Source organism: Nonomuraea sp. NPDC052634 (assembly GCF_040678535.1).
Lineage (GTDB): Bacteria > Actinomycetota > Actinomycetes > Streptosporangiales > Streptosporangiaceae > Nonomuraea > Nonomuraea fastidiosa.
Window position 1 is genome coordinate 1 of record NZ_JBFATY010000013.1, and the last position, 56,527, is coordinate 56,527.

Consider the following 56,527-nt stretch of genomic DNA (forward strand, 5'->3'; position numbering starts at 1 on the left):
CAGCCGCAACGAGAGCGCGCGCGTGCTGCGCAGAGGCAGGACCGCCACGATCGGGCTGGTCATCGAGGACGTGGCCGACCCGTTCTACTCGGGGCCGGCGGACGGTCGCCGGCGCACTCGACCGGCCCGGTGGCGGCGGTCCCACGCTCGGTGGACGACCGCCGCCTTTCAGCGGAAACGGGGGGCGGACTAGAGGTTGCCCCTGCGTTCCTGCTCCCGCTCGATGGCCTCGAACAGCGCCTTGAAGTTGCCCTTGCCGAAGCCGAGCGAGCCGTGCCGCTCGATGAGCTCGAAGAAGACCGTGGGCCTGTCCTGCACCGGCTCGGTGAAGATCTGCAGCAGGTAGCCGTCCTCGTCGCGGTCCACGAGGATCCTGCGCTTCTTCAGCTCCTCGATCGGCACCCGTACCTGCCCGATGCGCTCGCGCAGCTCGGGATCGTCGTAGTACGAGTCGGGCGTGTCGAGGAAGCGCACCCCGTTCGCCCGCATGTGGTCGACGGTGGTGAGGATGTCGTTGGTGGCGAGCGCGATGTGCTGCACGCCGGGACCGCCGTAGTACTCCAGGTACTCGTCGATCTGCGACTTCCTGCGGCTGACCGCCGGCTCGTTGAGCGGGAACTTCACCTTGCGGCTGCCGTCGGCGACCACCTTCGACATCAGCGCGGAGTACTCGGTGGCGATGTCGTCGCCGATGAACTCCGCCATGTTGGTGAAGCCCATGACCTTGCGGTAGAACTCCACCCACTCGTCCATCTTGCCCAGCTCGACGTTGCCGACGCAGTGGTCGATCGCCTGGAAGAGCCGGCCGTTCTTCGTGGCGGGCGGTGCGACCAGCGGCTCGGCTGCCACGTAGCCGGGCAGGTAGGGCCCGCCGTAGTTGGACCTGTCGATCAGGGTGTGCCGGGTCTCGCCGTACGTGGCGATCGCCGCGATCATCACCTTGCCGTGTTCGTCCTCCACCGTGTACGGCTCCGCCAGCCCCTTCGCGCCGTTCGCGACGGCGTGGGCGTAGGCGGCCTCCACGTCGGGCACCTGCAGTGCCAGGTCGATCACGCCGTCACCGTGCGCGGCCACGTGCCGTGCCAGGTCGGTGCCCGGCCGCAGCGAGCCGCGGAACTCGAAGACGGCGCTGCCCGAGGTCAGCACGTACGCGGCCGTGTCCCTGTCGCCGTTCTCCGGGCCGCGGTATGCCACCAGCCGCATGCCGAACGCGGTCGAGTAGTAGTGGGCCGCCTGCCGGGCGTTGCCGACGGCGAACACCACGGCGTCCATGCCATTGACAGGAAAGACATCGCTCATACCCCCAACTGTCGATTTCCCTGGACGAGTTGCGCAAGAGTTACCTGAATGAGTGCACAATCTGCCTAGTCGATAGCCGGAACGACCGGTAAATCTGTACAGCATGACGATCGACGAACTCGACGCCCGCCTCATCGCCCTGCTCGCGGCCGAGCCCAGGCTCGGCGTGCTGGAGTGCTCGCGCCGTCTGGGCGTGGCGCGCGGCACGGTGCAGGCCAGGCTCGACCGCCTCATGGACCGGGGCGTGATCACCGGTTTCGGCCCCGACGTGTCGCCCGCCGCGCTGGGCTACGGCGTGACCGCGTTCGTGACGCTGGAGATCAGGCAGGTGGCCGGGCACGACCCGGTGGCCGACCGGCTCGCGGCGATTCCTGAGGTTCTGGAAGTGCATACGATCACCGGCGACAGTGATCTTCTCTGTCGCGTGGTGGCGCGGACGAACGCCGATTTGCAGCGCGTTATCGATTTGATCGTCGATGTACGAGGCGTACTCCGGACTAATTCGATCATCGCCCTTGACACGCCGGTTCCCTACCGAGTGCTGCCTTTGGTCGCCGATGTTCCGCGTCGCGAGGGCGGGCGGTCGTAGTATCGCTAGGGATGAGGCACCGTTGAGGATCGTTTACCCTTGGCATTCGCCCAGCTTGCGGGGGTTGGGCGAGGCTCGACGAGGGGGGTGGCCGAGGGGTGCGGAGTGGCAAGGGAATGCGAAAGCGGCGGATTCTCCGAATAGTCCTGATATCCGGTGGCGCGGCAATCCTCGTACTCGCCGGGCTATTCGCCGTCGCGTGGGCGCTGACCCCCATTCCCGACGAGACGCAGAAGCAGGCGACCGCGCAGGGTTCGGTGATCTATTACCGCGACGGAAAGACCGTGCTCGCCCGGCAGGGCGTCGATCGCCGCCGCGTCGATCTGTCCCAGGTGCCCAAGCACGTGCGCGAGGCCGTCATCGCCGCCGAGAACCGCTCGTTCTACGAGGACGCCGGCGTGTCGATCAAGGGCACCGCGCGGGCCGTCTGGTCCACCATCACCGGCCGCCAGCTCCAGGGCGGCTCCACCATCACCCAGCAGCTCGTCCGCAACTACTACAGCGGCCTGAGCCAAGAGCGCTCCATCACCCGCAAGTTCAAAGAGATCCTCATCGCGATGAAGGTCGACCAGTCCAAGTCGAAGGACTGGGTGCTGGAGCAGTACCTCAACACGATCTACTTCGGCCGGGGCGCCAACGGCATCCAGTCGGCCGCCCGCGCCTACTTCGGCAAGGACGTCGAGAAGCTCACCGTCGCCGAGGGCGCCTACCTGGCGGCGGTGATCCAGCAGCCCAGCCGCTTCGCCGACCCCAAGGGCTCCGACCTCGCGGCGGCCAGGGCCCGCTGGCAGTCGGTGATCAAGGCGATGGGCCAGACCGGCGCGCTGGCTCCGGAGCAGGTGGCCGCACAGCGCTTCCCCGAGCTGGCCGAGCCGAAGAAGCCGTTCGAGCTCAAGGGCCAGGCCCAGTACATGCTCGAACAGGTCACCGCCGAGCTCAACCGGCGCGGCTACACCGACGAGGACATCAACAGCGGCGGCCTCAAGATCGTCACGACCTTCGACAAGAAGCTCATGCAGGCCGCCAAGCGGGCGGTCGACGAGGTGCTGCCCGACAACACGCCGAAGAAGGTGCGCACCGGGCTCGCCGCCGTCGATCCCGCCACGGGCGAGGTCGTGGCCTTCTACGGCGGCAAGCCGTCGCAGTCGAAGTACTACGACAGCGCGTTCTCGGCCAAGGTCATGGCCGGATCGACGTTCAAGCCGTACACGCTGGCCGCCGCGCTCGACAACGGCTTCGACCTGTCCACCAGGGTCAACGGCAACTCGCCGCTGCGGGTCGCCTCGGCCCCGCAGGCCATACCCAACGACGGCGGACGCTCCTACGGGCAGATCGACCTCGTCGCCGCCACCCAGAACTCCGTCAACACCGCCTTCGTCGATCTCGGCCAGAAGGTCGGGCTCGACAAGGTGGCCAAGGTCGCCGAGGCCGCCGGCATCCCCGCATCGCAGCTCGAGCAGCACAAGAACGCCGCCGCCTTCCCGCTCGGCGTGGCCTCCGTCAGCGCCGTCCAGAACGCCTCGGGCTTCTCCACGTTCGCCAACAAGGGCGTGCACATGGAGGCTCACGTGGTGAAGTCGGTGACCGACGCCGAAGGCCGCGAGCAGGTCGTCGAGCCGGTCGCCACGCGGGTGGTCAGCGAGCAGGCCGCCGCCGACACCACGTACGCGATGCAGCAGGTGGTCAAGTACGGCACCGGCACCGCGGCCCGCCTCTACGACCGCCCGGTCGCCGGCAAGACCGGCACCACCGACGACTCGAAGTCCGTCTGGTTCAACGGCTTCACGCCGCAGCTCGCGGTCGCGGTCGACATGTTCCGCGACGACAACGCCACCGTCACCATCCCCGGCTACGGCACCCAGTTCGGCGGCCAGCTCCCCGCGCAGATCTGGCGGGCGTTCATGACCGAGGCGATGGCGGGCAAGCCCGTCGAGGAGTTCCCCGAGCCGTCCGACTACGGCTGGTCGTCCGGCTACTCCGAGCCCGACCACGACCGTGACGAGCCCAGGCAGGACTACACGCCGCCGGTCGAGCCCGACTGGGACCGGCCCGAGCCCGACCCCGAGATGCCGTTCCCCGACGACCCGACGCAGGACGAGCGGCAGCAGCCCGACGACCTCGGCCGCTCCGGCGAGCCGCCGGTCGAGACGGGGCCGCCGGAGCTCGACGAGCCCGACCAGCCGTCCATCCAGGAGGACGAGCGCCTCCAGGAGGGCCGCCCGCAGGACACCGGCCGCGGCCGCGAACGCCAGCCCACGGCCTGACCCGGGCGGGCCCGCAGCGGCGGCCGTGACGGCTGGGTGCGAAGCCGCTGTGACGGCTTGCTGAGCCGCGTCCTTGCGGCGGCGGATGGGGGCAGCCCGGTCAACCCGTCAGTTGCGCCTCGAGCTCTTCGACGGTCGTCACCGGCATCCGGCACGTGAAGTCCCTGCACACGTACGCCGCGGGCGCGCCGCCGACCAAGTCGCGGCCCTCCAGCAGGGCGGGGTAGCCGTCGCCGCCCGGCCGGCCGAGCGCCACCACCAGGCCGGGCGCGCCGGACAGCAACGCCGCGCGGTGCAGCTCGCGCGTGCGCGGATCGTCATCGGGCCCCACCACCGCGACCTCCACCGGCCCCGACAGCGCCGCACGCGCCACGGCCAGCCCCCACCCGGCGAACCTGGCGTGCCCGGGGGCCAGCACCGACACCGTGCCCAGAGCCGCCTGCGCGGCCACGCGGTGCCGGGCCGAGCCGGTCAGCGCGGCGTACGACAGCAGCGCCCCCGCGGCCGCGTACTGGCCTGAGGGGGTGGCGTTGTCGGTCGGGTCCTGCGGCCGCTGGAAGAGCCGCTCGGCGTCGTCGGCGGTGTCGTAGAAGCCGCCGGTGCCGTCGGCGAACTTGTCGAGCACGGTGTCCAGCAGCGAGCCCGCCAGCCGCAGCCACTTGGTCTCGCCGGTGACGCCGTAGAGGGTGATCAGGCCCTCGGCGACGTCGCCGTAGTCCTCGAGCACGCCCGCGTTGCCGCCGGGCCGGCCGCCCTTGGACGTGCGCAGCAGCCGCCCGCCGTCGATGTGGACGCGTTCAAGCAGCTCGGCCGCCGCCGTGGCCGCCTCCACCAGGTCGGGCCGGTCGAAGGCGACGCCGGTCTCGGCCAGAGCCGCAATGGCCAGGCCGTTCCACGCGGCCACCACCTTGTCGTCACGGCCCGGCCGCACCCGCCGCTCGCGGGCGGCCAGCAGCCTCGCCCGGACGCCGGCGTAGCGTTCCGGGTCCTCGGGGTCGCGCAGGAGCTGCAGCACCGACCTCCCGTGCTCGAACGTGCCCTGCGGCGTCACCTCGAACAGCCCGGCCGCCCACCGGCCGTCGTCGTCGCCGAGCACCTCGCGCAGCTCGTCCGGTGTCCAGACGTAGAACTTGCCCTCCTCGCCCTCGCTGTCGGCGTCGAGCGCGGAGGCGAAGCCGCCCTCGGGAGTGCGCAGCTCGCGCAGCATCCAGCCGGCGGTCTCCAGCGCCACCCGCCTGGCGAGCTCGCCGCCGCCCTCGCGCCACCAGTGTGTGTAGACGCGCAGCAGCAGGGCGTTGTCGTAGAGCATCTTCTCGAAGTGCGGCACCACCCACATGTTGTCCACGCTGTAGCGGGCGAAGCCGCCGCCGAGCTGGTCGTACATGCCGCCGCGGGCCATCGCCTCCAGCGTCTTGCCGCTCATCTCGCGCTCGCCCGAGCGCAGCAGGAACTCCAGCACCATCGACGGCGGGAACTTGGGCGCCGCGCCGAACCCGCCGTGGGCCGCATCGAACGACTCCCGCAGGTTGGCCACGGCCTGCCGCAGCGTCTCCTCCGACGGCAGCGGCCCGCTGGGCAGCGAGGCCTGCGCGTTCAGCGCCTCGACGACCTTGGCGCCCTGGGCGAGCACGGTCTCGCGGTCGCCCGTCCAGACCCGGTGCACCTCCTGCAGCAGGCGGCGGAACTGCGGGCGCGGGAAGTAGGTGCCGCAGTAGAACGGGTGGCCGTCGGGCGTCGCGAACACCGTCATCGGCCAGCCGCCCTGCTGGGTCATGGCCTGGGTGGCGTTCATGTAGACGGCGTCCACGTCGGGACGCTCCTCGCGGTCGACCTTGACGTTGACGAAGTGCGCGTTCATCAACTCGGCCGTCTCTTGGTCCTCGAAGCTCTCGTGGGCCATGACGTGACACCAGTGACACGCCGAATATCCGACGCTGATCAGCAGCGGGACGTCGCGGCGGCGGGCCTCCGCGAACGCCTCCTCGCCCCACGGGAACCAGTCGACAGGGTTGCCCGCGTGCTGCAGCAGGTAGGGGCTCGTCGCGTCCTTCAAGCGGTTCATCATGACCTCCACGGCCCACACTAGACGGCCCGATCACCCTCCCCCTTCCCCACAACCCCTCCTCCCTGCCCCCGCTTCAGGTCGCCGGTCCCTTCCGCCGCCCTGCCGCAGTCTCGGGCCGTCGGCCGTCTCCGCCGCCTGACGCCGACCACCCTCCCTCGTGGCGACCTCCGCCCCGCCTCCTGGCGGGGCCTCCGCCGTCGGCGCTTCCAGCCGACCACCCTTGTCGGTCTGGTGGTGTGTGGGTGTGCTCGCGGGTTCAGCGGTCGGTGGTGCGGTGGGTGCGGCCGGTTCCGTGGGCTCGGCGGCGGGTGGCCGGGGCGGTGGTCTGACGGGCGGTGGGCGGGCGGCGTAGGTTACGAGGGGTGGATATCGAGTACGTCTGCACGCATGCCGGCCGCCCCGTGACGGCCGTCACCCGCCGGGACGTGGCGCGCGCCCTGCTCGCCGTGCCCTCCGGCGTGGCCCTCGTGGCTCTGCCCGATCTGCGGCGCGCCATGGAAGCGGCGGGCAACCCCCTGTCCCCTCCCTTCTGGGAGTCCGCCAGAAGAACGCTCAGCGCCGTCGAGGCGGGTCTGGCGACGGCGGGGGACGTGCAGCGCTGGGTCGAGTCCACCGGCACCGAGCCGATCGTCCTGACGCCCTCGTACTTCATCTGGCCCGAGGAGGACGAGCGCGGGCCGGTGGCGACCGAGATGCACGCGAAGCTGGTCGCCTACCTGGAGGACAAGGTCGCGGCGGGGGAGATCGACCCCGACGCGCTGGCGGCCGGCGACGCCGAGGCGCGCACGGCGTACGAGGACCTTCAAGAACGCTGGCTGCGCACGCCGCAGCCCGACGGCCGGGTGCCGAGTGACGTGGTCATCGACGAGAAGGACCAGGAGCTGCTGCAGGACTCGCGGGTCGAGGACGAGATCGCGCTGACGGAGCTGCACGGCGTACTCGCCAAGCTGCCCGTGCAGCCGGAGGCGCCGGTGGGGGAGCTGGCGGAGGCGGCGGCCAGGCTGCGCGCGCTGCTGGTCATGCCCGGCTACCCGGCGAACGTGCTGCGGGCCTGCTCCGGGCTGGACGACCGGCCGATGCCCGACGACGACGGGCTGCTCTGGCTGATGGTCGCGGCGGGCCTGGTGCGGCCGCTCGGCGACCTGCCGGAGGACGAGGACACGCTGGAGGAGTTCATCGACCTCGACGGTGAGCTGAGCGAGGAGGACATCGCGCTGGCCAACATCTGCGCGCTCCAGCACGGCGACTGGCTGACCGGGGTGGGCGAGCTGGTCAGGACGGGGCCGGGCGCGTCGGCATTGCCCGAGCGGATCGCGCAGTTGATCGCCGAGGCGGAGAAGGCCGAGGGCGACGTGCTGGACGAGGACGAGCTGCGCACCGTCGAGGAGCTGTTCACGTCGGTGGTGAGCATGTGGGCGCTGCTCGGCATCGTGGACGCCGACAACGCCCTGACCCCGCTGGGCTGGTGGGGCCTGCCCAGGGCGCTCAGGCTCGCCTGGGGCGACCGCTGACCCGGCCTAGCCGTCGACGAGCTCCTGAAACTCGGGGTGGCGCTCGATGTAGCGGGCGACGTACGGGCACTCCGGCTTGACCTTCAGCCCCGCGTCGGCGCCGGCCCGCAGGGCGTGAGCGACCAGCGCGGAGGCCAGCCCCTTGCCCTCGTAGGCGGGCTTGATCTCGGTGTGCAGGAAAATGATCTTGGTGGGCAGCAGGCGATAGGCGACGAAGCCGGCGACCTCCCCGTCCACGTGGATCTCGAAGCGGCTCTCCGCGGTGTTGTCGACGATCTCGTGGGTCATCTACGACCCGGCCTTGCCGTCGGCCTTCTTCGGCCCGGCCTTGGCGTCGCCCTTGGCGCCCGCCTTGGCCCCCGCGGTCTCCGCCTTCGAGGTCTCGGCCCCGCCTGCGGCCTGCTCGTCCTCGCGCGGCACCTCGATCTTCGACATCTGCTTGTTCATCGACTTGATCAGCCAATAGAGCGCGAAGCCGAGCAGGGCCACGACGACGAACCCGAGCAGACCCGGGCTGACTTCACCTGCTGCTAGAACGGTCACGACTCCAGTCTGCCACCGGGATGCGGTGGTCCGGTCAGTGGCAGGCCGGTTCGACCTCGTCGGCGTGGATGCCGGCGAACAGGTCGTCCTCGGGCAGCGAGGTCTCGACCAGCGAGCGCGCCAGGTGGTAGTCCTCGGTCGGCCAGATCTCCTGCTGCAGCTCGCGCGGGCAGACGAACCAGAAGCCGTCATCGGGGTCGACCTGGGTGGCGTGCGCCAGCAGGGCCTGGTCGCGGATCTCGAAGTAGTCGCCGCACGGCACGCGGGTGGTGACCGGCCACTTGGCCGGGCGGTCCTCCCAGCGGGCGATCCAGTCGGCGTACGGGGAGCCGAGGCCGCGCTCCATCATGGCCTCGTGCAGCGCCTCGAAGCGCTCCTTGGTGAAGCCCATGTGGTAGTAGAGCTTGAGCGGCTGCCACGGCTCGCCGGTGCCCGGGTAGCGGTCGGGGTCGCCGGCCGCCTCGAACGCCTCCACCGAGACCCGGTTGGTCATGATGTGGTCGGGGTGCGGGTAGCCGCCGTCGTCGTCGTACGTGATGATCACGTGCGGGCGGAACTCCCTGACCGCGGCCACCAGCGGCGCCGCCGCGTCCTCCAGCTTCTGCACGGCGAAGCAGCCCTCCGGCAGCGCCTCGTCCTCGCTCTCCGGCAGCCCGGAGTCGACGAAGCCCAGGAAACGCTGCTGCACGCCGAGGATCTCACGCGCCTTGGCCATCTCCGCCTTGCGCACCTCGGCAATGTTGGCCACGATCTCGGGCCGGTCCATCTTCTTGTTGAGCACGGATCCGCGCTCACCGCCCGTGCACGTACAGACCAGAACTTCCACACCCTCGCGCGCATAGCGCGCCATCGTGGCGGCGCCCTTGCTCGACTCGTCATCGGGGTGGGCGTGTACGGCCATCAGCCTCAACGGTGCACTCACGGGCTCGAAGCTCCTCAGTCACGGACCGGTCACTCGCCCAGAGAGGTTAGTTTCTGCTGGGCGGTCGCGAGGGCACACCCCTCGCGGGCGACAATTGTCTCGGATAACGCCGAGGGAGTGCAGGGAGATTCCGCCATGGTCACCAGAGATGCCGGGGACGGTCCAGTCCTCGGCACGCCCGACGACTTCCCAGATCGGCCCAGGAAGGGCGGCCGGCTCGTCGTCCACGTGGTGATCGGCGTGCTGGTGGCCATCATCGCGGGCGGGTGGGGCTACGTGATGTGGTCGATGACGTCGGGCGGGTCGGAGGCGCCGTCGCAGGTGGTCGCGTTCGAGATCATCAGCCCGACGCGCGCGGAGATCACCTTTGAGGTCTACAAGCCCGACGATAGGGTGGCCGTCTGCCGGATCAGGGCGCTGGACGTCGATCATGCGGAAGTGGGCAGCAAGGAAGTAAGAATCCCGGCTGGTGAGGGTAGTAAGCAGCTCAAGGAAAGCCTCGACACGAGCGGTCAGGCGACTTCCGTCCACATCCAGTACTGCAATCTCGTATAGTGAGACATTTGGGGAAGCGTTCGGGCGGTTGACTTGTTAGCCTTTCGCAATTCAACCGTACGTAACCTCAAGTGATCTCAGGGCCCCCTAGGCAAGCAAGGAGAACCCGTGGCCGACTCTCGCGATGAGAACGTCACATGGCTGACGCAGGAGGCGTACGACCGCCTGAAGGCGGAGTACGAATATCTCTCTGGTCCCGGGCGCGTCGACATCGCCAAGAAGATCGAGGCCGCTCGGGAAGAGGGCGACCTGCGTGAGAACGGCGGCTACCACGCCGCCAAGGACGAGCAGGGCAAGATGGAGGCCCGGATCTTCCACCTCAGGCAACTCCTCGACAACGCTCGGGTGGGAGAGGCCCCCAAGACCGAAGGCGTCGTCGGCCCCGGCATGACCGTGACCATCCGGTTCGTCGGCGACGACGAAGAGGTGACCTTCCTGCTCGCCTCCCGCGAGGAGAGCGGAGCGCCGATCGATGTCTACTCGCCCAAGTCCCCCCTCGGGGCGGCGATCAACGGCAAGAAGATCGGGGAGAAGGCCACCTACTCCCTGCCCAACGGACGGCAGAACACCGTCGAGATCCTCGAGGCTGTGCCGTACATCGGCAACTGACACCACCGCACGACGACCGCCGGGTCCCCGCTGGCCCGGCGGTGTTTTCGCATGGGTCGGGAATCCGCCAGGATCTCAGCTTCCTGGTGCGGAGCCGCAGGAGGCGTAACACGACGAGGCTGGTGCCGTTCATCGTGGTGGCGCTGGTCGCGGTGCTGACCGCCGACGTGCTGTTACTCGCGCGGCCCGAGGGCCTCATGGAGCCCGAGGCGCCGCGCGCCATGCCGAAGCAGTCGCTGCTGGCCCAAAAGCGGCCCCAGCGTGCTCAGGCGACGCCGACGCAGACGGCGGCGGCCGTGCAGCCGGTCGCGCCGCTGCGCAAGCTGCACAAACCCAACCTGTTCGTGCTCACCCGCAAGCCGTTCACCCAGGAGATGCTGGAGCGGGTCGCCAAGGTGCCAGGTGTGCGGGCCCTTGAGCTGGCCGACGCGGCCTCGATCATGCTGGACGGCAAGCGGGTGCAGACGCTGGCGGTCAACCCGTCCACGTTCCGCTCCTACACGCCCAAGGTGACCGCCGCATCCGACGCGCTGTGGCAGAACATCGCGGCCGGCGATGTGGCCGTGTCGTTCGTGCTGGGCAACGACGGCGGTCTCGCGCTGCACAGGCGCGTCTGGGCCGGTTCGTCGCTGCAGTTGCGGGTCGGCGCGTACGCCACCACCGGCTTCGGCGCCGTGGACGCCGTCGTCTCCAAGGACGTGGGCCGCCGCCTGGGCCTGCCCCGCGACAACGCGCTCATCGTCAGCGCCCCGAAGGCCGACTCCGACGTGCTGCGCAAGCGCATCCTCGCGCGGTTGCCCAAGGGCACCCAGATCGCGCTGGTCAACCCGGTGCTGCCGCAGCCGAAGCAGCAGGTGACCCAGAACTGGCCCGCAGGGTCGTTCATGACGGGCGAGCAGCTCACGACGGCGCTCAGGGCGGCGGCGTCGAAGCTGGGGCGTCCGTACGTGTGGGGCGCCGAGGGCCCTGACTCCTTCGACTGCTCGGGGCTCGTGCAGTGGGCCTACGCGCAGGCCGGGGTGCGCATGCCCCGCGTGACCCACCAGCAGTGGGTGACGGGGCCGCAGGTGCCGTTGGAGCAGGCGCAGCCGGGGGACCTGCTGTTCTGGCGGAACGACCCGACAAATCCCGACTACATTTCCCATGTGGCGATTTATTGGGGTAACGGGAAAATGCTGCATGCGCCGCGTACCGGAGACGTCGTGAAGATCGTCCCGGTGAACACCCGGAACCTGGCCGGCGTCGTCCGGGTCAGCCCCATCGCCGCCGCGAAGGTCCGCTGACGAAACCCGGTCCCGTCGCGGGGGCCGCGGGTCGCGCATGAGAGCGACCCGGCCCCGTCGCGGTGGCCGCGGGTCCGCCGACTGAAACCCGCCCGGGAAAGACCTCCGTTCCTCCTGCCCGAGCACGACGCAAGCATGTAATGTTGATTACATGGCAACAGATGACGTCACGGCGCAGGTACGCGGGTGGTTCGCCGGACGGCTGCCCGGCGACTGGTTCACCGGCGTCCCCGAGATCATCATCGACCGCGAGGAGATCGCGGTCATCGGCACGCTCCCCGACCCGCCGCAGGACGTGCCCGAGGCCGAGCGGGCCGCGCTCATCGACGGCCTCGTCCGCCGCTTCAGGGAGGAGACCAGGGAGCGGCGCATCGAGATCGCCAGGGAGGCGGAGCACAAGTTCCGCCAGAAGGTGTCCTGGGGCGTGGTGTGCGGCGGCGAGACTGTGATGTTCACCACACTCTCCGTGCCCGTCATGACCCGTCTGCGCCAGGCCGAGCGCCAGGTGCTCGACACGCTCGTGGCCGCCGGCGTGGCAAGAAGCCGCAGCGACGCGCTCGCCTGGTGCGTACGGCTCGTCGGGCGACACACCGACACGTGGCTCGCCGATCTGAGAGAGGCGCTTCAGCACGTCGACCGCGTTCGCGCCGCGGGCCCCGACATCAATTCCTGAGACCCTCCAGCGGAAACGGGCCGGCGAATGGACTAAACCACTCCGGAAATTGGTTTAGACCAGCCTGATTGGTTTGGACCACTGCCCGGAAAATCGCTCTTTTAAATCTCCTCCGTTTGGGTAGGCTCCCCCAATCGTCAGGGCCGCTGCCTGCGGCGACGTCCTGGACCACAGGTCTATGCCAATTGGCGTGAAAGCCGCTTCGTCGTTAATGATGACGTGGCCCTGGGAGAGTGGAGGAGTCAGCGTCGTGTCCGTTTCCGTAGAAGTAACCGCGCCCACCACCAATAAGAAATTGGCGGCGTGGGTGAACGAGATAGCCGCACTTACCCGGCCCGACCGCGTCCATTGGTGCGACGGGTCCGAGGAAGAGTGGACGCGGCTCACCAACCTTCTCGTCGAGCAGGGGACGTTCACGCGTCTCGCCGCCCGGCCCAACAGCTTCTACGCCAAGTCCGACCCCAGCGACGTGGCCAGGGTCGAGGACCGCACGTTCATCTGCTCCGAGCGCGAGGAGGACGCGGGGCCGACCAACAACTGGATCGCCCCCGACGAGATGCGCCGCACGTTCGGCGAGCTGTTCAAGGGCTGCATGCGCGGCAGGACCATGTACGTCGTCCCGTTCTGCATGGGTCCGCTCGGCGGCGAGATCTCCCAGCTCGGCGTCGAGATCACCGACTCCGCGTACGTCGCCGTCTCCATGCGCATCATGACCCGCATGGGCGACAGGGCGCTGCGGCTCATCGAGGAGCGCGGCGACTTCGTCAAGGCCGTGCACTCCGTGGGCGCTCCGCTCGAGCCCGGCCAGAAGGACGTGCCCTGGCCGTGCAACTCGACCAAGTACATCAGCCACTTCCCCGAGACCCGCGAGATCTGGTCCTACGGCTCCGGCTACGGCGGCAACGCGCTGCTCGGCAAGAAGTGCTACGCCCTGCGCATCGCCAGCGTCATGGCCCGCGACGAGGGCTGGCTCGCCGAGCACATGCTCATTCTCAAGCTCACCCCGCCGTCGGGCGAGGTCCGCTACATCGCCGCCGCCTTCCCGAGCGCCTGCGGCAAGACCAACCTCGCCATGCTGCAGCCGACCATCCCAGGCTGGAAGGTCGAGACGATCGGCGACGACATCGCCTGGATGCGCTTCGGCGAGGACGGCCGCCTCTACGCGATCAACCCGGAGGCCGGCTTCTTCGGCGTCGCTCCCGGCACCGGCGAGGTCACCAACGCCAACGCGATCAAGACGCTCTGGGGCAACAGCATCTTCACCAACGTCGCGCTCACCGACGACGGCGACGTCTGGTGGGAGGGGCTCACCGAGAAGCCGCCCGCGCACCTGATCGACTGGCGGGGCCGCGACTGGACGCCCGACAGCGACGAGCCCGCCGCCCACCCGAACGCCCGCTTCACCACCCCTGCCTCCCAGTGCCCCACCATCGCACCGGAATGGCAGGACCCCAAGGGCGTGCCCATCTCGGCGATCCTCTTCGGAGGCCGGCGCGCCACCGCCGTGCCCCTGGTGACGGAGTCGCTGAGCTGGCAGCACGGCGTCTTCCTCGGAGCCAACGTCGCCTCCGAGAAGACCGCCGCCGCCGAGGGCAAGGTCGGCGAACTGCGGTACGACCCGTTCGCGATGCTGCCGTTCTGCGGCTACAACATGGGCGACTACTTCGGCCACTGGCTGGAGATCGGCCGCCGACCCGGAGCCAAGCTGCCGCGCATCTACTACGTCAACTGGTTCCGCAAGAACGCCGAAGGCAGGTTCATATGGCCGGGCTTCGGTGAGAACAGCCGGGTGCTCAAGTGGATCGTGGAGCGCCTCAACGGCGAGGCCAAGGCCTCGCCCACGCCGATCGGGCTGCTGCCCGCCGACCTCGACACCGAGGGCCTGGACCTGTCCGAAGAGGACCTGCGCACGCTGCTGACCGTCGACAAGGACGTCTGGCGCGAAGAGGCTGCGCTGATCCCGGCCCACTTCGAGAAGTTCGGCGATCACCTGCCCAAGGAGCTGTGGGACGAGTACCACGCCCTGCTCGATCGCCTCGGCTGATTCCGGTCCCCGGCAGGGGCCCCGCCGCTGAGGCGCACCCTGCCGGGACCACGAACGGCGCCGGCCGCCCTCGCAACGGCCGGCGCCGTTCGCGTGTCCGGGCCGCTCTTGCAACGGTCGGCGCTGTTCGCGTGTCCGGGCCGCTCTTGTAACGGTCGGCGCCGTTCGTGTGTCCGGAGATGATGGCGGGCCGGAGCCACGACGCGGCGCGCTCCGAGCCCTCCCGTGGGTGGCGGGCCGGCTTCGCGTCGCGTGCCACGACGCGGCGCGCCCCCGGCGCCGGACCGCGCGGCTTTCCCTCCGGCCACACGGCTTCCTCCGCGTCTCAGAAGCGGCTCGACGGTGACGACGGAAGTGTGAAGGCGGCGAGCTAAAGGAGCAAAACCCCCGTTAGGCCGGACGAGTCTCTTACCGTGCGAAGCAGGAGTCATGTCAGGACATGACGCTGATCGACCGCACGAGGGAGGTCGTTCATGAACCTGTTCCTGCTGCTCGCCGCGGTGGCCGTCGCGATCGTCGTCGCAGCCGCTGCGGCCGCCCGGTGGAGGATCGCGCACTCGGGGGCCCGCGCCGAATCCTCCTACCGGAACCTGAGCTGCTACGAACTGGCGTACCTGGCGGGCGGCCCCGAGCGGGCCGCGGAGACCGTGATCGCGCGCCTGGTGAGCATCGGCGCGGCGCGCCTTGCCAGCAGCGGGCGCGTGCACAAGGTCAAGGCCGGCCGGATGGACGGCGACCCCGTCGAGGAGGCCGTCGCCGGAGTCGTCGCACGCCGGTCCGGGCTGACGGTGGCCGCGCTGAAGCAGGAGGTGGCGCGCAGCGTGGCCGTCCAGGAACTCGGAAAGAGCCTGTCGGGGGAGGGGCTGCTCCTGACGGACGGATCCAAGGCGCTGCTGCGCGGGTGGAGCCGCCTGCTGCTCTGGGCGGGCGTGGCGGCGCTCGCGGGCGTCGTCGTCACGCTGGTGCGGCTGTTCGGCGCGCCCAGCACGTACGCGCTGTTCGCCCTGCTCGTCTTCGGGGGCACCGCCGTGGCCGCGTGGGTCGCGCTCCGCGGTCACCGGCGGTACATGCGGGCCCCGGTCACTCCGTCGGGCCGGGCGGCCCTGGCGGCGGCACGGCGGGGGGACGACGCCCGCGACGAGCCCGTGTCCGTCGCGCTCCAGGGCGTGACCGCGGTGCGCGACACCCGGCTGCGCGTGGAGCTCCGGCGGACACCGCCTCGGCAGCGCAGCGTCAAGCAGCCCTCGTCCCGGCGGGCCGGCAGGCTCACCCGTAGCCGGTACGGGAGCGCGAGCTACGGCTACGGCGCCGTGCCCTACAGCCAAACGACCATGCCCGGGACAGGAACCTGCGGCATCGGTACGTCGAGCTGCGGCGGCGGCTCGTCGAGCGGTGGCGGCGGCTGTGGTGGTGGCGGTTGCGGCGGCGGAGGCTGCTGAACGCGGTGCGCGACGCAGGAGTCGTGTCGTCGGACATGACGCTGATCGGCCGCACGAGGGAGGTCGTTCATGAACCTGTTCTTGCTGTTGACCGCGGTGGCGACAGGGATCGTCGCCGCCGCGGCGGCCGCCGCCCGGCGGCGGATCGCACGCGGGGGTTCCGCCGCCCAGTCCGGCCATCGGGAGCTGGACGTCTACGAGCTGGCGTACCTGGCGGGCGGCCCTGAACGTGCCGCCGAGACCGCGATCGCGCGCCTGGCTGCTGCGGCTGTTCGGCGCGCCCAGCACGTACGGCCTGATCGCCCTGCTCGTCTTCGGGGGCACCGCCGTGGCCGCGTGGGTCGCGCTCCGCGGTCACCGGCGGTACATGCGGGCCCCGGTCACTCCGTCGGGCCGGGCGGCCCTGGCGGCGGCACGGCGAGCGGAGACGGGCTCCGACGAAGAGCTCCTGGCGGTCGCGCTCAAGGGCATCCGCGCTGCCCGGCAGCGTCGTGAGCCGGGAGCTCCAGCGGTCCCGGCGCAAGGAACGACGGCGGCACCGCGCCGCCGGCAGGCTCCTCATCAGCGGCTGCACCGGCTACACCTACGGCGGCTACGACTACCGCCACACGCACACCCGTAGCACCTTCGGCTGGGGCGGCGGCGGAGGCTGATGACCGCGGCACGACAGCCCGTGAGGCACGCCGGGCCCCCGCGGGAGGCGCGGGGCCCGGCGCGTAACGGACGAAAGGGGAGAAGACCAGATGAGCGGGGGCGAGGAGGTCACGATGGACCGGCTGGGCGTGGGCATCGGCTGGCGGTCGGAGCTGGATCTGACGATCGAGCGCATGGAAGGCGTCGACTTCGTCGAAGTGGTCGCCGAGAACGTCTGGCCGGCCGACCTGCCGGAGTCCTTACTGAAGCTGCGGGAGAGGGGCCTGCCGGTGATCCCGCACGGCGTCTCGCTCGGGATCGGCGACGCCGCACCACCCGACCCCGCCCGGCTCGCCCACCTGGCCGCCTGCGCGGAGGCGCTGGGGTCGCCGCTGGTCAGCGAGCATCTGGCGTTCGTACGCGGCGGCGGCATCGAGGCCGGGCACCTGCTGCCGGTGCCGCGCACCCGCGACTCGCTGCGGGTCGTCATCGAGAACGTGCGCCGCGCCCAGGACGCCCTGCCCGTGCCGCTCGCCCTGGAGAACGTCGCCGCGATCTTCGGCTGGCCCGAAGACGAGCTGACCGAGGCGCAGTTCCTGGCCGAGCTGGTGGAGGCCACGGGGGTGGGGCTGCTCATCGACGTGGCCAATCTCTACAACAACGAGGTCAACCTGGGCCTGCCCGCCGTGGCGGCGCTGGACGTGCTGCCGCTGGAGCACCTGACGTACGTGCACGTCGGCGGCGGCTACGAGGCCCACGGGATCTGGCACGACACCCACACCACGGAGGCCCCTCAGGCCGTGCTCGACCTGCTGACCGAGCTGTGCGTGCGGACCACCCCGCCCGGGGTGCTGCTGGAGTGGGACGACGACTACCCCAGCGACGCCGTGCTGGCCGATGAGCTGGCCAGGATCAGGACGGCGATGGCCGCGGCCGGAGCCCGCCGATGACCCCGCGCCCACCCCTGTCCCAGCCCGCCACGAAGCCCGCGACCCCGGAGCCTCCGCAGAACGCGGCGTTGGGCGGGGGACAGGCCCGTGCGGGCGGCGCGGCGCCGGGCGCGGGGCAAGCGCCTGCGGGAGACGCAGCCCAGGGCGCGGGTCAGGGCGTGGGGCAGAGCGCAGCCCAGGGCGCGGGTCAGGGCGCGGATCAGGCGCACTCGGCGCACTCGGCGGACGCGGCGCGGGCGGCGCTGGCGGAGCGGCAAGGGCGCGTGGTGGCGGCGCTCGTGGCCGGAGGCGAGCCGCCGGCCGGGTTCGACCCGGAACGGATGCGGGTCCAGGCCCACAGCCTGCTGGCCAAGCGGCGCGCCATCGTCGCCAAGCTCCGTCCGGACGCGGCCGAGGCGGCGGGCCCCGACCTCGCGGCCGAGTTCGCCGCGTACGCGCGTGCCAGGACCGAGCCCCCGCCCAACTACCGCACCGACGCCGACGACTTCGCCGCCTGGCTCAGGGGGCGCGGCAGGACGTTCCCCGAGGACGAGCGGAGAAGGCCCTGGTGGTCCCGCCTGCCCGGCCTGCGCGGACGCGCGCTCTGACAGGCCTCCGCCCGGCACACGGGCACCCCGGCCTCGCGGGCGTCCGCCCGGCACACGGGCACCCGGCCTCGCGGGCGTCCGCCCGGAAGCCGGCGCACGCCCCAGAGGCCGTCCATCGGCGCAGGCAGGGCAGGGTTTAGCGGGCATTCCGCCGGAAACTGTGAGGGGATGGGAGGACTACGTTGTGTCGACGGCTCGTACCTGACCGTCACTCCTGTCGCGTGCACCGACAGCGTCGGCACGCCGTACGAGGTCACCCTTGAGCTGCACCGAGACGGCACCCCCTACGGCAGCGTGGGCGAGCGCTGCGGCTGGTTCCTGGCCCGGCTGGCACGGGGCGTCGAGGAGGCCCGCGCGGGCAGGGGCGCGGCGCGGCGCTGGGAAGACCCCGACGACCGTTTCCCGGGCGACGAGCCCGACGGCGAGCTGTTCTCCTTCCGCTACCGCACCAGGTGCGGCCTGCCGGGCGGCGAGCTGCGCTGCCAGCTCAGGACGATCCCGGTCTGGCAGTCGGGGCGAGGGGAGTGGCGGCTGACCCGCCGGGCGTACGTCGAGGCGTGGGCCGCCTCGGGCGTCGGCACGCGCGCGGTGCTGACCTCGTCTGAGCTGTCGGCGTTCGTGCGCGAGCTGCTGAATGAGGCGGAAGGGTGCATGGCAGGTAGAGATATGGTGAGGAATCGGAGAGACGGAGCAGGCACGGGCGTTTCGCGGTGATAATTGCCTGTTAGGGCATGAAAGACCGAACGCTGGGGAGGGCGCTCCGTGGGCCTGCGCGATCTGGTCTACCGGCTGTACGAACGCCGGCTGGAGGCCAAGCTGTCGAAGGACAGCATCCCTCGGCACGTCGGGGTCATCATCGACGGCAACCGCCGGTGGGCTCGTGCCATGGGCTTCCAGGACGTCTCCTCCGGCCACCGCAAGGGCGCCGACAAGATCTCCGAGCTGCTCACCTGGTGCCGTGACACCGGCGTCGAGGTGGTCACGGTCTGGATGCTCTCCAACGACAACCTCAACCGGCCCAAGGAGGAGCTGGAGCCGCTGCTGCGCATCATCGAGGACGTGACGCAGGAGCTGGTGGCCGAGGGCTGGCGGATCATCCCGGTCGGCGCGCTCGATCTGCTCCCTGACCGCACGGCGAATGTCCTGAAGAATGCAAAAGAAGCGTCATCACACCGTCCAGGCCTGATTGTGAACGTTGCAGTTGGGTATGGAGGAAGGCGTGAGATTGCCGATGCGGTGCGCTCACTGCTCCAAGAGCATGCGAGCAAGGGAGCGAGCATCGAGGACCTCGTCGAGGTGCTCGATGTGGAGCACATCGCGGAGCATCTCTACACTCGCGGCCAGCCCGACCCGGACCTCCTCATCCGGACCTCGGGCGAGCAGCGCCTGTCCGGCTTCATGCTCTGGCAGAGCGCTCATTCTGAGTTCTACTTCCACGAGGCCTACTGGCCGGACTTCCGCAAGGTCGATTTCCTGCGGGCGCTGCGCGACTACGCTGCGAGACACCGACGTTACGGTTCCTGACGCGACAATCGGGTATCCAGGACGTAACGTTGGAAATGTCCGGTCACAGGTCGGACATTTCGGAGAGGGCCCGCCTTTGCACCATCACTTGCCGAGGGGGCCGGACTCCGGCGCCGGCGGCGAAGAGCGGTCGGGGACGCGGGTCCGGTCCGATTCCCACCTCGTCTGCAGGGTGCCCGCACCAATGGGCGCCCGGGGGAGAACGTGTGGCAGTGTCCTCGATCAACCCTAACCACCAGCCGGCCAAGCGCACGTACGTGCTGGACACGTCGGTCCTGCTGGCCGACCCGGCGGCCATGACCAGGTTCGCCGAGCACGACGTCGTCCTTCCGATCGTGGTCATCACGGAGCTGGAAGGTAAGCGGCACCATCCGGAGCTCGGCTACTTCGCGAGGAAGGCTCTTCGCTACCTCGACGATCTGCGTGTCCAGTACGGCAGGCTGGACGAGCCGATGCCCACGGGGGACGGCACGATCAGGGTTGAGCTCAACCACAGCGACCCATCCATCTTGCCCGCGGGATTCCGTTTGGGCGACAACGACACGCGCATCCTCACCGTGGCCCGCTCGCTGGCCAGCGAGGGTTGCGACGTCGTCCTCGTCTCCAAGGACCTGCCGATGCGGGTCAAGGCCGCCTCGATCGGCCTGGCGGCCGAGGAGTACCGCGCCGAATTGGTGCACGAATCGGGCTGGACGGGCATGGCCGAGATCCAGGTGACCGCCGAGGACGTCGAGACGCTCTTCGAAGCGGGCACCGCGGACCTGGAGGAGGCCAGAGACCTGCCCACGCACACCGGCCTGCGGCTGCTGTCGGCCAAGGGCTCGGCGCTCGGCCGGGTGCAGCCGGACAAGTCCGTACGGCTGGTGCGCGGCGACCGCGAGGTCTTCGGATTGCACGGCCGCTCCGCCGAGCAGCGCATCGCGCTCGAACTGCTGATGGACCCGGAGATCGGCATCGTGTCGCTGGGCGGCAGGGCCGGTACCGGCAAGTCGGCGCTGGCGCTGTGCGCGGGTCTCGAGGCGGTCCTAGAGCGCCGCCAGCACCGCAAGGTCGTCGTCTTCCGCCCGATCTACGCGGTCGGCGGGCAGGAGCTCGGTTATCTGCCCGGCACCGAGGGCGAGAAGATGGGCCCGTGGGCGCAGGCGGTCTACGACACGCTCGGCGCGATCACCTCGCCCGAGGTGATCGAGGAGGTGCTGGATCGGGGCATGCTGGAGGTGCTTCCGCTCACGCACATCCGGGGCCGGTCGCTGCACGACGCGTTCGTGATCGTGGACGAGGCGCAGTCGCTTGAGCGCGGGGTGCTGCTCACGGTGCTGAGCCGTATCGGCGCCAACTCGCGGGTGGTGCTCACCCACGACGTGGCCCAGCGCGACAACCTGCGGGTCGGCCGGCACGACGGCGTGGTCGCGGTGGTGGAGAAGCTGAAGGGCCACCCGCTCTTCGCCCACGTCACGCTGACCAGGTCCGAGCGCTCGCCGATCGCCGCGCTGGTCACGGAGATGCTCGAAGACATCACCATGTGATCATTTGAGCGCGCCGCACGTGAACCGCCCCTCGAGCTTCGGGGGGCGGTGTGGGTTCTGGCGCACGATCTTCACCTGCTCGAACGCCGCGTCCTGCTGCGCGGTGCACACGATCTGCGCGATGCCGATCCTGGTGAGCGTGCCCTCGCCGCTGATGTAGACGGTCAGCGTCGAGGTGCGCGGGAGCTGGATCTCGTCCCGCTGCGGCGGGTTGATGGAGTTCTTGGTCCGCAGGTACGTGAACCCGCGCAGCGCGGTGTCCCGCCCGTCGAGCAGCGGCTTCCTCGAGGCGTCGAAGAGCGCGCCGAGCAGGCTGTCCACGGTGTCGTCCTCGACGTCGGCCGGCTCCAGCGTGAGCTTGCCGTCCCTGATGAGGTAGATGGTCTTGGAGGGCGGCGGGATCTTCGCGGTGGGGGCGTTGCCGCGGTCCTGGACGTCGGTGGGGGAGATGCCGCAGGCCGCCGTCCCGGCCAGCAGGGTCACGATGGTGAGGGCACGGAGAATCTTCATGAGTGCGGTAGCCAGACGGTGAAGAGAGTGCCGGGGTTCTGGGGGCGTACGGAGATCGTGCCGCCGTGCAGCAGCACGTTCGAGCGGGCGATGGACAGGCCGAGCCCGCTGCCCTGGCTGCGGGCGCGGCCGGCGCCCGCCTTGAAGAAGCGGTCGAAGACGTGCGGCAGCGCCTCAGGCGGGATGCCCTTGCCGTGGTCGCGCACCTTCACCTCCAGGCCGTTCTCCGTGGCCCTGGCGGTGACGATCACCGGGGGCAGGCCGTGCTTGAGCGCGTTGCCGACCAAGTTGGCCACGATGACGTCGAACCTGCTGGGGTCGAGGTTGGCGGTCAAGCCCTGTGACGCCTTGACCGTCACCTGGTCGGTCCAGCCGCGCACCTCCAGGCAGTCGGCGATGCTGTCGGCCACGTTGACCGGCTCCAGGTTGAGCGTGGCGGTACCGGCGTCGAAGCGGCTGACCTCGATGAGGTGCTCGACCAGCTCGCGCAGCCGTTCGACCTCCCTGAGCACCAGCCTGACGGCCTCGGCGGGCGCCTCGGGCAGGTGCTCGGCCTCCTCCGAGAGCACGTCGGCCACGGCCGTCATCGCGGTCAGCGGCGTGCGCAGCTCGTGAGAGACGTCGGCCACGAACCTTCGCGACATGGCCTCAAGCGAGCGCAGCTCGGCCACGCTCAGCTCCAGCGCGGCCGCGGCGTCGTTGAACTGCGCGGTCAGCCCGGCCAGCTCGTCGTGGCCGTGTACGGGCAGGCGGGTGTCCAGCCTGCCCTCGCCGAGAGCCTTGGCGGCGGCGCTGAGGCGGCGTACCGGCAGCAGCACCTGGCGGGCCGACAGCAGCGCCACGACCAGCGCGATGACCACGATGACCAGGCTCGTCCTGGCCAGCGTGTTGCGCAGGGTGGCGAGCTGCGCCTCGTCGTCGTGCATGGGGAAGAACGCGAACGCGCGCAGCCCCGTGGCCTCGGGCACCCCGGCGTTCTCCCGGTAGACCTCGGCCCCGACGATGAGGTAGAGCTCGTCGTGGATGTACTTGCGCTGGGTGACGACGCTCTGCTTGGCCCGGCCGTACAGCTCGTTGGGCACGTCGCTCATCGACAGCGGGCCCTCGGCGGCGAGCATGTTGCGGTACTCGACGAACACGCTGCGCCCTGGGCCGCCGAGCGCGTGCGCCACGCGTTCGAGGTCGCGCTGGGTCGGCGGGGCCTCGCCCGGCCTGAGCTCGCCGACGGGGAAGGTGATGCCGCTCAGCTCCCTGGTCACCAGGTCGAGCGCGGTGGTCTCGGCCCTGGTGACGAGCGCGGTCTTGGCCAGCTCGTACCCGATGGTCGCGACCAGCAGGGCCGCGCCGACGGCGACGAGGGTGAAGGTGATGACCAGACGGCCGCGCAGCCCGGTGGGCCTGAGAAGACGGGGGAGCCGGCGGAGGAGGGAGATCACGGCGGGTTGAAGCGGTAGCCGAAGCCGCGCACCGTGTGGATGAAGACGGGCTCGCCGGGCTTGGGCTCGATCTTCGCCCTGATGCGCTGCACGCAGGCGTCCACCAGGCGCGAGTCGGCGATGTGGGTGTGGTCCCAGACGGCGCGCAGCAGGTAGCGGCGGTTGAGCACCTGCCCGGGGTGGCGGACGAGCTCCAGCAGCAGCCGCAGCTCGGTCGGCGTCAGGTGGATCTCCTTGCCGGACAGCGTCACCTTCAGCGCGCCCCTGTCGATCACGAGCTCGCCGAACGTGATGCGGTCGGAGGCGGCCGACTCGGCCCTGCGCAGCACGGCGCGGATGCGGGCGTCGAGGACGCGCGGCTCGACCGGTTTGACCACGTAGTCGTCGGCGCCGGCTTCCAGGCCCACCACGATGTCCAGGTCGTCGCCGCGCGCGGTGAGCAGGATGACGGGGAGCTGGTCGAGCTTGCGGACGCGGCGGCACACCTCGACGCCGTCGATGCCGGGCAGCATGACGTCGAGTATCGCGATCTCAGGACGGCGGGCTCTGATGTGGTCGAGGGCCTCCTCGCCCGTCGCGTACGACGTGACGGAGTGTCCCTGCCGGGTCAGCGCCAGCTCGAGAGCCGTGCGCACCGAGGGATCGTCTTCTACAAGGAGGATGCCAGCCACGCGCACATTATTATTCCATGTCCTGATTGCACGGGTTGTGTCACCGAACTGTGACATGTCCTAGACAAGATCAATAAGAACCGCACTCTGGTTGAGCACGTGTTTCCGTCCGTGACGGCCATCTGTCCAACGGGTGACGACTCTGTGACCAAGGTCACAATATTTCGGAAATCGGGAGTCAACCTGGTGGTTGGTGAAATTTACGGCAAGCAATTCCCGTGTTTCGGTTGCGGAGCACCCCCTAGGTCAGGGCAAGCTCATCCATCGTGAGCCCCGGTCCGAAGCTGAAAGAGCGCCCCCCGAAGGAAGACCTTCCGCCGAGGCGCCGGTCTTCGCGCCTCACCCCCAAGCGGGTGATCATCGTCGTGCTCTCGGTGGCCGTCGTCGCCGGCGGTGGCGGCTTCGTCGCCTACCGCGCCGTGCAGAACGCCAACGAACCCAAGCAGTCCTTCACCGTGGAGGACCTCGGCCGTCTGGCCAGTGGCGACCTCTACGCCCCCGACCCCAAGGCGGACCTGCTCAAGGCCGAGGCGGAGCAGGCGTACCGGGCCGACCAGCTCAAGAAGAAGCGCTCCGGCGCGGCGGGCAAGGACCTCGACTGGATCATCCCCAAGCGCGCCCCCGGCGGTGACGGCTACCCCGCCCAGAACTTCCCGCCCGGCAGCACCCCCTCGCCGGGCAGCAACAAGGCCACCGCGAAGAGCATGCTGGCCTCGTTCGGGTTCGGCCAGGATCAGTGGGGCTGCCTGGAGCGCCTCTGGCAGAAGGAGAGCGGCTGGAACGAGCGGGCGATGAACCGCTACTCCGGCGCGTACGGCATCCCGCAGTCCCTGCCGGGCAGCAAGATGGCCAGCGCGGGCAGCGACTGGCAGTTCAACGCCGCCACCCAGATCAAGTGGGGCCTCGGCTACATCAAGGGCCGATACGGCACGCCCTGCGCCGCGTGGGCCCACTCTCAGTCCCGGGGTTGGTATTAACGGGTCAACTTTCCTTCTCCAATCGGCAAGCCGTCGCGCCTGATCCTGTATACGGGCGCACGCTGGCCGCATGGGTCTGAAGGTCAGTGTGATCGTCGATGTCCACAATCCGGGTGACACCGCCGACGCGTGCATCCGCTCCACACTGGAGCAGACGATGCCCGCGGACGCATACGAAGTGATCTTCGTGGACGACGGGTCCACGGACGGGATCGCCGAGCGCCTCGACGCCATCGCCGCGATCAGGCAGAACGTTCGCGCGCTCCACCTGCCGCACACGGGCTCGCCCATGCGCGGGCGCAACGTGGGGCTCGCCGCGGCGGCCGGTGACTACGTCTTCTTCCTCGGCCAGGGTGACCGGCTGGAGAAGGACGCGCTGGCCCGCATGTACGAGCGCGCCGTGGAGAGCGACGCCGACGTGCTGGTGGGCCGCCTGGTGCGCGACTGGGGCCCGCCGATGACCGCCTTCGAGCGCGGCACCTCACGCGCCGACATCCTGCGCGACCGGCTGCTGACCGTGCTCGTCCCGCAGCAGCTCTACCGCCGCGCCTTCCTTGAGGAGCACGAGCTGGGCTTTCCGGTGCCGGGCGGCCGCATGGGCGAGCAGGCGTTCGTGACGCGGGCGTACCTGCACGCCAAGGTCATCGCGGTGCTGGCCGAGCACGTCTGCTGCCACCTGGGGGAGCGGCGGCGCGCCGAGGAGGACCCGAGGGCCATCGTCAAGGAGCTGCACCGGCTGCTCGACGACGTCGACAAGTACCTCGGCGAGGGCCGCCAGCGCGACCGCGTCTACGCCCACTGGTTCCGCACGGCCGTGCTGCGCCCGCTGATGACCAGCAAGTTCGCCGACTCCTCCATCGATCGCGGCGCCCTGTTCCGGGTGGCGCAGGAGCTGACCGAGCGGCGCTTCCCCGAGCGCCTCGACCGCCACCTGCCGGTGCAGCTCCGGCTGGTCGCCGCGTACGTGCGCGCGGGCCGCCTCGACCAGATCGTGCTCATGGCGAACGCCACCAAGAAGGCCGGGCTGCGCGCCGACCTCACCGAGGTGCGCTGGGACGCCCACGTGCTGGTGCTCGGCGTGACCGTGGAGGTCGTGACCGGCGACGGCACGCCCGACCGCTACCGGGTGGACGGCGACCGTCTGCACTGGATCCCCCCGCGCGTCCTCGACACCAGGAAGCTGCCCGACGACATCACCGACATCACCGACGCGGTCGAGCGGGCCCGGGTCGAACTGTACGTCCGGCACGCCGAGACCGGCCTGGTGCACTTCCTGCCGCTGACCCAGGAGGTGGAGCGCATCGAGGACGGCCGGCGCAAGATGCGGGTGCGCATCAAGGCCGAGACCCGGCTGGACGTCACCCAGGCCGCGCTGGGCGAGCCGCTGCGGCCCGGCCAGTGGGAGGTGCACGTGCGCATGTTCTCGGGCGCCAACCAGGCGAGGAGCCGGGTCAGCAGGCCGGACGGGCCGCTCAACTGCCTGGGCGTGCTGGCACAGCGGCCCAGGATGCGGCTGGTGGTGCCGTGCTGGAGCGACCAGGGCGAGCTGGGCCTGGCCGTGGAGCCGCGCTCGTTCTCCGAGTCGATCGCGCTGGTCTCGCCGGGCGTGGAGGTCAAGCACATCGGCGGGCACGCGTACGTGGTGCTGCCGGTGCCGTACGTGCCGCCGAGCGGCGGCCCGCCGCTGGAGCTGGTGATGCGCGGCACCGGCAAGCGGGCCCGCGAGGTGTGCGCGCCCGCCCTGGTCGAGGCCGGGGTGCCGGGCAGGCTCGCGGGCCAGCTCGTCGCCAAGGTGCCGGTCAAGCGGCTGCTGCCGGGCGTCGAGCACCTCGGTCCCGGCTCGTGGACGTGCTGGCTGCGCTCGGCCGACGAGGAGGTCGGGCTGCGCTTCGCGCTGGAGATGCGCCGCGGCAAGGTCGAGGCCAGGCCGGCCGCCGCGGCCGACCCCCAGCGCTCGCCCATGGGCCGCGACACGGTGCTGCACAGGATCGGCAGGAGGCTGCCCGGCGCGCGCCACATCGTGCGTCTGGCGCGCGCGGGCGGCCACCGCTATCTCACCGACTGACCCAGCGCTCCAGCTCCTCGAAGGCGCTTCTGAAGGCCGGCAGCATGGGCTTGAGCCGGTCGGGATAGACGTCGACGAGGCTGTCGAGATGGTTGCCGCCCTCGATGCGGTGATAGCGGAAGGGGCGGTGCGGGCCGACCATCTTCGCGTACACGTCGGAGTCGCGCGAGATGGGCAGCAGCGTGTCGAGCGTGCCGTGCAGCGTGATCAGCGGCTTGGTGATGCGGCCGGTCAGCGCGATCTTCGCCATGGCCGCGTAGGGGCGGCGCGCGTCGTAGTCGTAGTCGGCGGGCGCGCCCGTGTAGGAGGGGTCCAGCTCCTTCTGGTAGAGCTCCTGGGTCAGCTCCCAGTAGTAGTCGCGGTGGAACGGCCACAGGAACTCCGAGCCCGCCGCGAACCCGGCCGCCCGCACTCCCGCCTCGTCCGGGTACGCCTTCAGCGCCTCCGGCAGGAAGTTCAGCAGGTTGTCGCCCTTGAGCCGCCAGAGCGTGCCCTCCCAGTCCACGCCGCCGTCGTACAGCCACCCGCGGTTCTCCAGCTGCCACCTGACCAGGTAGCCGCCGTTGGAGATGCCGGCCGCGAACGTGCGCCTGGGCGACCTGCCGTAGTGGCGCTTGACCACGGCCTTGGCGGCGACCGTGAGCTGGGTGAGCCGGTCGTTCCACTCGGCGATGGCGTCGCCCGGGCGGCGGCCATCGAGGTGGAAGTCCACGCCCACGTTGCCCTTGTCGGTGGCGGCGAACGCGTAGCCCTTCGACAGCACCCAGTCGGAGATCGTGTAGTCGTTGGCGTACTGCTCCCTGTTGCCCGGCGTGCCGCTGACGACGAGGCCGCCGTTCCACTTCTCGGGCAGCCTGATCACGAACTGGGAGTCGTGGTTCCAGCCGTGGGTGGTGTTGCCGGTGGAGGTGTCGGGGAAGTAGCCGTCGATCTGCACGCCGGGCACGCCGGTGGGGTTGACGGTGGCGGCCGAGTGCAGGCCCGCCCAGTCGTCGGGGTCGGTGTGGCCGCTCGTGACCGTGCCCGCCGTGGTGAGGTCGTCCAGCCTGGCGAAGACCGCGTGCTCGGCGCCCGGCACGGTGAGCTGCGGCGCCGCCTGCAGGGGCGTGAGCAGACCCGCCACTAACGTGAGCGCGACGAACATCTACGCCTCCCCGAGGTGCTCGGCCAGCACGCGGCGGAAGTCCTCGGGGCGCTCGATGTGCGGGCTGTGGCCGCAGTCGTCCAGCACCACCTCGCGGTAGTCGCCGTAGCGCTCCAGCGCCGCCCGCATCTGCGTCACCATGGGCTGCGCGGGCGTGCCGGGGGAGCCGGGCACCGCGCCGATCTGTCCCAGGTGGGCGAGGTCGAGCAGCGAGGTGTCGGAGACGATCACGTCGTCGGCGCCCCTGATCCACAGGATGGGCGGCTTGGGGTCGATCTCGTGCAGGTCGTCGAGCCGGAAGTAGACGGGGGAGATGGCGTTCAGCACGCCGGTCTTGCCCGGCGCGACGCCCGGCCAGGCGTCGGAGGCGACCGCGTCACCGGGGTAGTTCGACTCGCCGACGCGGGTGGTCAGCATCGAGCGCAGGTAGAAGTCCTCGTCGGGGACCGGGTTCTTGACGTACGTGGACCTGAAGACGTTCCGCGGCGACGTGGGCGACTCCTCCGACAGGTCGCCGGCCTTGAGCCTGGCCACGAAGTCGGGGCTGGCCGCGCCCGCGCCCGAGCCGGTGCCGTCCGCGTGCGTCAGCCGCCCATCGGGACCCTCGGTGCCGCCCCAGCCGTACGGGGAGACCGGGTTGACCAGCGTGACGCTCGCGACGAGGGACGGCCGGTCACGCAGGAGCTGCAGCACCACGCCGCCGCCCAGGCTCCAGCCGACCAGGTGCACGCCGTCCAGCCCCAGCGCCTCGATCAGCTCGATGAGGTCGTCGGACCAGTCGCGCACGCCCCTGGTCGCGTCGATCGGCGCGGGGTCGCTGTCGCCGAAGCCCCGCAGGTCCACCGCCAGCGGGCGGAAGCCGTCCGGCACCGCCGGCAGGGTGTCGCGCCAGAACGCCGACGAGGAGACGTTGCCGTGCACGAACAGCACCGGCGCGCCGGTGTCCCTGCCCTCGACGGTCATGACGTGCTGGGTGAGCCGTGAAGTGGTGACCTTCATCGCGTGGTGATCCTTTCCGCGAGGTCGCTGCCCCGAGTTTCGCGCGCCGCGTACACGGCGGCCAGCGTGAGCACCGCCGCGAGCGCGAGGTAGAGGGAGATGGGCACGCTGCTGCCGAACTCGCGCAGCAGGGCCACGGCGATGATCGGGGCCAGCGCCCCGGCCACGATGGCCGACAGCTGCGCGCCGATCGACACGCCGGTGTAGCGGGTCCTGGTGCCGAACAGCTCAGAGAAGAACGCCGCCTGCGGGCCGTACATCATGCCGTGGAAGAGCAGGCCGACGGTGACCGCCGGCGTGATGACCCAGAAGTTGCCGGTGCCGACCAGCGGGAAGAACGCGAAGATCCACACCCCGATGCCGGCCGCGCCGGCGAGGTAGAGCGGGCGGCGGCCCAGCCGGTCCGACAGCGAGCCCCACATCGGGATCGTCACGAAGTGGATGGCCGAGGAGACCAGCACCGCGTTCAGCACGGTCGAGTTGTCCACGCCGCTCTGCGTCGCGTACGTGATGACGAAGACGGTCAGCAGGTAGAAGGAGATGTTCTCGGCGAGCCGGGCGCCGATCGCGATCACCACGTCCTTGGCGTGGTGGCGCAGCACCCCGACGATCGGGGCGCGCGGCTCCGGCGGCGCCGCCTGGAAGACCGGCGACTCGCTGATCGTCAGCCGGATCCACAGGCCGAGCAGCACCAGTACGCCCGACAGCAGGAACGGCACCCGCCACCCCCATGACAGGAACGCCTCGTCCGACTGCAGGGCCGCGAGGGCCGCCAGCACGCCGGTGGCCAGTAGGTTGCCGCCCGGCGCACCGGCCTGCGGCCACGAGGCCCAGAAGCCGCGCCGCGCCGTGTCGCCGTGCTCGGAGACGATCAGCACCGCGCCGCCCCACTCGCCGCCGAGCGCGAAGCCCTGCACCAGCCGCAGCGCCGTCAGCACCAGCGCGGCGGCGGGGCCCAGCGTCTCGTACGTCGGCAGGCAGCCGATGAGGAACGTCGCCGTGCCCATCATCAGCAGGCTGACGACCAGCAGCGTCTTGCGGCCGACCCGGTCGCCGAAGTGGCCGAAGACCAGGCCGCCGAGCGGGCGGGCGACGAAGCCGACCGCGTAGGTGAGGAACGACAGCAGCGTGCCGGTCAGCGGGTCGGACTCGGGGAAGAAGAGCTTGTTGAACACCAGGGCGGCTGCCGAGCCGTACAGGAAGAAGTCGTACCACTCGATGGTGGTGCCGATCAGGCTCGCGGCGACGATCTTCTTGATGGAAGTGGCCATGCCGGTCACCGTAGGATGTGACCGGAGTCACTCATATGGTGCGAGAGCCCACAGTCTTCCGCCTAGCTGTGTGGTTCGGCCGTGCGGCCCAGCCGGTGCAGGCGGAGCGCGAGCTGGATCTCCAGCGCCCGCTCGGGGTCCGTCCAGTCCTCGCCGAGCAGCTTGGCGACCCGGTCGAGCCGCTGCGTGACCGTGTTGACGTGGATGTGCAGCGCCTCGGCCGTACGCGACGGCGAGCCGCCGGTGCCGAAGTACGTCGTCAGCGTCTCGGCCAGCGCGGTGCCCCGGCGCGCGTCGTACTCGATGAGCGGGCCGATCACCCTGGTGACGAAGCCGCGCACGTCGCGGCCGTCGCCCATGAGCAGCCCCACGAAGCCCAGCTCGACCGCCCCGGCGCCGTCGCCCTCGCGGCCGAGCGCGATGAGCGCGTCGGCGCACCTGCGCGCCTCCTGGTAGGCCGCCGCGACGGCGTGCGCGCCGCCGGTCTCCTTCTGCCGCCCGGGCTGTGCCCAGGCGCCCGCCACTTTGGCCGCACCGGCCGTGGCGGGGCTGTGCAGCGAGGACGTCAGCTCCGCCGCCACCCGCCTGGCCAGGCGGCCGGGGTCGTCGCCGGGCAGCAGCAGCACGACCTCCTCGCCCCGGCCGGCCGCGAGCCCGTGGCGTACGGCCGCCTCCGATGACGCCCAGAACGCGGCGCGCTCCCGCTGCCCGCCGTGCTTGACCACGACCACGACGTGCGGCGCGCCCAGGTCCATGCCGAGCCTGCGCGCCCGGTCGGCGAGGCCCGGCGAGTCCGGCCGGGAGATCAGGTCGTCGAGCAGCTCGCCCCTGACCCGGCCCTCGGCCTCGGCCACGCTCCTGCGGAACAGCAGCAGCAACGCGCACACCAGCGCGGCACGCTCCAGGATCCGCTCGTCGGCGTCGTCGCTGCGCAGGATCAGCGTGCACAGCGGCTCGCCGCCCACGTCCACCGAGGCGATCAGCAGGTCGCCCCTGCGCACCGTACGTCCCAGCGCCCGCGACGCCTGCGCCGCCTCGAACACCCCGGGGTCCAGCTCGCCCACGTCGCCGCAGATCGCCCTGCCCAGGTCGTCAAGCACCGCCAGCGACCCGCCGAGCACGTCCGTCACCACGGCCGCGACGTCCTCGATCCCGCCGCCGCGCAGCACCAGCGAGGTCATCCTGTCGTGCGCGAGCGCGGCGCGCTCGACCGCCGCGCCGTGCTCCCTCGCCGTCTTGTGCGCCTGGGACAGCTCCTCCAGCGCGTTCCTGGTCTCCTGCAGCAGCCTGGCGTTGTCGATCGCGATCGCCGCGTGCGCCGCCAGGCTCGCCAGCAGCGACACCTCCTCCTGATGGAACGGCCGCGCGCTGCGGTTGGCCGCCATCAGCACCCCGATCACCCGCTGGCCGAGCCGCAGCGGCACACCGAGGATCGCGACCAGGCCCTCCTCGGTGACCGCCTCGTCGATGTGCTCCTGGTGCTTGAAGCGGGAGTCGGCGAAGTAGTCGGCCGTCGCGTACGGCGTCGCCGTCTGCGCCACGAGCCCGCCCAGCCCGTGCCCCATCGCCAGCCGCAGCGCACGGAACTTCGCCGAGATCGACCCGTCCGTGACCCGCATGTACGTGTCGCCGCGCTCGGGGTCGTGCAGCGTCATGTACGCGATGTCGGTCGCGAGGAGCTGCCTGGCCCGGTGCACGATGGCCTCCAGGACGGCGTCGAGGTCGCGCAGGGCGGCCAGGTCGCCGGCGGTGTCGTACAGGGCCGACAGCTCCGCCTCGCGCCGGGCCCGCCGCTTGAGCATGTCGCGCACCTTCAGCGCCTCGACCTTGGCCCGCTCCAGCTCCTCGATCTCCGCCGGGTCCGCGCCCGCCGCCCTGGCCTCGATGATCGGCCCCTCGAACTCGACCGCCGACGCCTCCCTGGCCAGCAGCTCGAGAAACCGCCTGGCCACTAGTGCGCCGTCCAGCCGCCGTCCACGGGCAGCGACACCCCCGTGATGAACGCGCCGCCGGGACCGCACAGGTAAGCCACCAGGTCGGCCACCTCCTCGGGCTCGATCAGCCGCTTGATCGCCGCCGGCTCCAGCATGATGTCGGTGACGACCTGCTCCGGCGGGATGCCGTGCACCCGCGCCTGGTCGGCGATCTGCGCCTCCACCAGCCCGGTCCGCACGTACGCGGGGCAGACGCACACCGAGGTCACCCCGTGGGGGGCGCCTTCCAGCGCCACCACCTTGGAGAACCCCTCAAGGGCGTGCTTGGCCGTCGTGTACGCCGACTTGAACGGCGAGGCACGCAGCCCGTGCACCGACGAGATGTTCACGAACCGGCCCCAGCCCCGCTCGTACATGCCGGGCAGCACCTTGCGCGCGATGAGGAACGGCGCCTCCACCATCACCTTCAGCATCGTGGTGAACACCTCGGGCGGGAACTCCTCGATCGGCGCCACATGCTGAAAGCCCGCGTTGTTGACCACGATGTCCACCGGCTCGTCGGGCAGCGCCGCCACGAAGCCGGGATCGGCCAGGTCCGCCACCACCGCGGTGCCGCCCACCTCGCCCGCCACCTGCTCGGCGGCCTCGGCCCGCACGTCCACGACCAGCACGTCGGCCCCCGCCTCGGCCAGACGCCGGGCACAGGCCGCCCCGATGCCGCTGCCGGCGCCCGTCACCAGCGCCGTACGCCCCGTCAGCTCCTTCGCCATACTCCGCACCCTAGGCGCTCTCCCGCGCGGGCAGCATGGGGTCGAGCGACATAGATGGGCGGCGACCTATGTGGATCAGTGGCATCTGCTATGTTGGGCGCATGATCGCGCATTTGTCCCAGTGGTGGTCCGCCTCCTAGGCGGTCCTCCCGGCATGATGCGCACACGGCCGCCTCGACGAGGCGGCCGTCACCGTGTGGTGGGTGTCCCCCCGTCGAGCACAGACGAGAAAGGGGACCACATGACCACCACCTGGCCGCAGCTTCTCACCACGCTGCTCGACGGCGTGTCGCTCACCTCCCGCCAGGCCGCCTGGGCGATGGAGCAGATCATGTCGGGCCGGGCCACCGACGCCCAGATCGCCGCGTTCGCCGTCGCGCTGCGCGCCAAGGGCGAGAGCGTGGCCGAGGTGTCGGGGCTCGCCGACGGCATGCTGTCCAGATCGGCGGCCATCCGGGTGCCCGGCGACCCCGTCGACATCGTCGGCACCGGCGGCGACCGGGCCGGCACCGTCAACATCTCCACCATGGCGGCCGTCGTGGCCGCCGCCGCGGGCGCCAAGGTCGTCAAACACGGTGGCCGGGCCGCCTCGTCCCAGGCCGGCGCCGCCGACGTGCTGGAAGAGCTGGGCGTGGTCATCGACCTGCCGCCCGCCGCCGTGGTCCGGGTGGTGGAGGAGACCGGCATCACGTTCTGCTTCGCGCCCGCCTTCAACCCGGCGCTCAAACGCACCTCCGGGCCGCGCCGCGAGCTGGGCGTGCCGACCGTCTTCAACTTCCTCGCCCCGCTCACCAACCCGGCGCTGCCGCCCGCCCAGGCCGTCGGCGTCTACCACCCGTCCATGGCGCCCGTGATCGCGGGTGTGCTGGCCGAGCGCGGCTGCTCCGCGCTCGTCTTCAGAGGCGACGACGGGCTCGACGAGCTGACCACCTGCGGGCCCTCCACGATCTGGGTGGTACGCAAGGGCAGGGTCACCCGCACCGCCTTCGACCCGCTCGAGCTGTCGATACCCCGCGCCCGCCCCGAAGACCTGCGCGGCGGCGACGCCCGGCACAACGCCGAGGTCGCCCGCGCGGTCTTCGCCGGCGAGGCCGGGCCTGTGCGCGACGTCGTCCTGCTCAACGCCGCCGCCGCGCTGGTCGCCGCCGACGGCACGCCGCCCGCGGCCGACCTGACGCCCGCGCTGGCCGCCGCCGTCAAGCGCGCGGCCGACGCGGTCGACTCGGGCGCGGCGCGTACGCTGCTCACCCGCTGGGCGCAGGCGACGCGGCAGGCCGCCGGCCGGTGAGCGCCGGTGATGCTCAGGGCCTGGTCATGGAGAGCACATCGAGCACGGCGTCGAGCTGCTCCTCGGTCAGGGTGCCCGCCTCGACGTGACCGCGCGCGATGACGACCTCCTTGATCGTCTTGCGCTCGGCCAGGGCCTGCTTGGCGATCCTCGCCGCCTCCTCGTAGCCGACGTAGCGGTTCAGCGGGGTCACGATGGACGGGGACGACTCGGCGTACTCGCGCAGCCTGTCCACGTTCGCCGTGATCCCGCTGACGCAGCGGTCGGCGAGCAGCCGCGACACGTTCGCCAGCAGCTTGATCGACTCCAGGATGTTGCGGGCGATCAGCGGAAGCTGCACGTTCAGCTCGAAGTTGCCGGACGCGCCCGCGAACGTGATGGCCGCGTCGTTGCCGATCACCTGGGCCGCGACCATCGCCGTGGCCTCCGGGATCACCGGGTTGACCTTGCCCGGCATGATCGACGAGCCGGGCTGCAGGTCGGGCAGGTTGATCTCGCCGAGCCCCGCCCGGGGTCCCGAGCCCATCCAGCGCAGGTCGTTCGCGATCTTGGTGAGCGACACCGCGACCACCTTGAGCTGCCCCGACAGCTCCACGATCGAGTCCTGCGCGCTCTGCGCCTCGAAGTGGTCGCGCGCCTCCACGAACGGGATGCCCGTCGCCTCGCGCAGCTTCGCGATCGCCGCCTGCGCGAACCCCTGCGGCGTGTTGATGCCCGTGCCCACCGCCGTGCCGCCAAGCGGCAGCTCCAGCACGCGCTCCAGCGCCGACTCCACCCGGGCCACCGCGTTCTCCATCTGCGTGGCGTAGCCGCCGAACTCCTGGCCCAGCGTCACCGGCGTGGCGTCCATGAGGTGGGTGCGCCCCGACTTCACCACGCCGCCGAACTCCGCCGCCTTCTCCCGCAACGCCTCCGCCAGATGACGCAGCGAGGGCAGCAGGTGGAAGCTGACCTCGGTGGCCGCCGCCACGTGAATCGACGTCGGGAACACGTCGTTGGACGACTGCGAGGCGTTCACGTGGTCGTTCGCGTGCACCGGGCGGCCCAGCCGCTCCTCGGCCAGCGTCGCGATCACCTCATTGGTGTTCATGTTGGACGAGGTGCCCGAGCCGGTCTGGAACACGTCGATCGGGAACTGGTCGTCGTGCTCGTTCTCCGCCACCTCGGCGGCGGCCTGCGCGATCGCCTCCGCCATGTCCTTCTCGATCACGCCCAGCTCGCCGTTGACCTCCGCGGCCACCGCCTTGATCAGGCCGAGCGCGGCGATGTGCGACGCTTCGAGCGTGCGGCCGGAAACCGGGAAATTCTCCACCGCTCGCTGGGTCTGGGCACGCCACTTCGCGCCGACCGGCACGCGTACCTCGCCCATCGAGTCATGTTCGATCCTGAACTCACTCATGACCTCCAGTCTTACTCACGCCCCCGTATTCCCTTCAGCAGGCGCGTTTTCGCGGCGGGCCGCCGCCGAGGGCGTCGTGGGGGAGGTGTCCGGCGGGGAGGCTTCCGCTGGATTACGGGCCTGACCTGCACTTTTGCCGCTTCTGTCGATCGTCGGCGTGGTGGCGGGTCGCCGCTGAGGGGCTTTGTCGGGCGGCCGGGTGATGTCCGGCGGGAGCGGGCCGGCCGGGTGTCCGCTCCGCTTGCCCGCGGTGAATTTGCTCACGCCTCCGCGAGGCTTCCGCTGGGAGGGGGTGCCGCCCGCTGCTGTCGGCGGGTCGTCGCTGCGCGAGCGCCGTGGGTTCGCGGGCCGCCCCCTCACAGGCCGGGTGTCGCGGTGGCTCGTCGCTGCGCGAGCGCCTTCTTCGAGCCCGGACGCTTACCGGCTGGGCCGGCCGCTCACCGAGCCGGCCGCTTACGGCCGGGGCGGCCGTTCACCGAGCCGGCCGCTTACGGCCGGGGCCGCCGCTCACCAGCGGGTTGCGGCCGCTCACCGGCGGGTTCTTGTGGTGCCGGTGAGCGGGGCTCTCAAGGCGTGGTCAGGGCACGAGTGGCCATTCACGCCGTTCGTGCCTGCCGGCCGGAGTGCGGGTCAGCTGGAGAAGAAGGCGACGATGAGGATGGCGATCACCACGGCGGCCGCGGCGGCCACCGCCATCAGGATCAGCATGCCGTTGCGGTTGGCCGGCGTCTGCTTCTCCGGTGGGCCGGCGATGGCGAACAGGTCCGTGCCCAGGCCGTGGCTCTGGCCCGGCTGCTGCCGACCAGGCGGCTGCTGGCCGGGCTGCTGGGGGCCCTGCTGCTGGGCGTTCGGCTGCGAGCCCTGCTGGCCCGGCGGCACGGGGTAGACCTGCTGGCCGGGCGAGGTCGGGATGCGGGTGGTGACCGCCGCGCTCTCCTCGTTCTGCGGCGGCTGCCCGCCCGCGCCCTGGTCCGGCGGCGGGAACGGGCCCTTGGGGCGGGCGATGCTGATCGTCCGCTCGGGGTCGTAGTCCTCTCCGGCGCCGGCCGCACCGCCCTGGGCGGCTGCCTGCGGGGCTCCTGGCGCGTTGCCCTGCGGCTGCGCGGGCCCCTGCGGGCCGGTGCCCGGTACATTCCCGTACGGGCTGCCTGGCGCGTTCCCATGCGGGCCGTTGCCCGGTGCCGTGCCGGGCGCGGTGCCCGGGGCCGGGGTGGCGAAGGCCTGCGGCCGGCCCGGCGGGGGATACGGAGTGTTGATGTGCGGCAACGTCGGCGAGTTCGGGCCGCTCACCGGCACCTGAGGTCCGGATGCGGCCTGCGGGCCCGATGCGGGGCCCCTGCCGCCGGCGGCCGCGGCCGGTCGCTGCCCCGGCCCCTGACCGGGCCCGCCTGGCCCGCCTTGCATGCCCGGGCCCTGACCTCCAGGAACACCCGGTCCTCCCTGGCCGCCCGGCCCCTGTCCGCCGGGTCCGCCCGGGGCGCCCGGTCCGCCGGGGCGTCCGCTCGGGCCTTGCGCGCCTGGGCCACCCGGTGCGCCGGGGCCGCCGTACATGCCGGGTCCGCCAGGAGCGCCGGGAACGGGGGCGCCGGGAACGGGGGCGCCGGGGCGCTGCACGCCGGGCCCTGCGGGAACGGGCCCGCCAGGGCCTTGAGGTCCTGGCACGGACGGCCCTTGAGGGCCGCGTCCCTGTCCGGCGGGACCCTGCGGCCCGTTGCCGGATCCTGCGGGCGACTTAGCGAACGGGTCGGGCAATGCGGCCTCCTGCGCCTTAAGAGCCTCGGCCGTCAGCGCGGGCATCTCGCTCGTGGGGGTGTCGGCGACCATGCGCAGCAAGGTCTCCGCCTTGGCAGCGGACAGCCGCTGCCGATAGTCCTTGTTCAGCAGCCCGTTCAGCACGGGACGCAGCCGCCCCGCCTGGGTGGGCGGGGCGGCGTTCTCGGTCAGCAGCGCCGCCAGCGTCTCGGCGACCGTGGAGCGCTCGTACGCCGGCCGCCCTTCGACGGCGAAGTACAGCGTCGCGCCGAGCGACCAGACGTCGGACTCGGGCCCGGTGTACTCGCCTCTGGCCCGCTCGGGGGCGGTGTAGCCGGGGGAACCGATGACCATGCCCGTCTTGGTGAGCCGCGAGTCGCCTTCCGCCTTGGCGATGCCGAAGTCGGTCAGCACGACGCGCCCGCTCTCGGTGATGAGCACGTTGGCAGGTTTGACGTCGCGGTGGGTGATGCCCTGGGCGTGGGCGGCGCGCAGCGCGCCGAGCAGGTCGACGCCGATCTCCGCCACCAGCCGGGGCGGCAGCGGCCCCTCCTCCTCGATCACCTGCTCAAGCGAGCGGGCCTCGATGAGCTCCATGATGATCCACGGGCTGTTGTCATGAATGATGACGTCGTGGATCGCGGCCACGGAAGGGTGGTTGATCCGCGAGGCGATGCGTCCTTCGCGGACCATGCGTTCGCGCAGCTCCGCCCGCTGTTCCTCGGTGAGTCCGGGGTCCTGGCGGATTTCCTTGACCGCCACCTCGCGCCCGAGCGCGCGGTCGCGGGCGCGCCACACGGTCCCCATCGTGCCCCGGCCGAGCGGGGCGACGAGCTCGTAGCGCTCCGCGAGCAGGCGTGTCTGCTGTTCCGGCATGAGAAGAAGATATCGATTCTCGCTTGGGAAGTGCTTTACCCTCGCTTGCGAAGTTCTCTTGGCCAGAACCGCCGAGGAAGGAACAACTTTATCACCGTCGCTTTGAAACGAGCATAAGACGACGGCTGCGGCCGCTGTTCGACACGCCTGCGATGGACGCCCTCGCTGCTTTTACGTTCGAGCCTGGGCGAGGGCACGGAGAACGGCGCCGCGGGCGGGTCGGCGCGGTGCAGCCCCCGGTGCGAGGGCCGGCGTACGAAAGGGGGCTGGGCGAGGGACGCCGGAATCCTGCCGCCCTGGGACTTGCCCTGCGCCTTGCCCGATGATTTGCCCGATGACCTGTTCGATGACTTGCTGGGCGACTTGCCGCGCGGCAGCGGCTCCTCGGCAGAGCCGCCCGCGGCCACCCTGGCCAGCATCAAAGAGGCGCGTACGGAATCGAGCCTGGTGGCGGGGTCGATCCGCAGCAGCGCGTCGAGCACGGGCGCGAGCGGCCCCGCCTTCGGCATCGGGATCGGCTCGCCGCTGGTGAGCGCGGCGAGCGTGGCGGCGGCCGTACGCCTGCCGCTCAGGCCCCTGCCCTCAACGGCGGTGTAGAGGGTCGCCCCGAGCGACCACAGATCGGCGGCGGGACTGGCCTTGGAGCCGAGCACCCGCTCGGGGGCGATGTAACCGGCGGACCCCAAAACGATGCCCGCCTGGGTGATGGAGACGTCACCTTCGAGTGCGGCCAGCCCGAAGTCGGTGAGTACCGCGCGGTCTTCGGTCACCAGCACGTTGCTCGGCTTGACGTCGCGATGCAGGATGCCCTTGGCGTGCACGGCGCGCAGCGCGCCGAGGATCTGCCGGCCGATCTCGGCGACCCTGCGCGGCTCGAGCGGCCCCTCCTCCTGGATGATCTGCTCCAGCGACTTGGCGTGGAGCAGCTCCATCACGATCCACGGGCGGTCGTCCTCGGTGACCACGTCGAAGACGGTGATGACGGACGGGTGCGCGACCATCGCGGTGGCCCGGCCCTCGCGCTCGGTGCGGGCGCACAGCTCGGCGCGCAGCTCCTCGTCGAGGACCTTGGGCAGCCGCACCTCCTTGACCGCCACGTCCCGGTCGAGCAGCTCGTCATGTGCCCGCCAAACGGTGCCCATGCCGCCACGACCAACCGGCTCAAGAAGCCGATAGCGCGCGGCGAGGAGGTAACCGGAAGGCGCACGCATGGCAGGCAGCTTACCTATTTGTGTAAACCGACCAGTAGAGGCAGGGCCGATTAATTGTTGCGAACTTCAGTCAACCCGTATGACTCGTCGCGTCAGCAAACCCCCTGGTCACATCAGCAACCGGAGGGTCCGGCGGCCTCGCGGCCCGCCTCCGGTAGCCCAGCGTACGCGATCACCTCCCATTCGTCGCCACCGGGGTCCGTGTGGAAGCTTCGCTGACCCGGTGTTTGCCCAGCTTGTACGTCAGATGTGTCGATCGGCACAGCTTGCGGGCGAACGGTTGTGCATGATGCCTGGTAGGGCTCTTTCAGCCGTACGGCAGGCTGGTCGTCATGCACCACGGGGTGCCGTCAGCGAGTTGAAAGAGTGCCGTAAGGAGACGGGGGCAGGGTCAAGGCATAGGAACCCGGCGAAGCGCCCAGGCGTACTCGCGGGAAAGTGTCGGTACCCATCGTCAGACTGGAGCCGTAGGCCGAGGTCCCCGCCACCGCGGACACACCGTGAAGGACGTGATGAAGATGCGACAGAGCCTGGTTCGTCGCCGACCGCGCAAGCCGGTCAGGACCGCCGCTCTCGACCTTCGCACGCCGTCGGGCCGCCGCCTGCCCTACTGACCACTTGCCTGCGGCCCGCTGACAGAGATCATGAAGATAACGATCAGGAGCGCTATCTGAGAGGTGCGCGATGTGCAGTCACTACCCGCCTTGCCCGAGTGCCGACTCGCCCGACCGTGAGCGGGCCCACGTCATCGCGGCCCACCCCGACCAGGGCTGGAGCCTGCTCTGCAACGGTGTCGTGCTGTTCGATGACACCGGCCTGCTGCTTCCCGACGGCAGCGTCGTCGCTCCGCACCGCGCGCCGGTCGCCGCATGAGTGACGCCTGGGTCACCAGGCCAGAGGAGGAACGCGACGCAGAGGCGATCCGCCAGGTGCTGCTCGCCGCGTTCCCGACCGCGCTTGAGGCCGACCTGGTCGACGCGCTGCGTGAAGACGCCGCGTGGATACCCGGCCTGTCGATCGTGACCGAGCACGACGGCACGGTCGTCGGCCACGCGCTGCTCACCCGCTGCCACGTCGGCGACACGCCGGCGCTCGCACTCGCGCCCTGCTCCGTGCTGCCCGCCTACCAGCGGCGAGGCGCCGGCGCCGCGGCCATCACGGCCGCGCTCGACGCCGCCCGCGCGCTCGGCGAGCAACTGGTGCTCGTGCTCGGGCACCCGTCCTACTATCCGCGCTTCGGTTTCGTCCGCGCGTCCATCTACGGCATCCGGGCGCCGTTCGACGCGCCCGACGAGGCGATGATGGCCCTGCCGTTCGGGTCGGGGCCGGTGCCGTCGGGCACGATCACCTATCCCGCGCCGTTCGGCATCGCCGCCTGACCGCCCCGCCGCCGGGGGCGAGCCCCCAGCGGCGGGTCCGGCACGCGCCTCGCGACCGGGCCTCAGCGGCGGCCGATGGTCAGCACGGGGCCGGTGGTGTCGGCGAAGAAGTCCTCACCCTTGTCGTCCACGACGATGAACGCGGGGAAGTCGACGACCTCGATCTTCCAGACCGCCTCCATGCCCAGCTCCGGATACTCCAGCAGCTCCACCTTCTTGATGCAGTCCTGCGCCAGCCGGGCCGCGGGGCCCCCGATGGAGCCGAGGTAGAAGCCGCCGTACTTCTTGCACGCCTCGGTGACCTGCTTGGAGCGGTTGCCCTTGGCCAGCATCACCATGGAGCCGCCGGCCGCCTGGAAGCGATCGACGTAGGAGTCCATGCGCCCGGCGGTGGTCGGCCCGAACGAGCCGGAGGCGTACCCCTCGGGCGTCTTGGCGGGACCGGCGTAGTAGACCGCGTGGTCTTTCATGTACTGCGGCATCTCGCCGCCGTTGTCCAGCAGCTCGGCGATCTTGGCGTGCGCGATGTCGCGCGCCACGACGAGCGGGCCGGTGAGCGACAGGCGGGTCTTGACCGGGTACTTCGACAGCTCGGCCAGGATCTCGGGCATCGGCCGGTTGAGGTCGATGCGCACGACGTCGTCGGAGAGCTGCTCGTCGGTGGTGTCGGGCAGGAAGCGAGCCGGGTCGGTCTCGAGCTGCTCCAGGAAGACGCCCTCGGGCGTGATCTTGGCGAGCGCCTGGCGGTCGGCCGAGCAGGAGACGGCGATGGCCACCGGGCAGGACGCGCCGTGGCGGGGCAGGCGGATGACGCGGACGTCGTGGCAGAAGTACTTGCCGCCGAATTGCGCGCCGATGCCGAGCTTCTGGGTCAGCTCGAAGACCTTGGCCTCCATCTCCAGGTCGCGGAAGCCGTGGCCGGAGGCGGAGCCCTCGGTGGGGATGGAGTCGAGGTAGCGGGCGCTGGCGTACTTGGCGGTCTTGAGCGCGTACTCGGCGGAGGTGCCGCCCACGACGACGGCCAGGTGGTACGGCGGGCAGGCCGCGGTGCCCAGCGACCTGATCTTCTCCTCCAGGAAGGCCATCATGCGCTTCTCGTTGAGCACGGCCTTGGTCTCCTGGTACAGGAACGACTTGTTGGCCGAGCCGCCGCCCTTGGCCATGAACAGCAGCTTGTACTCGTCGGGGTGTCCGTGGGGGTCCTCGGCGTACAGCTCGATCTGGGCGGGCAGGTTGTTGCCGGTGTTCTTCTCCTCCCACATGGTCAGCGGGGCCATCTGGGAGTAGCGCAGGTTGAGCTTGGTGTAGGCGTCGTACACGCCGCGCGAGATGTGCTCGGCGTCGCGCCCGTCGGTCAGCACGTGGCGGCCGCGCTTGCCCATGACGATGGCGGTGCCGGTGTCCTGGCACATCGGCAGCACGCCGCCGGCCGAGATGGAGGCGTTCTTCAGCAGGTCGAGGGCGACGAAGCGGTCATTGCCGCTGGACTCGGGGTCATCGATGATCTTCCTGAGCTGGGCGAGGTGCGAGGCGCGCAGGAAATGCGAGATGTCGTGAACGGCGGTCTCGGTCAGCAGCCGCAGCGCCTCGGGATCGACTTCGAGGAACGTCCGCCCGGCCGCTTCGACCTTCCGCACCCCCTCCGAAGTGATCAACCGGTATTCGGTGTCGTCGGCTCCAAGCGGAAGCAGGTCGGTGTAGTCGAACTCGCCCATGTCCATCCTTTCGGTCGCTCCAAGAGATTACGCGCCCTTGAAGCCGGCCAGGGAATGGCTCTACGCAGCTCGACGCCGTTCTACGCCTCCGAAGGCCGGACGGCGGGCTCCTGGCCGCCCGCGCGCGCCGAGGTCAGGCCCACGAGGATGCCGGTGACGACGAGAGCGGCGCCGACCAGGTCGTACGCGGTGGGCATGGCGATGCCGAGCACCGCGCCCGTGACGATCGCCGCCACCGGGATGAGTCCGGCGAACAGCCCGGCCCGCCCCGGGCCCAGCTTGGGCAGCGAGCGGTACCACAGGAAGAACGCGATCACCGTCACCACGATCGCGAGGTAGCCGAGCCCGAGTGCCTCGGGCAGCGTGGGCGTGCGCAGCATGGCGGGGCCCTCGCTCACCCAGCCGACCAGGGCCAGCATGGGCACGGCCAGCGTGGTCGAGTACGCCGAGACGCGGATCGGCCCGAGGCGCGGCAGCAGCGGGATGGCCAGCAGGGAGAAGCTGACCTCGCCGACGAGCGCGCCGAGCGCCCACAGCAGGCTCTCGGTGGTGCCGCTGCCGAGCCCGGTGGCCAGCGTCGCGCCGGTCACCACCACGGCGGCGCCGAACAGCAGCCGGGGCGCGGGGCGGCCGCCGGCCAGCGCGAGCGCCAGCGGCACGGTGCCGAGCACGGTGCCGACCAGCGCGGGGCCGGAGGCGCGGGTGGACTCGATCACGCAGACGTTGAAGAACACCAGGCCGAGCAGGGTGAGCCCGGCCAGGCAGAGCACCTCGCGCCGGGTCATCCGTACGAACCGCAGTCCGAGCGCCCTGGTGATGGCGAGCAGGACGACGGCCGCGACGAGATACCGGACGGCCTGGCCGCCGTAGATGGGGTAAGCGCCGATGAGTCCCGCGACCCCGGCCAGCGTTCCGACGAGGAACATGGCCGTGGCGGCGCCCAGGATGCCGTTTCTCATGCGTGCGATGCTAGGGAGACAATGGTTCGGGAAAACAGTCCAATGTCGCGCCGGAAGACAGGACCATTCGAAGGACCGACATGGCCGACCTCCACATCCGCATAGACCGCGCGAAGGGCGGCATCGCCGGGCAGATCGCCTCCGAGCTGCGCGACTCCATACGCGGCGGGCGGCTCGCACCCGGCACCCGCCTGCCCGCCACCCGCGATCTCGCCGCGGACCTCCAGGTCTCCAGGGGTGTGGTGGTGGAGGCGTACGAGCAGCTCGTCGCCGAGGGTTTCCTGGTCTCCAGGGTCGGCGTCGGCACCCAGGTGACGCCCGCGAACACCCCGCAGCGCGCCGCCGCACCGCCCAGGCCGCAGCCCGTGCGCCGCGGGACGGCGAGCGCCAGTCCCAGCCCCGTTCCCTATCACGGCCATCGCCCCACTTCCCCCGACCTCAGCCACTTCCCCCGTGAACGCTGGCTGGCGGCCGTCAGGCACGTCCTGACCACCGTACCCTCGGACGCCCTCGATTACGGGGACCCCGGCGGCGTGCCTGAGCTGCGCGAGGAGCTGGCCGGCTACCTCAGAAGGGTCAGGGCGGCCGACGTGCGCCCCGAGAACCTCATCGTCGTGAGCGGCGTGGCCCAGGGGCTGAGCCTGGCCCTGCACGTTATGGCGGGGCACGTGATGGCAGGGCACGTCGTCAACGGGCAGCGCCCGTTGCGGCTGGCCGTCGAGGACCCGACGAGCCATCGCCAGGTGCCGCTGATCAAGCGGACGGGCGCGCACGTGCTGCCGGTGCCGGTGGACGAAGAGGGCATCGACGTGCGCCGCGCGGGCGGCGACGCCGTGCTGGTCACACCGGCGCACCAGTTCCCGACCGGGGTGGTGCTGTCGCCGGCGCGCCGGGCCGCGCTCATGGAGTGGGCGTACGAGGGGCGCCGGCTGATCCTGGAGGACGACTATGACGCCGAGTTCCGCTTCGACCGCGACCCCGTCGGCTGCCTGCAGGGCCTCGCGCCCGACCGGGTGATCCTGTGCGGCAGCGTGAGCAAGGCGCTCGCGCCCGGCCTGCGCCTCGGCTGGGTGGCCGCGCCGCCCGACCTGGCCGAGGCCATCCGCAGGGCGCGCGGTGAGCTGGACCTCGGCTCGCCGGTCATCGACCAGTACGCGCTCGCGCACTTCCTGCGTACCGGGGCCTACGACAAGCACCTGCGGCGCATGCGCAGGGAGTACCGCCGCCGCCGCGACGCCCTGGTGAGCGCGCTGGCGGCCGAGCTGCCCGAGGTGCGGGTACGCGGCATCGAGGCCGGGCTGCACGTCTACCTGGAGCTGCCGGACGGCTGGGACGAGCCGCGCACGGTGCGGGCAGCCGCCGAGCTGGGCCTGCTGGTCGAGGCGGTGGGCCCGATGCGGCGGACGCCGGGGCCCGCGGCCGTGGTCATGGGGTTCGCCCGGTTGCCCGCGCACAAGGCGGAGGCGGCCGTACGAGGCTTGAAGGTCAGAATGTCTGGACAAACCTTGACTGACAGAGAGAGGCGTGCCTAGAAAAAGAATCTGATTCCGGAACGAGGGGGAGGACGTCATGCGCGTGGGATTGCTGGGTCTGGGCAGGATCGGCGCCTTCCATGCCGCCACGCTCGCCGCGCACCCGCTGGTCGACGAGCTGATCGTGGCCGATCCCGTACGCACGTCCCCGTACGGCAGGCCGGGCGACCCCTTCGAGGCGGACGCCGTCGTCATCGCCACGCCGACCGGTACCCACGCCGACCTGATCATCGCGGCCTGCGAGCGCGGCATCCCCGCCTTCTGCGAGAAGCCGGTGGCGGGCACGGTCGCCGAGACCGTCAAGGTGCTGGAGTCACGCGGCGACAACCGGGTGCAGATCGGGTTCCAGCGCCGGTTCGACCCCGGTTACGTGGCCGCGGCCGCCGCGCTGCGCGCCGGGGAGCTGGGGGAGCTGCACCGCGTCCACATGGTCACCGCCGACCCCGCGCCGCCGCCCGCCGAATACCTGCCGCTGTCCGGCGGGATCTTCCGCGACTGCCACATCCACGACTTCGACATCCTGCGCTGGGTCACCGGCAGGGAGGTGGTCTCGGTCTACGCGCGCGGGGCCAACCGCGGCGCCGCGGTCTTCGCCGAGGCCGGCGACGTGGACAACAGCGCCGCGCTGCTCACCCTGGACGACGGCACGCTGGCCACGCTCCAGGGCTCGCGCTACAACGGCGGCGGGTACGACGTGCGGATGGAGCTGGCCGGCACCCGGCGCACGCAGGCCGTCGGCCTCAGCCCGCGCGCCCCGTTGCACTCGGCCGAGCAGCCCGAGACCGGCGCCGAGCCCTGGCCCGACTTCGTCACCCGCTTCGAAGCCGCCTACCGCGCCGAGATCGACGCGTTCCTCACCAGCGAGTCCAGCCCGTGCACGATCGAGGACGCGCTCGAGGCCCTGTACGTCGCCGAGGCCGCCGACCTGTCGCTGCGCGAGGGCCGCCCGGTGGAGGTGGCGGAGGTCCGCCGCTGACGCCGGGCCTTCAGGCCGGTCGGGGCGCGGGTCTCGCAGGCCGGTCGGGATGCGGGGTTTTGCAGGCCGGTCGGGGTGACGGCCGGGAGCGCTGGGCGGGAGCGTGGCCCGGCGCCGTCAGGTGGTGGCGGGGGCGCGTTTCGGCTCGAAGCCGGGCGCGAGCGCGATGATCGCCGCCGCCAGCACCAGCGGCGCCGCGAACGCCACCCGCATGTCCGTCGCGTCCGCGATCCCGCCGACCAGGGCGGCGCCCGCGATGAACCCGACGTAGTTGAAGAGGTTCACCCTGGCGATGGCCACGCCGGTGCCCGCCGGGTCGAGCCGCCCCGCCGCCGAGAACGACTGCGGCGCCACCACCGACAGCCCCACCCCGGTCAGGCCGAACGCGACGATGGCGAGCGGCTGGTTCGGCGCGAGCACGACGCCGAGGAACCCGGCCGTGGCGATCACGCCGCCGATCCGCACGATGGCGGCCGGACCGTAGCGGCGCACCGCCAGGTCGCCCGCGAGGCGGACGGCCAGCGTGGTCGCCTGGTACGCGACGTAGGCCAGCGGGATCACCCGGGGACCCGCCTCCAGCACGTCCTTCATGAACACGGTGTTGAAGTTGGAGACCGCGGCGTCGCCGACGTACAGGAAGCCCATGGCCAGGCAGAGCGGGATGATCGGCCGCCACGGGAAGGGCCCCGCGACCGTCTCCGCCTGCGGCTCGGCCTTCTCCTCCTCGGGGGAGCACAGGTGCCGCCCGGCGTAGAGCGAGCAGGCCACCGCGAGCACCATGGGGGCGGCCATGATGACCGGTAGCGGCAGGCCGGCCGCCGCCGACGCCCACAGCGCGCCGAGCATGCTGAGCGCGCTCCACACGCAGTGGAAGCCGTTCAGCACCTGCATGCCGTAGCGGCGCTCGACGGCCACGCCCTGCATGTTCATGCCCGCGTCCACCGCGCCGACGGCCACGCCGAACAGCAGCAGCACCGGCAGCAGCAGTGGAACGTTCGGGGCCAGCCCGGACAGCACCACGGCGGCGGCCACGGCAGGCTGGGCGATGCGCAGCAGCGGCCTGCTGCCCCAGCGGGCGGCGAACGCGCCGGCCGCCACGCTGCCCGCGCCCGCGAACACCGGTACGACCAGCAGCAGCAACGTCAGGCTGCCCTCGTCGAGATCGTGCTTGGCCTGGAGCGCGGCGACCTGGATGAGGAGCGAGGCGAAGGACAGTCCCTGGACGCCGTAGACGACGTACGTGGCGATGCGGGCCTGGCGATCACGTAAGGACGGCACGGCGGCCTCCTGAATGGGGGTGTCAAACGTGAGGCTGGGTCATGTTAGCCCGCTGTCTCCGTCCGGCACCAGCACGAGATCGCCACGGTTACGTGGACGTCTCCATCACCGCCCCGGCCGGTCCGCGTTCGGGCTCGGCCACGTCGATCCGCCGGGCCGCCGCCCACACCCCGAGCGCCAGCAGCGCCGCCACCTCCGTGACCGCCAGCCCGCGTTCCACCAGCCCCAACGGCATGACGCGATACCACGGCAGCCCTTCGGCGGAGGCGTAGAACATCATCGAGGCGATGCCCACCACCCACAGCACCGAGCACACCCCGAACCCGAACGCCACCAGCGTCGCCCGCGACCTGTGCCGGTGCCACGGCCGGGCGATCAGCACCGCGGCCAGCGGCAGGCACAGGAAGGCCACGAAGCTGCCCACCCGGTGAATGCTGCCGCTCAGGCTCGGTCCCACCGACCAGTCGTGCTTTTCAAACCAGGCCGTCACGAACAAGCCCAGGCTCCAGCCCATCAACGCGATGGTGCCGAGCACCCCGGCCAGCCTCTTCCTGGCCAGCGACACGCCGATGGCGATCGACCCCGCCGCAAGCAGTCCCACGCCGAGGCCGAACACCCAGCCGTCCGGCCCCAGCCCGTGCTCGCTGATGGTCCGGCGGAACGGATCCATCTCATCCAGGCTGGAGATGTCCAGGCCCACGATCACTGCTATGCCGGCGCCTGCCGCGCCGAGTCCCCACCGCGCAGGTCGATGCACGCAAGCCTCCCTTTTGCCGGATAAACGACCACAAGGGGTGCCTGGATTCCGAAGAATCGCCGGATAAATCACGTGACGAAACGCCGGGGAAAGCGGGACACGCGCGGCACGCGGCCGTTCGCCGAGGTCATCGGACACCTCACCGTCGAGGACGAGCGAACCGGGCGACCGCCGGATATCGTCGGAGATGTGAACGAACGCGCGGGATCGTGGTTGCCGAAACTGCAGGAAGTCGGGGAGCGGCTGGCCGAAGAGTTCGTGTCCGCCCGCAAGCCGCAGACCCGGAGCGACCTGCCGCAGCCACACGAGCTGCGCGCGTCCGACGCCGATCGTGAGCGCATCGCGCAGGTGCTCCAGGACGCCCACGCCGACGGCCGGCTCCAGCTCGACGAGCTGGAGGAGCGGCTCGGCGTGCTCTACTCCGCCCGCACGCTCGGCGAGCTGGCCGCGCTCACCACCGACCTGCTGCCCGCCGACCAGCAGCCGCTCAACCTCGACGGCCGGCCCGTCTCCGCCATCTTCAAGCAGGAGAAGCGCGGTGGACGCTGGGTGGTGCCCGCCGAGGTCGACGTGACCGCCATGTTCGGCACCACCAAGCTCGACTTCCGCGACGCGATCCTGCAGAACCGCCGCATCGTCATCAACGCCACCCTCGTCTTCGGCGGGCTGGAGATCCACGTGCCCGAAGGGCTCGAGGTGATCAGGGTCGCCAAGGACAAGACCGTACGGCTGACCAAGCAGCCCACCGAGCCCGGCGCGCCCGTCATCGAGGTGCGCACCACGAACTTCGCGGGCGAGATCAAGGTCAAGGAGCCGCCGCGCCGCAAGCGCCGCTGGTGACACTTGGGGTGACGGGGCCGCTCCAGGTCAGCCCGCGGTGTCGAAGTTGATCGCGCTGTACGCCCGCAGCTTCCAGAGCTGATGCTCGCTCTCGATCTTCCTGATCGTGCCGGACCGCCCGCGCATCACCAGCGACTCCGTCACCGCCGAGCCGGCGCGGAACCGTACGCCCTTCATCAGCTCGCCCTGCGTGATGCCCGTCGCGGCGAAGAACACATCGTCGGACTTCACCAGGTCGTTCGTGGTGAGCACCTGGTCGAGGTCGTGACCCGCGTCCACGGCCCTGGAACGCTCGGCGTCGTCGCGCGGCCACAGCTTGCCCTGGATGACGCCGCCCAGGCACTTGAGCGCGCACGCCGCCACGATGCCCTCGGGCGTGCCGCCGATGCCCAGCATCAGGTCGATGCCCGTGCCCTGGCGGGCCGCCATGATCGCGCCGGCCACGTCACCGTCGGTGATGAACTTGATCCGCGCGCCCGCCTCCCTGATCTCCTTGACCAGCCGCTCGTGGCGGGGCCGGTCGAGCACGACCACGGTCACGTCGGACGGCGAGCAGTGCTTGGCCCTGGCCACCGCGTTGATGTTCTCGGCGACGGGGGCCTCGATGTCCACCACGTCGGCCGCCTCAGGCCCGGTGACCAGCTTCTCCATGTAGAAGACGGCCGACGGGTCGTACATCGAGCCGCGCTCGCTCACCGCGATCACCGACACCGCGTCCGGCATGCCCAGCGCGGTCAGCCGGGTGCCGTCGATCGGGTCGACCGCCACGTCGCAGTCGGGGCCGCTGCCGTCGCCGACGTGCTCGCCGTTGAAGAGCATCGGCGCGTGGTCCTTCTCGCCCTCGCCGATGACGACCACGCCGTTCATCGAGACCGTGTTGATGAGCTGGCGCATGGCGTTCACGGCGGCGCCGTCCGCGCCGTTCTTGTCGCCCCTGCCCACCCACCGGGCAGCCGCCATCGCGGCCGCCTCCGTGACGCGTACGAGCTCCAGCGCCAGGTTGCGATCAGGGGCGTGCTCACTGGTGGCGAGCGCCGGCGGCACGGAAGTCTGGTCGGACATGATGGCTGGCCTCCTCGTGGGACGTCTCCCTCGATCGTAGTTGCCGGTCTATTCCCGGTCGGAGGGGGATAATCTGCAACTTGAGCGCGGAATTTGTGCCATACGCTGTGCGCGCCGAGGATCTCGACTCCAACATGGTGCGTGGCGCCCCCGCCGTGGAGGAGATCCCGTATGAGCGAAGTGACCAGCGACGCCGACGCCGTCGCCCTGCAGCCGCGCATATCCGAGCGCGGTGCGGCCACCCGCAGCTCGCTGCTCGCCGCCGCCCGAGAGGTGTTCATCTCCAAGGGGTTCGCCGAGGCCGGCGTGACCGACGTGGTGGCGAGGGCCGAGGCCAGCGTCGGCAGCCTCTACCACCACTTCTCCGGCAAGGCCGACCTCTACCTCACGCTGTGGGAGGAGTTCCAGGCCCGGCAGACCCAGCGCACCAAGGAGGCCGCCCGCGCGGCCCGCACCGCCGGCGAGGCCGACCCCATGGGCGTGTTCGTCCGCGCCGCCCGCGCGTACCTGGACGGCTGCCTGGAGGAGCGCGAGCTGGCCGCGCTGTTCCTGCGCGGCGACGGGCCGCCCGGGTTCGACGTCATCATGCGCGACCGGCTCCGGCAGTGGGCACAGCGCAACGCCGCGCTCTTCGAGGACGACCGCGCGCTCGTCGTCGTGATCACCGGCGCGCTCGCGGCGGCCGTCTCCGAGGTCGTACGCACCGGCGACCCGCGCCTCGCCGACGACGTTCTCGCCATCATCGGCGGCATCCGCCCGGCCGCTTCGGCGACCGGCCACTCCAGCGGGTAACCTCGCCAGGTGTGCGACGGTTCACCCAAGGTCTCTACGGCTACGCGGTAGCCCTCTTCGTCTGCCTCGCGGGGGCCGGGCTCTTCCTCCTGGTCACCCCGCAAAGCCGCGATGAGCACATCCCGCGGCGCGACTACTCCATCACCGTCGCCAACTTCGGCCACAGCGTCCCGTACGGCGTGTGGGCGCCCAAGGAGGACCCGCCCGGCTGGGTGCCCAACAGCAACAGGATCGCCGACGGCGAGAACGGCGCGAAGGTGCTCTACCTCGGCTACGCCACCGCCAAGCGCGAGCACGCCATGTTCGCCCAGAGCAACGAGCAGCCCGCCGCCGGCTTCGCCAGCCGCATGGCCAACAGCGACAAGGCCGTCGGCACCCAGCAGGTCGGCGGCGTCACCTGGGAGCAGCGCTACCGCAAGGACAAGAACCAGCGCTCGCTCGTCCGCATCCTGCCCGACGTCACCCTCGTCATCACCGGCACCGCCGACTGGCCCGAACTCGCCGACCTCGCCGGCCGCCTGCAGCAGCGGCCGGTGGGCTGACGCGTCTAGGCTGGATGGCGTGGCAGACGAGAAGGAGCCCGCGGGCGAGAAGAAACTCTCCTACGAGCAGGCACGCGAAGAGCTGACCGAAGTCGTGCGGCGGCTGGAGACCGGCGGGCTGACGCTGGAACAGTCGATCGAGCTGTGGGAACGTGGGGAGAAGCTGGCGGCCGTCTGCGAGGAGTGGCTCCAGGGGGCCCGCGTCAAGCTCGCCGCCGCCATGGCCCGCCGCTCCGACCAGCCTTCTTCCGACGACACCCCCTTCTGACCCCTTCCCCACCTTCTCCGACCGCTCGCGACCGCGTGCCGCCCACCCGGCACCCTGCCTCCCGGCCCTGCGCTGGTCTGCTGGCAGTGCGCCGGTCTCCCGGCCCTGAGCCCCGCGCCATGCCCCTGGCCTCGCGTCGGCCTTTCGGTCCGTGCCGGCCACCCGGGCTTATCCCGCCGTGCTCCAGGCCCTCGGCCGTCGCCGGATCCCTCGCGTCAGCCCCTCTGCGGCGGCACGCGGGGGCCGGCCCGCAGGAGCTTGGCCCCGGGCGAACAGCCGCGTTCCAGGGCCGCAGCGGAGCCCGGCATACCGCGCCCGATCGTGCGGTGACTCGGCGGACTTGCGTGCCTCCACCGACACCGACCGCGCCCCGCCGCGCTTCGCGCCGTGGTCTCCCGGTCCGGGCACCCGCGCGGTGAACGCGGCGGTTAACGGCAGGCGACTGAATGGGGCCTTCTTTGTCCGGGCTTGATCAAGAGTGGAGACTGGCGCATCATTAGTTGAGCCTTCAACCAACAGGTTGGATGTCGCTCTTGTAAGGGCTTGTGTCAGCGCTCATCTAAGGGGAGTAATGAAGCGCACTCTTTCCGCCCTCATCGCCGCAGGCGTGCTCGGCACCGCACTGGCCGCCGGCGGCCCCGCCTCGGCGGCCACGTCGTCATCGATCGACTGCGAGGCCGTCCGCAGCGACTGGGACTACGTCTGGAAGGGTCTCTTCGCGCCCGGCAACTCGGTGAGGAAGGGGGTCGACGGCTTCGCCTGGACCGGCAACGGTTACGAGACCACGTACGAGATCTGCCTCGACGTCCCGGACGGCGAGCGGCTCACCCTCATCGTCACGGACTACAGGAACGACACCCGGGGCGACGTCCTCTACACCGACGACCGGCCTGGGGACAAGGTCGTCCGGTTCACGATGCCGCCCAACAGCTTTTTCCGGTTCGACGGCACGTTCGGGCCTGACGGCAACTCCGGCCACTTCGACTGGTACGAGAAGCGCATCCCGCACATCCCCTGATCCGGCGCGTCGGCGAACGGCTCGGTAACTGACGCGAAGAGGCCGCATCCTCAGCAGCGGGGATGCGGCCTCTTCGCGTTGCGTGGCCCCGGTCAGGAGGCGGTGGGGGTGAGGGCGACGACGGGGATGAGGCGGGTGGTCTTCTTCTCGTACTCGGCGAAGCCGGGCGAGATCTCGACCATGCGCGCGTAGAGCTGGTCGCGCTTGTCGCCCTCCGCGAAAGACGCCTTGGCGGTGAACTTCTCGGTGCCCACCTCCAGCGTCGCCTCCGGGGTCGCGCGTAGGTTGTGGTACCAGGCGGGATGGTTGTCGGCGCCGGCGTTGGAGGCGATCACGATGTAGTCGTCCCCGTCCTTCAAGTACATGACGGGCGTCGTGACGTCCTTGCCGCTCTTGGCTCCCTTGGTGGTGAGCAGGCACAGCGGCTGGCCTTCGAACATGCCGCCCACCCGGCCCTCGTTGGCCCGGAACTCTTCGATGATCTCGGCATTGAAGTCGTTCATGGCTTCACTCCCTCTCAGCTAATCGGAGAAATCTCCGTTTGGGGCAGGGTAGCCGGAAAACTCTCCGTTTGTCACGGGTATGCTCGGCCTGTGAGGGAACGCAGATTCCTGCCCGTCGTCGGCCAACCCCAGCAGGAACGCGCCGACGCGGTGCGCAACCGCAGGAAGATCATCGACGTGGCGACCAGGATGCTCGCCGAGCACGGAACCGAGGACCTGTCGCTTGATGAGGTCGCCCGCGCGGCCGGGGTCGGCGTGGGCACGGTCTACCGGCGCTTCGGCGACCGTACGGGATTGCTGCTCGCGCTGCTGGACGACCACGAGCGGCGCTTTCAGGACGCGTTCATCTCCGGCCCGCCACCGCTCGGCCCCGGCGCGCCGCCCCGCGAGCGCGCTTTCGCGTTCCTGCGCGCGCTCGTCGATCGCGTCGTGGCCCAGGAGGACCTGTACGTGATGCTGGAACGCAGCCGCAAGTCGAAGGCCGGAACGGGCCCCTACCTGCTGTACCACATGCATCTGGCCGGGCTGCTGTCGGAGGCGCGGCCCGGCCTGCCCGCCGCGTACGTGGCCGACGCGCTGCTCGCCGCCGCCGGCGCCGACCTGATCGCCTACCAGCGCCGCGAGCGCGGCATGAGCACCGACGACATCAAGGCGGGCCTGACCCTGCTCGCCGAGGCGATCCTCACCTGACGGCCCCTCCGCGACGCTCCCGCCGCTTCACAGCCGGCCTCCACGCCAGATGCTTCTCCGCGCGGGCTCAGTCCGTCGCGTCGGGCTCTTCCGTGCGTACGTGCAGCCGATCGTCGCTCAGCCGGATCGTCAAGCGGGAGCCGGGCTTGACGTCCCTGGCCAGACGTACGACCTCGCCCGACGGATGCTGCACGATCGCGTAGCCGCGCTCCAGCGTCGCGGCGGGGGACAGGGCGACCAGGCGGGCACGCAGGTGGGCCAGGTCGTCCTCGGCGCGGTCGAGCGAGCCCGACAGCGCCCGCCTGGCCCGGTCGCGCAGCGCCTCCGCCTGCTCGGCGCGGCGCTCCAGCTCGCGTACGGGGTCGGCGAGCGAGGGCCGCGAGCGTACGGAGGTCAGCCAGGACATCTCCCGGTCCAGCCAGCCGCTCAGCACCCGGCGGCCGCGGTCGCGGAGCTGGCGGATGAGCGTGAGCTGCTCGCCCACGTCGGGCACGACCTTCTTGGCGGCGTCGGTGGGCGTGGACGCGCGTACGTCGGCCACCAGGTCGAGCAGCGGGCTGTCCTGCTCGTGGCCGATCGCGCTGACGACGGGGGTGCGGCAGGCGGCGACGGCGCGTACCAGCGTCTCGTCGGAGAACGGCAGCAGGTCTTCGAGCGAGCCGCCGCCGCGGGCGATCACGATCACCTCGACCGCGGGGTCGGCGTCGAGCTTGCGCAGGGCCTCGGTCACCTCGCCCACCGCGTACGGCCCCTGCACGGCGACTTCCTCGACCTTGAACTTCACGGCCGGCCAGCGGCGCCGGGAGTTCTCCAGCACGTCGCGCTCGGCCGCCGACTCGCGCCCGCAGATGAGCCCGATCGTGCCGGGCAGGAACGGCAGCCGCCGCTTCCTGTCGGCGTTGAACAGGCCCTCGGCGGCCAGGAGCTGCCGCAGCCGCTCCAGCCTGACCAGCATCTCGCCGACCCCGACGGGGCGCATCTCCAGCGCGGTGAAGGCGAACGAACCCCTGTTGACCCAGAAGTCGGGCTTGACGTGCATCACCACGCGGGAGCCGTTGGACGGCCTGGGCACCGTGGCCTCGTACACGCCGCGCGGGGCGGTGACCCTGGCGGACACGTTGGCCACCGGATCGCGCAGGGTCAGGAACACCGTGCCGCCTCGGGCGCTCAGCTCGGTGATCTCACCTTCGACCCAGACCGTGCCGAGTCTGCCGATCCAGCCGCCCACCATCTGCAGGACCGTGCGGATCGGCAGGGGAGACTCGGGCGAGGTCTTCGAGGTCATGCCGGAAGACTACGGGGTCCGGGGCGATTTACTCCGCGGCCTGGAGCTTGGCGAGGCGGTTCTCGAACATGCGGATGACCTCGGGACGCGCCGTGGTCGCCTTCTCGTACTCGAGGAACGCGCTGATCTGCTCGGCCGACTTGCCGCGCATCCTGGCGCGCAGCGAGGCGATGGTGAGCTGCGAGTAGCCGGGCAGCGGCTCGGCCAGATCGACCTTCGCGGCGGTGGCGGGCTCGGGAGCGGCGGCGGGTTCTGGGGCCTTGGCGGGCTCCTCGGTGGCGGCGGCGGGCTCGGGCGCGGCCACCGGCTCAGCGGCCTTCGGCTCGTCGGCCTTGGTCTCGGCGGTCTTGACCTCAGCGGCCTTTGCCTCGTCGGTCTTGGTCTCAGCGGCCTTCGGCTCGGCCTCGGTGGTGGCCTTGGACTCCGTGGCCTTCGGCTTGGAGGTCTTGGAGCTCTTGGTGGCGGCCGGCTTCTCGGGAGCCGCTTCAGCGACGGCGGGCTCGGTCTCGGTGGGCTCGGGCTTGGCGGGTTCGGCGGGTTCGGCGGGCTTGGTCTTGGTGGGGGCGAAGATGACCGGGTCGGGCTTGGTCTTGGCGACGCCGTTCGGCTCGGGCCTCGGCGCGAAGATGACCGGCTCCTTGCGCGCCGGCTTGTCCTGCTCGGAGGCGGGCTCGGTCTCGGCGGGCCCGGCGGCGACCTGCTCGGCGGCGGAGGGGCGGGTCTCCTGCTCCTCCTCGCGCTCTTCCTTGCCCAGCCCCTTGATCGAGTTCTTCATCCGATCGACGAGCAGCAGCGCCTGCCCGGCGGCGCTCAGCGTGGTCTGGACGACGAGCAGCGGCAGGTCTTTGGCCTTTTCCTTAAGCTCGTCCTTGTTGGTGACGGTTTTAGCGATGTTGCGTATCACGTCGCTGAAGGACATGTACGTCTCCCTGGGAGGTCAGTTTTGGACGGCCAGTCTGGCGCACCGCGGGCCGGCATGCACGCGCAGGCCGGATGGCCGCTCCACGTAGCATAAGAAGTATGGAGCCCCAGACCCCCACTTCCCGCCGAGTCCTCGTCGCCAAGCCACGGGGCTACTGCGCCGGAGTCGATCGAGCCGTTGTCGCGGTCGAGAAGGCTCTGGAGCAGTACGGCGCGCCGGTCTACGTACGCAAGCAGATCGTCCACAACACGCACGTCGTCAAGACCCTTGAGGCCAGGGGCGCCATCTTCGTCGACGAGACAGAGGAGGTGCCGGAGGGCCAGATCGTGGTGTTCTCGGCCCACGGCGTCTCGCCGGCGGTGCACGAGGAGGCGAAGCAGCGCAACCTGCGCACCATCGACGCCACCTGCCCTCTGGTGACGAAGGTGCACAACGAGGCCAAGCGCTTCGCCAAGCAGGACTACGAGATCCTGCTGATCGGCCACGAGGGCCACGAGGAGGTCGAGGGCACCTCGGGCGAGGCGCCCGAGCACATCCAGCTCGTCGACGGCCTCGACGCGGTCGACAAGGTCGAGGTCAAAGACCCGGACAAGCTGGTGTGGCTGTCGCAGACCACGCTGTCGGTCGACGAGACCACCGAGACGGTGGCGCGCCTCAAGCAGCGCTTCCCCAACCTGCTCGACCCGCCGA

At 70.9% G+C, this 56,527-nt stretch carries 53 protein-coding genes and 1 pseudogene (1 of these 54 cut by a window edge); 30 read left to right on the forward strand and 24 right to left on the reverse strand.

The window, feature by feature from the left end; genetic code table 11:
- A pseudogene (locus tag AB0K67_RS35190) lies at positions 1–193 on the forward strand (hypothetical protein); the annotation flags it as partial.
- On the opposite strand, the gene hppD reads toward AB0K67_RS35190, so the two are convergent.
- Entirely contained in the window at positions 190–1,299 is a 1,110-nt protein-coding gene (gene hppD / locus AB0K67_RS35195) for a 4-hydroxyphenylpyruvate dioxygenase (RefSeq protein WP_364068777.1), read from the reverse strand. The pseudogene AB0K67_RS35190 and the gene hppD sit on opposite strands and share 4 nt — an antisense overlap.
- A 103-nt stretch (positions 1,300–1,402) precedes the next feature.
- On the opposite strand from hppD, the gene AB0K67_RS35200 reads away from it, so the two are divergent.
- Together AB0K67_RS35200 and AB0K67_RS35205 are read left to right on the forward strand one after the other, a co-directional pair.
- A complete protein-coding gene (locus AB0K67_RS35200; RefSeq protein ID WP_364068779.1) occupies positions 1,403–1,888 on the forward strand; it encodes an Lrp/AsnC family transcriptional regulator in 486 nt (161 codons plus the stop codon).
- 257 nt (positions 1,889–2,145) lie between these two features.
- The gene (locus AB0K67_RS35205) at positions 2,146–4,152 is read left to right on the forward strand and encodes a transglycosylase domain-containing protein (protein ID WP_364068781.1); all 2,007 of its coding nucleotides are present in this window, start codon (positions 2,146–2,148) and stop codon (positions 4,150–4,152) included.
- Positions 4,153–4,252: 100 nt separating this feature from the next.
- On the opposite strand, the gene AB0K67_RS35210 is transcribed toward AB0K67_RS35205, so the two are convergent.
- Complete coding sequence (locus AB0K67_RS35210; protein ID WP_364069124.1) at positions 4,253–6,214, reverse strand: thioredoxin domain-containing protein; 1,962 nt, start codon at positions 6,212–6,214, stop codon at positions 4,253–4,255.
- Between the two features lie 365 nt (positions 6,215–6,579).
- On the opposite strand from AB0K67_RS35210, the gene AB0K67_RS35215 reads away from it, so the two are divergent.
- Positions 6,580–7,728 carry a hypothetical protein gene (locus tag AB0K67_RS35215; RefSeq protein WP_364068783.1) on the forward strand — a complete coding sequence of 383 codons (1,149 nt, stop codon included), beginning with the start codon at positions 6,580–6,582 and terminating at the stop codon, positions 7,726–7,728.
- A gap of 6 nt (positions 7,729–7,734) precedes the next feature.
- Here the strand turns inward: AB0K67_RS35215 and AB0K67_RS35220 are convergent, their stop codons facing one another.
- From AB0K67_RS35220 to mca, 3 genes are read right to left on the reverse strand one after another with little or no spacing between them, the layout of a single operon-like run.
- On the reverse strand, positions 7,735–8,016 hold the full coding sequence (locus AB0K67_RS35220; RefSeq protein WP_364068785.1) for a GNAT family N-acetyltransferase: 282 nt from the start codon (positions 8,014–8,016) through the stop codon (positions 7,735–7,737).
- A complete protein-coding gene (locus tag AB0K67_RS35225; RefSeq protein WP_364068787.1) occupies positions 8,017–8,271 on the reverse strand; it encodes a hypothetical protein in 255 nt (84 codons plus the stop codon).
- A gap of 34 nt (positions 8,272–8,305) precedes the next feature.
- Positions 8,306–9,193, reverse strand: a complete 888-nt coding sequence (gene mca / locus AB0K67_RS35230; protein WP_364068789.1) for a mycothiol conjugate amidase Mca — start codon at positions 9,191–9,193, stop codon at positions 8,306–8,308.
- 135 nt (positions 9,194–9,328) lie between these two features.
- Here mca and AB0K67_RS35235 point away from each other — a divergent pair, with 135 nt between their 5' ends.
- The 12 genes from AB0K67_RS35235 to AB0K67_RS35290 all read left to right on the forward strand — a co-directional run bounded on the left by AB0K67_RS35235 (position 9,329) and on the right by AB0K67_RS35290 (position 21,016).
- Positions 9,329–9,748, forward strand: a complete 420-nt coding sequence (locus tag AB0K67_RS35235; RefSeq protein ID WP_364068791.1) for a DUF4307 domain-containing protein — start codon at positions 9,329–9,331, stop codon at positions 9,746–9,748.
- Between the two features lie 108 nt (positions 9,749–9,856).
- On the forward strand, positions 9,857–10,357 hold the full coding sequence (gene greA / locus AB0K67_RS35240) for a transcription elongation factor GreA (protein WP_364068793.1): 501 nt from the start codon (positions 9,857–9,859) through the stop codon (positions 10,355–10,357).
- Positions 10,358–10,479: 122 nt separating this feature from the next.
- Positions 10,480–11,640: a C40 family peptidase gene (locus AB0K67_RS35245; protein WP_364068795.1), complete on the forward strand. Its 1,161-nt coding sequence runs from the start codon at positions 10,480–10,482 to the stop codon at positions 11,638–11,640.
- 151 nt (positions 11,641–11,791) lie between these two features.
- A complete protein-coding gene (locus tag AB0K67_RS35250; protein ID WP_364068797.1) occupies positions 11,792–12,313 on the forward strand; it encodes a hypothetical protein in 522 nt (173 codons plus the stop codon).
- Between the two features lie 214 nt (positions 12,314–12,527).
- Positions 12,528–14,357, forward strand: coding sequence for a phosphoenolpyruvate carboxykinase (GTP) (locus AB0K67_RS35255; protein ID WP_364069126.1), 1,830 nt, complete (start codon positions 12,528–12,530; stop codon positions 14,355–14,357).
- A gap of 473 nt (positions 14,358–14,830) precedes the next feature.
- Positions 14,831–15,796, forward strand: coding sequence for a TIGR04222 domain-containing membrane protein (locus tag AB0K67_RS35260; RefSeq protein WP_364068799.1), 966 nt, complete (start codon positions 14,831–14,833; stop codon positions 15,794–15,796).
- A gap of 491 nt (positions 15,797–16,287) precedes the next feature.
- Positions 16,288–16,449: a hypothetical protein gene (locus AB0K67_RS35265; RefSeq protein WP_364068801.1), complete on the forward strand. Its 162-nt coding sequence runs from the start codon at positions 16,288–16,290 to the stop codon at positions 16,447–16,449.
- Between the two features lie 90 nt (positions 16,450–16,539).
- Entirely contained in the window at positions 16,540–17,379 is an 840-nt protein-coding gene (locus AB0K67_RS35270; RefSeq protein WP_364068803.1) for a DUF692 domain-containing protein, read from the forward strand.
- A gap of 158 nt (positions 17,380–17,537) precedes the next feature.
- On the forward strand, positions 17,538–17,966 hold the full coding sequence (locus tag AB0K67_RS35275; protein ID WP_364068805.1) for a hypothetical protein: 429 nt from the start codon (positions 17,538–17,540) through the stop codon (positions 17,964–17,966).
- Between the two features lie 168 nt (positions 17,967–18,134).
- Complete coding sequence (locus AB0K67_RS35280; RefSeq protein WP_364068807.1) at positions 18,135–18,680, forward strand: hypothetical protein; 546 nt, start codon at positions 18,135–18,137, stop codon at positions 18,678–18,680.
- A 48-nt stretch (positions 18,681–18,728) separates the two neighbouring features.
- Entirely contained in the window at positions 18,729–19,490 is a 762-nt protein-coding gene (locus tag AB0K67_RS35285) for an isoprenyl transferase (RefSeq protein WP_364068809.1), read from the forward strand.
- Between the two features lie 206 nt (positions 19,491–19,696).
- Positions 19,697–21,016 (forward strand): PhoH family protein, encoded by a 1,320-nt coding sequence (locus AB0K67_RS35290; protein ID WP_364068811.1) that lies wholly within the window; start codon positions 19,697–19,699, stop codon positions 21,014–21,016.
- On the opposite strand, the gene AB0K67_RS35295 is transcribed toward AB0K67_RS35290, so the two are convergent.
- The 3 genes from AB0K67_RS35295 to AB0K67_RS35305 are packed head-to-tail and all read right to left on the reverse strand — an operon-like array spanning position 21,017 to position 23,633.
- Positions 21,017–21,526 carry a hypothetical protein gene (locus AB0K67_RS35295; protein WP_364068813.1) on the reverse strand — a complete coding sequence of 170 codons (510 nt, stop codon included), beginning with the start codon at positions 21,524–21,526 and terminating at the stop codon, positions 21,017–21,019.
- The gene (locus AB0K67_RS35300; RefSeq protein WP_364068815.1) at positions 21,523–22,962 is read right to left on the reverse strand and encodes a HAMP domain-containing sensor histidine kinase; all 1,440 of its coding nucleotides are present in this window, start codon (positions 22,960–22,962) and stop codon (positions 21,523–21,525) included. The genes AB0K67_RS35295 and AB0K67_RS35300 overlap by 4 nt, the downstream gene beginning before the upstream one ends.
- Positions 22,959–23,633, reverse strand: a complete 675-nt coding sequence (locus AB0K67_RS35305) for a response regulator transcription factor (protein ID WP_364068817.1) — start codon at positions 23,631–23,633, stop codon at positions 22,959–22,961. Before AB0K67_RS35305 ends, AB0K67_RS35300 begins: the two co-directional genes overlap by 4 nt.
- Positions 23,634–23,986: 353 nt before the next feature.
- On the opposite strand from AB0K67_RS35305, the gene AB0K67_RS35310 reads away from it, so the two are divergent.
- Positions 23,987–24,610, forward strand: coding sequence for a lytic transglycosylase domain-containing protein (locus AB0K67_RS35310; protein WP_364068819.1), 624 nt, complete (start codon positions 23,987–23,989; stop codon positions 24,608–24,610).
- Positions 24,611–24,680: 70 nt separating this feature from the next.
- Positions 24,681–26,675, forward strand: coding sequence for a glycosyltransferase (locus tag AB0K67_RS35315; protein WP_364068821.1), 1,995 nt, complete (start codon positions 24,681–24,683; stop codon positions 26,673–26,675).
- On the opposite strand, the gene AB0K67_RS35320 is transcribed toward AB0K67_RS35315, so the two are convergent.
- The 5 genes from AB0K67_RS35320 to AB0K67_RS35340 all read right to left on the reverse strand — a co-directional run bounded on the left by AB0K67_RS35320 (position 26,665) and on the right by AB0K67_RS35340 (position 32,793).
- Entirely contained in the window at positions 26,665–27,819 is a 1,155-nt protein-coding gene (locus AB0K67_RS35320; RefSeq protein WP_364068823.1) for a tannase/feruloyl esterase family alpha/beta hydrolase, read from the reverse strand. The genes AB0K67_RS35315 and AB0K67_RS35320 overlap by 11 nt on opposite strands.
- Positions 27,820–28,818: an alpha/beta hydrolase gene (locus tag AB0K67_RS35325; protein ID WP_364068825.1), complete on the reverse strand. Its 999-nt coding sequence runs from the start codon at positions 28,816–28,818 to the stop codon at positions 27,820–27,822.
- A complete protein-coding gene (locus AB0K67_RS35330) occupies positions 28,815–30,089 on the reverse strand; it encodes an MFS transporter (RefSeq protein WP_364068827.1) in 1,275 nt (424 codons plus the stop codon). The genes AB0K67_RS35325 and AB0K67_RS35330 overlap by 4 nt, the downstream gene beginning before the upstream one ends.
- Before the next feature lie 62 nt (positions 30,090–30,151).
- Positions 30,152–32,041 (reverse strand): helix-turn-helix domain-containing protein, encoded by a 1,890-nt coding sequence (locus AB0K67_RS35335; RefSeq protein ID WP_364068829.1) that lies wholly within the window; start codon positions 32,039–32,041, stop codon positions 30,152–30,154.
- Positions 32,041–32,793 (reverse strand): 3-hydroxybutyrate dehydrogenase, encoded by a 753-nt coding sequence (locus AB0K67_RS35340; protein ID WP_364068831.1) that lies wholly within the window; start codon positions 32,791–32,793, stop codon positions 32,041–32,043. The genes AB0K67_RS35335 and AB0K67_RS35340 overlap by 1 nt, the downstream gene beginning before the upstream one ends.
- 241 nt (positions 32,794–33,034) lie before the next feature.
- Here AB0K67_RS35340 and trpD point away from each other — a divergent pair, with 241 nt between their 5' ends.
- On the forward strand, positions 33,035–34,081 hold the full coding sequence (trpD, locus tag AB0K67_RS35345) for an anthranilate phosphoribosyltransferase (protein ID WP_364068833.1): 1,047 nt from the start codon (positions 33,035–33,037) through the stop codon (positions 34,079–34,081).
- A 13-nt stretch (positions 34,082–34,094) separates the two neighbouring features.
- On the opposite strand, the gene AB0K67_RS35350 is transcribed toward trpD, so the two are convergent.
- The 3 genes from AB0K67_RS35350 to AB0K67_RS35360 form a co-directional block, all read right to left on the reverse strand.
- The gene (locus tag AB0K67_RS35350) at positions 34,095–35,480 is read right to left on the reverse strand and encodes a class II fumarate hydratase (protein WP_364068835.1); all 1,386 of its coding nucleotides are present in this window, start codon (positions 35,478–35,480) and stop codon (positions 34,095–34,097) included.
- A gap of 630 nt (positions 35,481–36,110) precedes the next feature.
- Positions 36,111–38,108: a protein kinase gene (locus AB0K67_RS35355; protein ID WP_364068837.1), complete on the reverse strand. Its 1,998-nt coding sequence runs from the start codon at positions 38,106–38,108 to the stop codon at positions 36,111–36,113.
- A 35-nt stretch (positions 38,109–38,143) separates the two neighbouring features.
- Positions 38,144–39,319: a serine/threonine-protein kinase gene (locus AB0K67_RS35360; protein ID WP_364068839.1), complete on the reverse strand. Its 1,176-nt coding sequence runs from the start codon at positions 39,317–39,319 to the stop codon at positions 38,144–38,146.
- A 684-nt stretch (positions 39,320–40,003) separates the two neighbouring features.
- Between AB0K67_RS35360 and AB0K67_RS35365 the strand changes: the two genes are divergently transcribed.
- Positions 40,004–40,192: a DUF5999 family protein gene (locus tag AB0K67_RS35365; RefSeq protein WP_364068841.1), complete on the forward strand. Its 189-nt coding sequence runs from the start codon at positions 40,004–40,006 to the stop codon at positions 40,190–40,192.
- The gene (locus AB0K67_RS35370) at positions 40,189–40,698 is read left to right on the forward strand and encodes an N-acetyltransferase (protein WP_364068843.1); all 510 of its coding nucleotides are present in this window, start codon (positions 40,189–40,191) and stop codon (positions 40,696–40,698) included. Before AB0K67_RS35365 ends, AB0K67_RS35370 begins: the two co-directional genes overlap by 4 nt.
- Before the next feature lie 62 nt (positions 40,699–40,760).
- Here AB0K67_RS35370 and AB0K67_RS35375 read toward each other — a convergent pair whose 3' ends face one another.
- Both AB0K67_RS35375 and AB0K67_RS35380 read right to left on the reverse strand, forming a co-directional pair.
- The gene (locus AB0K67_RS35375) at positions 40,761–42,413 is read right to left on the reverse strand and encodes a fumarate hydratase (RefSeq protein ID WP_364068845.1); all 1,653 of its coding nucleotides are present in this window, start codon (positions 42,411–42,413) and stop codon (positions 40,761–40,763) included.
- 80 nt (positions 42,414–42,493) lie between these two features.
- Positions 42,494–43,372 (reverse strand): DMT family transporter, encoded by an 879-nt coding sequence (locus tag AB0K67_RS35380; protein ID WP_364068847.1) that lies wholly within the window; start codon positions 43,370–43,372, stop codon positions 42,494–42,496.
- Between the two features lie 80 nt (positions 43,373–43,452).
- On the opposite strand from AB0K67_RS35380, the gene AB0K67_RS35385 reads away from it, so the two are divergent.
- Positions 43,453–44,904, forward strand: coding sequence for a PLP-dependent aminotransferase family protein (locus AB0K67_RS35385; protein ID WP_364068849.1), 1,452 nt, complete (start codon positions 43,453–43,455; stop codon positions 44,902–44,904).
- A gap of 37 nt (positions 44,905–44,941) precedes the next feature.
- Positions 44,942–45,880: a Gfo/Idh/MocA family oxidoreductase gene (locus tag AB0K67_RS35390; protein WP_364068851.1), complete on the forward strand. Its 939-nt coding sequence runs from the start codon at positions 44,942–44,944 to the stop codon at positions 45,878–45,880.
- Between the two features lie 117 nt (positions 45,881–45,997).
- Here AB0K67_RS35390 and AB0K67_RS35395 read toward each other — a convergent pair whose 3' ends face one another.
- Positions 45,998–47,158, reverse strand: coding sequence for an MFS transporter (locus AB0K67_RS35395; protein WP_364068853.1), 1,161 nt, complete (start codon positions 47,156–47,158; stop codon positions 45,998–46,000).
- An 88-nt stretch (positions 47,159–47,246) separates the two neighbouring features.
- A complete protein-coding gene (locus AB0K67_RS35400; protein WP_364068855.1) occupies positions 47,247–47,915 on the reverse strand; it encodes a DUF998 domain-containing protein in 669 nt (222 codons plus the stop codon).
- A 189-nt stretch (positions 47,916–48,104) separates the two neighbouring features.
- Here AB0K67_RS35400 and AB0K67_RS35405 point away from each other — a divergent pair, with 189 nt between their 5' ends.
- Positions 48,105–48,755, forward strand: coding sequence for a DUF1707 domain-containing protein (locus AB0K67_RS35405; RefSeq protein ID WP_364068857.1), 651 nt, complete (start codon positions 48,105–48,107; stop codon positions 48,753–48,755).
- A 27-nt stretch (positions 48,756–48,782) separates the two neighbouring features.
- Here the strand turns inward: AB0K67_RS35405 and glpX are convergent, their stop codons facing one another.
- Entirely contained in the window at positions 48,783–49,817 is a 1,035-nt protein-coding gene (gene glpX / locus AB0K67_RS35410; protein WP_364068859.1) for a class II fructose-bisphosphatase, read from the reverse strand.
- A 171-nt stretch (positions 49,818–49,988) separates the two neighbouring features.
- Between glpX and AB0K67_RS35415 the strand changes: the two genes are divergently transcribed.
- The 4 genes from AB0K67_RS35415 to AB0K67_RS35430 all read left to right on the forward strand — a co-directional run bounded on the left by AB0K67_RS35415 (position 49,989) and on the right by AB0K67_RS35430 (position 52,437).
- Complete coding sequence (locus tag AB0K67_RS35415; protein ID WP_364068861.1) at positions 49,989–50,609, forward strand: TetR/AcrR family transcriptional regulator; 621 nt, start codon at positions 49,989–49,991, stop codon at positions 50,607–50,609.
- 11 nt (positions 50,610–50,620) lie between these two features.
- On the forward strand, positions 50,621–51,151 hold the full coding sequence (locus AB0K67_RS35420; RefSeq protein WP_364068863.1) for a DUF4245 domain-containing protein: 531 nt from the start codon (positions 50,621–50,623) through the stop codon (positions 51,149–51,151).
- Positions 51,152–51,170: 19 nt separating this feature from the next.
- Entirely contained in the window at positions 51,171–51,419 is a 249-nt protein-coding gene (locus AB0K67_RS35425; RefSeq protein ID WP_364068865.1) for an exodeoxyribonuclease VII small subunit, read from the forward strand.
- Positions 51,420–51,990: 571 nt separating this feature from the next.
- Positions 51,991–52,437 (forward strand): hypothetical protein, encoded by a 447-nt coding sequence (locus AB0K67_RS35430; RefSeq protein ID WP_364068866.1) that lies wholly within the window; start codon positions 51,991–51,993, stop codon positions 52,435–52,437.
- Between the two features lie 92 nt (positions 52,438–52,529).
- Here AB0K67_RS35430 and AB0K67_RS35435 read toward each other — a convergent pair whose 3' ends face one another.
- Positions 52,530–52,940 carry a nitroreductase family deazaflavin-dependent oxidoreductase gene (locus tag AB0K67_RS35435; protein WP_364068868.1) on the reverse strand — a complete coding sequence of 137 codons (411 nt, stop codon included), beginning with the start codon at positions 52,938–52,940 and terminating at the stop codon, positions 52,530–52,532.
- 90 nt (positions 52,941–53,030) lie between these two features.
- On the opposite strand from AB0K67_RS35435, the gene AB0K67_RS35440 reads away from it, so the two are divergent.
- Positions 53,031–53,630, forward strand: coding sequence for a helix-turn-helix domain-containing protein (locus AB0K67_RS35440; RefSeq protein WP_364068870.1), 600 nt, complete (start codon positions 53,031–53,033; stop codon positions 53,628–53,630).
- Positions 53,631–53,697: 67 nt separating this feature from the next.
- On the opposite strand, the gene xseA is transcribed toward AB0K67_RS35440, so the two are convergent.
- Complete coding sequence (xseA, locus tag AB0K67_RS35445; RefSeq protein ID WP_364068872.1) at positions 53,698–54,915, reverse strand: exodeoxyribonuclease VII large subunit; 1,218 nt, start codon at positions 54,913–54,915, stop codon at positions 53,698–53,700.
- A 28-nt stretch (positions 54,916–54,943) separates the two neighbouring features.
- Positions 54,944–55,834, reverse strand: a complete 891-nt coding sequence (locus AB0K67_RS35450) for a hypothetical protein (protein WP_364068874.1) — start codon at positions 55,832–55,834, stop codon at positions 54,944–54,946.
- Between the two features lie 101 nt (positions 55,835–55,935).
- On the opposite strand from AB0K67_RS35450, the gene AB0K67_RS35455 reads away from it, so the two are divergent.
- On the forward strand, positions 55,936–56,527 hold the 5' portion of the coding sequence (locus tag AB0K67_RS35455; RefSeq protein WP_364068876.1) for a 4-hydroxy-3-methylbut-2-enyl diphosphate reductase. Its footprint extends 377 nt past the window's final position; only the first 592 of its 969 coding nucleotides appear in the window; its start codon is at positions 55,936–55,938; its stop codon lies off the right edge, out of view.

Bases quoted from the DNA above. Each gene is read 5' to 3' on its own strand.
- AB0K67_RS35330 (WP_364068827.1), bottom strand. From the start codon at position 30,089: ATGGCCACTTCCATCAAGAAGATCGTCGCCGCGAGCCTGATCGGCACC.
- AB0K67_RS35350 (WP_364068835.1), bottom strand. From the start codon at position 35,480: ATGAGTGAGTTCAGGATCGAACATGACTCGATGGGCGAGGTACGCGTG.
- AB0K67_RS35370 (WP_364068843.1), top strand. From the start codon at position 40,189: ATGAGTGACGCCTGGGTCACCAGGCCAGAGGAGGAACGCGACGCAGAG.
- AB0K67_RS35280 (WP_364068807.1), top strand. From the start codon at position 18,135: ATGGGAGGACTACGTTGTGTCGACGGCTCGTACCTGACCGTCACTCCT.
- glpX (WP_364068859.1), bottom strand. From the start codon at position 49,817: ATGTCCGACCAGACTTCCGTGCCGCCGGCGCTCGCCACCAGTGAGCAC.
- AB0K67_RS35250 (WP_364068797.1), top strand. From the start codon at position 11,792: ATGGCAACAGATGACGTCACGGCGCAGGTACGCGGGTGGTTCGCCGGA.
- AB0K67_RS35260 (WP_364068799.1), top strand. From the start codon at position 14,831: ATGAACCTGTTCCTGCTGCTCGCCGCGGTGGCCGTCGCGATCGTCGTC.
- AB0K67_RS35390 (WP_364068851.1), top strand. From the start codon at position 44,942: ATGCGCGTGGGATTGCTGGGTCTGGGCAGGATCGGCGCCTTCCATGCC.
- AB0K67_RS35385 (WP_364068849.1), top strand. From the start codon at position 43,453: ATGGCCGACCTCCACATCCGCATAGACCGCGCGAAGGGCGGCATCGCC.
- AB0K67_RS35450 (WP_364068874.1), bottom strand. From the start codon at position 55,834: ATGTCCTTCAGCGACGTGATACGCAACATCGCTAAAACCGTCACCAAC.
- AB0K67_RS35340 (WP_364068831.1), bottom strand. From the start codon at position 32,793: ATGGCGAAGGAGCTGACGGGGCGTACGGCGCTGGTGACGGGCGCCGGC.
- AB0K67_RS35360 (WP_364068839.1), bottom strand. From the start codon at position 39,319: ATGCGTGCGCCTTCCGGTTACCTCCTCGCCGCGCGCTATCGGCTTCTT.
- AB0K67_RS35355 (WP_364068837.1), bottom strand. From the start codon at position 38,108: ATGCCGGAACAGCAGACACGCCTGCTCGCGGAGCGCTACGAGCTCGTC.
- AB0K67_RS35375 (WP_364068845.1), bottom strand. From the start codon at position 42,413: ATGGGCGAGTTCGACTACACCGACCTGCTTCCGCTTGGAGCCGACGAC.
- AB0K67_RS35365 (WP_364068841.1), top strand. From the start codon at position 40,004: ATGTGCAGTCACTACCCGCCTTGCCCGAGTGCCGACTCGCCCGACCGT.
- trpD (WP_364068833.1), top strand. From the start codon at position 33,035: ATGACCACCACCTGGCCGCAGCTTCTCACCACGCTGCTCGACGGCGTG.
- AB0K67_RS35255 (WP_364069126.1), top strand. From the start codon at position 12,528: ATGACGTGGCCCTGGGAGAGTGGAGGAGTCAGCGTCGTGTCCGTTTCC.
- AB0K67_RS35325 (WP_364068825.1), bottom strand. From the start codon at position 28,818: ATGAAGGTCACCACTTCACGGCTCACCCAGCACGTCATGACCGTCGAG.
- AB0K67_RS35430 (WP_364068866.1), top strand. From the start codon at position 51,991: ATGAAGCGCACTCTTTCCGCCCTCATCGCCGCAGGCGTGCTCGGCACC.
- AB0K67_RS35235 (WP_364068791.1), top strand. From the start codon at position 9,329: ATGGTCACCAGAGATGCCGGGGACGGTCCAGTCCTCGGCACGCCCGAC.
- AB0K67_RS35415 (WP_364068861.1), top strand. From the start codon at position 49,989: ATGAGCGAAGTGACCAGCGACGCCGACGCCGTCGCCCTGCAGCCGCGC.
- AB0K67_RS35295 (WP_364068813.1), bottom strand. From the start codon at position 21,526: ATGAAGATTCTCCGTGCCCTCACCATCGTGACCCTGCTGGCCGGGACG.
- AB0K67_RS35380 (WP_364068847.1), bottom strand. From the start codon at position 43,372: ATGAGAAACGGCATCCTGGGCGCCGCCACGGCCATGTTCCTCGTCGGA.
- AB0K67_RS35200 (WP_364068779.1), top strand. From the start codon at position 1,403: ATGACGATCGACGAACTCGACGCCCGCCTCATCGCCCTGCTCGCGGCC.
- AB0K67_RS35210 (WP_364069124.1), bottom strand. From the start codon at position 6,214: ATGAACCGCTTGAAGGACGCGACGAGCCCCTACCTGCTGCAGCACGCG.
- AB0K67_RS35270 (WP_364068803.1), top strand. From the start codon at position 16,540: ATGAGCGGGGGCGAGGAGGTCACGATGGACCGGCTGGGCGTGGGCATC.
- AB0K67_RS35435 (WP_364068868.1), bottom strand. From the start codon at position 52,940: ATGAACGACTTCAATGCCGAGATCATCGAAGAGTTCCGGGCCAACGAG.
- hppD (WP_364068777.1), bottom strand. From the start codon at position 1,299: ATGAGCGATGTCTTTCCTGTCAATGGCATGGACGCCGTGGTGTTCGCC.
- xseA (WP_364068872.1), bottom strand. From the start codon at position 54,915: ATGACCTCGAAGACCTCGCCCGAGTCTCCCCTGCCGATCCGCACGGTC.
- AB0K67_RS35220 (WP_364068785.1), bottom strand. From the start codon at position 8,016: ATGACCCACGAGATCGTCGACAACACCGCGGAGAGCCGCTTCGAGATC.
- AB0K67_RS35320 (WP_364068823.1), bottom strand. From the start codon at position 27,819: ATGTTCGTCGCGCTCACGTTAGTGGCGGGTCTGCTCACGCCCCTGCAG.
- AB0K67_RS35315 (WP_364068821.1), top strand. From the start codon at position 24,681: ATGGGTCTGAAGGTCAGTGTGATCGTCGATGTCCACAATCCGGGTGAC.